We start from the raw sequence: 55,478 nt of genomic DNA on the forward strand, positions 1-55,478 counted from the left end.
GCCAGGGTGATCGCCCACCGACCAACGGGGGGCAGGGCGGTGAGGTCATCCTCGGCCCAGGACCGCAGGATCCGGACCATGGTGTCCGTGTCCGGGACGCGGGGCATCTGCGGTTCCAGCCAGTGCGCCACTGCTGGGCTGCCGTAGATGCTCAACGCGGCCACGGCATCCGCTTCGGTCCACGGCCGGAGCATCACCCTGCTGGTGCTGATGACCCGTCCGTCGATCTGGCAGAAGTCGATCATCGAATCCCTGCAGCTCCCTCACTCGTGCGCTGACGAACCTGTTCGTGCCGCGGCCATGGCGACGGCACCTCGAGCAGTGCCCGGCTCAGGGGTCGGCAGCGCGCGGCGTGGCGACGACTTCAACCTGAACGCGCAGCCCCGGACGGCGCAGCTGTGGCACCACCACGAGGGAGGTCACCACGTCGTGGTCGAGGAACTGGGCGGTTGCCCGCTCATAGGCCGGGATGTCGCGCGGGTCGGTCAGCGCTGCTCGGACGCTGACGACGTCGCGCAGGCATGCGCCGGCCGCCAGGAGGGCTTTGCGCACGTTGACCCATGCCTGCTGCGCCTGCGCGTCGAACGTCTCCGGGATCGCCCCCGTGGGCGTGAGACCAGGTATCGCCGACGTGACCACCTGAACGGTTGCCGCGGGGAGCCGGACGGCGTCGGCCTGGCCTCCGGCACGATGGCACGCACCGACGCAGACCGACTGCGGCATGGTCACAGGTACCGCCTCTCGAGCATGGGTCAGTGCGGTTGGTTCAGTGCCAGTCACTCGCTGCCTCCGTGGTCGCTGTCTCGTCCCGCACGCGATCAGCCGGCGCGCCCGGGCCCCTGGCACGGCCACCACGCGTTGCGCGATCGGGTCCGCTCTCCGGGTGTGTGCCTGCGGCGGCCGATGTCTTAGCAACCGGGGTCTGCGGCCACGAGTCAACCTGCCGGTTCGACCGCGAGGGCGGCCTCGACACGGTGGCGCAGCTCCGGCAGGACCGTTTCCTCGAACCACGGGTTGCGTGCCTGCCAGCGGAAGTTCAGCGGGGAAGGGTGCACGAGCGGAAACCGGTCGGGCAGGTACTCGCGGAAGGCGCGGACAGTTTCGGTCAAGGTGGTCTTGAGGTGGCCCCGGAGGTAATGACGTTGGGCGTACTGACCGATGAGGACGGTGAGCTGGACCTTCGGCATGTGCTCGAGGAGCAGCGGGTGCCACCGGGCGGCGAAGTCTGGTCGGGGCGGGAGGTCGCCGTGCTCTGCCTTGCCGGGGTAGTAGAAGTCCATCGGCAGCAGGGCCACGTTGCGTGGGTCGTAGAACGCCTCAGCGGACATTCCGAGCCACCGACGGAGGGTGACACCGCTGGCGTCGTCCCACGGGATGCCGGACAGCTGGGCGCGGCGACCCGGTGCCTGTCCGACGATGACGATCTTGGCGTCGGGGTGAGCGGTGTACAGCGGCTGCCAGCCCTGGTCCGTCGCCCACGCATTGTCCGGGGCACCGGCGATGGCTGACCGGACGCTGTTCAACGTCGGGTGCATGGTGTGGTCCCTTCTCGCGCCATCCGATCCGTTCGTGCTGTCAGTGCCGGCTGCGGGGCGCATCTGACGCCGCAGTCGGTTGGTGAGTCCGCGATGTTGTGGGTGAGGACGACAGATTCCCGCCGGCGAAGACACTCAACGGTGACAAGGAGCACTGAGGAAGGGAAGCGCGTCATGGTGGAGTCGTTGGCCGGGTTCGACGTCGAGGACGGTGAGGCGGTCGCTGCGCTGGACCTTCCGGCAGCTGTGACTGCCGCGCCGTTGCGGTACACCGACGGCTCGAGCCAGTCGTTTCTCGCCTCGGGCCAGACCACATACTTCGAGGGTGGCCGCCCCACCCAGGGGCAGTGGTCGGTGGACGGTGGCCGTTTCACTTCGTTCTGGCCGCCGTCCTACCGGGCGACGTACGAGGTGAGCTGGCTGGTCACGGGCGGCCAGGTCACCGGTCTGCGGTTCGTCGATGTGAGGACCGGGGACCGGTTCGACGGGCACTTCCAGACCAGCAGCTGACGACGACGCGGCATCGTGCTGAGGACCCAGGTGTCACGTGAGCGGCGCTGGTCAGGTGCCCCGTGCGGTCATCTGGGCGTGGACTGCGGCGGCCTCTACCGCCTTGGTCATGGTTTTTGCGTCGTGCGGGCCGTAGTGCCGCCGCCCGTTGATGAAGAACGTTGGTGTGCCCGAGACGTCGCTGGCGTCGGCTGAGGCGACGTCTTGGGCGACCCGGTGGGCGTACTTGCCGGTGCGGATGTCGTGCAGGAACCGCACCTGGTCCATCCCCAGCTGCTGGGCGTACCGCCGTAGGTCTTCGATGCGCAGCCGGTCCTGGTGGGTCAGGAGGACGTCGTGAAACTCCCAGAACTTGCCCTGTGCCGCGGCTGCCTCAGCTGCCTGAGCGGCGAGGGCCGCGTGCGGGTGCACCTCGGGGATGGGCAGGTGCCGCCACACCAGGCGAACGTCGCCGCCCAACTGCCCGGCAGCCAGGGACTTCTCCGCGCGGCCGCAGCTCGGGCACTCGAAGTCTCCGTACTCGACGATGGTGACCAGTGCGTCGCCCGGGCCGCGGACATGGTCTCTGCCGGCCTCCACAGCAGTGGTGAGGTCGAGCAGCATCTCGGCGTCACCGGTCAACGCCCGGGCACGGCGCATCGGGTCGAGAAGGCGGGTGGCCGCGAACACGACGAACGTCGTCGCCGTGGACCCGACGATGGTCAGAAGGACTGCGACGCGTGCCTGCTCCAGTCGTTCGCCGGTGAAGGCCAGGTTCGCGATGAGCAACGACACGGTGAACGCGGCGCTGGCGACCGTGCCGCTTCCGACCACTGACGCCCACCCGACGGGCACAGTCACCTTGGACCGACCGATCGCCGAGACCACAACACCGGTCAGGACGACACCGACTGGTTTGCCAACCAGGTAGGCCACCACGATGCTCCACGTGAAGCCAGAGGTGAACGCTCGCTCCGCTTGGGGCCCGGTGAGCTGGACGCCGGCATTGGCGAGGGCGAACAGAGGCACGATGACGTATCCGGTCCAGGGGTGCAGCTGCTTCTGCAGCCGCGCATTCGGCGACAGTGTTGCGGCCAAGCCGGCGACGGCCGCCTTGGCGAGGTCGGAGGATGGCTGCTCGCGGTAGCGCCGGAACAACCCGAACGCCGCCTCCAAGCTGGACCGGCCCGGTGAGTACGCGGCGGCGGTCAGGCCAAGGACCAGGCCGGTGACCAGTGGGTCGATGCCACTGCTCAGCGTGGTCAGCCACATGACCGTGCCGAACAACAGATAGCTGCCTGGGACGTTCGCCCCGGCCTTCATCGCCCCCAGCAGCGCTAGGTACGCCAGCACGGCCAGGGCCAGGGGCCACGCGCGGACGTCGGAGCTGTACACGACCGCGATGACCAGCAGAGCCAGGAGGTCGTCGATGACGAACAGGGTGAGCAGGAAGGTGCGGGTGCGTTCGGGTGCGGACCGGCCGGCCACGGCCAGGATGCCCAACGCCAGGGCGGTGTCGGTGGACATGGCCACCCCCCAGCCGGCGGCGGCCCCGTTGGCGTGGTTGAGCAGCAGGTAGAGGCCCACGGACGCGCCCGCGCCGCCGGTTCCGGCGGCCACCGGCAGCAGGAGCCGGCTGCGGTCGCGCAGCTCGCCAAGGTCGAACTCGCGCCGCGTCTCCAGGCCGACGACGGCAAAGAACGCGGTCATCAGGCCGCTGTTGACCCATTCGTGCAGGGTCAGGTCGACGCCGTGGTGCGCCAGCTGCACGGACAGGTGCGCAGCCCACACCTCGGCGTAGGTCGTCCCGAGGTTGGCCCAGCAGAGCGCGACGATGATGGCGGTGGCCAGGATGCCGGCACTTCCGGACTCGGTCGCCAGGTAGGCACGGGCGGAGGAGATTCCTTCCCGCGCCATCCACTGGGTGACGTCGCCGAGGGCGGCTCGTCGGGCTCGTTTCTTCACGGGGCTGGGTCGCTCACGGGTCGCCCTAGTCGGTCAGGGACAGGCTGCGTCGTTCTTGGGCCTGCTCCAGGTCTTCGGGGTCCAGGCGGTACTGGTGGAGGGTCGAGCCGTAGAACTCACGGGTCGTGTCCTGCAGGCGCATGCCGAGCCGGGTGGCGAGGGCGGTGGCGCGCTCGTTCGCCGGCTCGATGAGGGCGTACAGGTGGTCGGCGCCACCGACGCTGAACGCGTGGTGTGCAACCGCGTGCGCCGCCTCGGTGGCGAACCCTTCACCGGTGGCGTCGGGGCGCACCTGCCACCACAACGTGAGCAGGGACGAGGTGGGTGTGGCAGTGGTGAGGACAATGCTGCCGATGACCTCACCGGTGTCCTGGCGTTCGATCGCCCACCGTCCTTGCGGAACCGGTGCCTGGTACGACTCGAGGATCCACGAGTCGAGCAGCCTGGTCACGTCGGCTCGGGCTTGCACAAGTGGGACGACTGGGTGCATCGAAACCGCCACCGACGGGGCGGAGAACAGGTCCAGGGCGGCGTCCACGTCGTCGAGCTCCCAGGGGCGCAGCAGCACGCGCGCGGTCACGATTTGCAGCGGCTGGAGCTGGACGTCGTGCTGGTCGTGCACGAACGCCTCGGCAGGTGCCGCATCGAACCCGGGGCGTCGGGGACGCCGTCCCCGCGAAGCTGGGGACGGGGCGACCAGGTCTGCGTGCTCGGGGTGCGCGGCGATGTGCTCGGCGACGAACGAGCAGCCGGGCGACAGGGTCGCCCCCTTGGCCCGGACCTCGCCGATGGCGTGCTCGACCAGTGTGATGCCGACGTTGTGCCCGCGTTCCCCAGGGGCGACGTAGGTGTGGTCCAGGTCGACGTGCGTGGCAGAGCGCCACTGGTAGCTGAGCAGCCCCACGACCTTGCCGTCACGCACTGCTTCGTACTGCTGGTTGACCGGGTTGTCGACGACGTCGACCACTCGGACCTCGTCGATGTTCGAGGTTGGCACACCTGACATGGTCCACCTTCTTCGTTCGTTCTGCCGCGACGGGTCGCAGGGATACGCGCCACCTGACGCGGTCGGACGTCACGGCTTGGCCTTGGAGGCCGATGCACAGCGGGTAGTGGGCGGCGACTGCCGGTTTCTTAGCGAATCGCGTGGCATCCACAAGCCCTGTCGGCGCGACGACGCCGACAGGCGCCAGCACCGGTGCGTTCAACGTCTTGGGAATGCGGCCGGGGGTCAGAAGCCGGTCTCGCCGCGTGGCTGCTTCTGGTGCCGGTGCTTGTACTTGGCTGCCTCGTCGACCGTCAGTTCGGCCGCCGGGTCAGCCTCCAGCCGGCCGTCCGGGATGGGAAGCCCGCTTTCCACCGAGAGGCCGTACGAGCCGTTCGCCAGGCGCTCCTCTGCTCGCTCCACGGCAGCCAACCGTTCCTGGAGACTGGTCGCGATGGCGATGTCGAGCGCCTCGTGCTCCAACGGCTGCGCACCGTCCGCGTCGCCGTCTCCGGCGTCACGCTCGGCGTCGTTGTCCTCCGCTCGAGCTGTGGCTGAGGCTCCCAGCAGACCGCTGATTCGTTCGCGCTCAGCAAGCAGGAGATGCTTGGCTCGGTCAAGGTCCATGATTCGTTCCCTTCGTTGTCCGCCTGGTGGCGGTCACTGGCTCTTGATGTAGGCGTCGACGCGGCCTCGCACGTGGTGACGGCCTCGGGCCAGGGCCCGCTGCAACTCCTTGAGGTCCGTTCCCAGAGTGGTCGCTGTGTCGTGCAGCGAGAGTCCTTCGACGTCGACGAGGTAGACGACGTTGGCCACGGCGGGAGACAGCTCATCGAGTGCGGAGTCGACGACGGCGTACAGCTCCTGCGTCTGCGCGTCCTCGGCGGGGCCGAGGAACTGGGTGGCGTGCGGCCACACCGTCGGCGGGCTGACCCAGCTGCCCCGGTCGTCGCCGTCGCTGTACAGCTCGGGTAGGAGCAGCTCAGCCGAGTCAGCATCGGGGTCCAAGGCATCAAGGTCTGCCAGTTCGCGCAGCGACCCGTATGCCTCGAACCCTGCTGGCAGGTCCCGGTCGGCCACCTCCGCAGGCGAGTGGGCATGGTGGGTCAGCACGGTGTCCACGTACGCACCCTCGTTGCCCTCGTCGGTGTCACGGTGGACGCCGGCGGCCAGCAGGAGGTAGGCGGTCAGGTCCTCGCGGCGGGGCGTGCGGCCTGGCTCCTCCTCGAGAAAGTGGTCCCAGGTGTCCTGGACCAGGTCGTCAGCGTGAGCGGGGTCAAGCTGGCGCGCCAAGGACGTCAGCGCGGCCTGTGTGGCCGCCACCTTGTCGCGGTCCGACATCGCGGCGACCATGGGCTCCAGTGCCGCCGCGGGGCTTTTCAGACGTTGTCCGATCAGCGCGGACACGGTTGCCGTCTGGGACAGGAGCTCGGCACACTCCGGGCAGCCCTGGACGTGTCGCGCGACTGCGCGCACGTCATGCCACGGCAGGAATCCACTCGTCGCCACCGGCGAGTACCTGGCAATCGTCGCGCAGTCCACCTGACCACTCCTCCGTGCGTTCATCTTCTGACCCGGCCGCAAGGAGCGGGCGCGGGGCGCTTCACGCGTTCGTGTCGGCGGCACCCGGAATCTTTGCCGGCACTGGACTCTCGGTAGGGGGCGGTAGCTCTCGACCTTGTCGGTGAGGCGGTGGTTCGAACCCTCGCCTCGTTGCCGGCACGTCCATGGCGTCACAGACCGCGTGCCACACCTCACGCAGATTCTGGCCCTGCTCCACGGCTTCGAGCACGGAGCAGTCGTTCAGGGCTGCCAGCACCAAGCCCTTCGACAGTGAGCTGGAGTACGCGGGCCCGAACTCGTCGTCCATCAGCGCCCAGAACTCACGCACCGGCATCGTCGGGCCTCATCCGGAGGGGCCGAACCGTTCCACGCGGATGTCGTGTGCTGGCACACCGAGGGAGTCCAGCAGCATGGTGACCGCGTCGCAGAACGCCGGGGAGCCGCACACGAACGCCGGCTGACCGACCTGCACCACGGGGGCGAGGTCGTCGACGGTCAGCCGTCCGACGCCTCGAGAGTCGCCGGGTGGGGCGGTGCGCGTGTAGACCACGTGCACTTCAGGTCCGGTGAGCTCGTCGGCGTAATAGAGCTCGTGGGGAGACCGCGCCGACACGACCAAGGACATGGTGTCGGGACGGCCCGCTGCTCGGGCGGCGCGCAGCATCGACATCAGCGGCGCGATGCCGCTGCCGCCGGCTACTCCCAGAATTGGGGTGGTGACGTCCCAGGCGAAGTGACCGCCGATGGGGCCGCGGATGTCCACGGTGTCACCGACATCGACAGCGTCGTGCAGGAACGTGGACACCTCCCCGTCGGGGAGCCGTTCGACGGTCACCTCGAGGGGGTCCTGGCCAGGTGGGGACGCGGCCGAGTACGCGCGCTGCGCGTGGTATCCGTCGTCAGCGGTCAGCCGAAGGATGAAGTGCTGGCCGGCGACGAAGTCGTGCGGTCCAGCAATCTGCAGCTGGAACGTCTTCGCCTTCGGGGTCTCCTGACGCACGCCGATGACCGTGGCCGTTTGCCACGGCTGGACCGGGGGGACGGGGGTGGTGACGAGCCGGTCCATCAGTCGCCCTGGTAGCGCTGCTCGCGCCACGGGTCGCCACGGTCGTGGTAACCGTTGCGTTCCCACAGCCCGGGCTCGTCGTGGTCCATCAGGGAGAGCCCGGAAACCCACTTGGCGCTCTTCCAGAAGTACAGGTGCGGCACCAGCAGGCGGGCCGGGCCGCCGTGCTCGAGGGGCAGCGGTTTCCCGTCGACCGTCCAGGCGACCCATGCCTTTCCGCCGGTGACGTCTTCGAGCGGGAGGTTGGTGGTGTACCCGGTGTGGGAGCGCGCCATGACGTAAGCGGCGGCGGGCTGGGGCCCGGCGAGCTCCAGGAGGGTGTCGACGGAGATGCCGTTCCACGTCATGTCGAATTTGGACCACGTGGTCACGCAGTGGATGGCGCCTTCGTACGTCGACGGCGGCATCTTGTGCAGGTCGGACCAGGACCAGGTCTGGGGTCGGTCGACCAGCCCGTCGATGTTGAACGTCCACGTGGCGGTGTCCAGCCGCGGGGTCGGTTCGTAGCTCAGGACCGGCCAGCCGTCGCCGGTGTTGTACTGCCCGGGCGGGAGCCGGGGGTCGCTGCGGTCCCGGCGGGTGAATCCTCGGGTGACTGCCATGGTCTTGACCTGCCTTTCGTCGGTGCGGGGTGTCAGGACGGGTCTGCGCCGTGTGGTGCTACTTCTGCCTCGAGCATCCACGCGTGCTTCTCCACGTCAAGCACGCTCTGGTTGAACAGGTCCGCGGTCGGGGAGTCGAGGGCCTCGATGGCCGTGTGCGCGTGCCGCAGAGCTTCGGCGACGAGCCGCAGGCGTGTGCTGAGCGCGCGGGCGACTTCCTGGGTCGAGCGTGGACCCTCAGCTGCAGGTAGCAGCGTCGACGCCAGAGCGACGACGCCAACGCGGGCGTCCGGGTACGCGCCCAGGGCGCGCATCCGCTCGGCGAACGTGTCCGCCGCGTCGCGGGCGAGGTCCACGATGTCGTCCAGGTGGGCGTGCAGGGACCGGAAGCTGCGCCCGACGACGTTCCAGTGCGCCTGCTTGGCCTGCAGCTGCAAGTCGACCATCAGGACCAGGGCGCTCTGCAGCGCCTGGCAAACCGTGTCGTCTGCGCCCGGCGGCACGCGGGGCGTGTACGACGGGGGCGCGGCCTGCGTGCTCATCTCAATGCTCTCCTTCTCTGACCGTGTCTACGGCCTGGCGATGTCCGTGGGTGGCGTGATTGCGCCGGCGCCTGAGGGCGATCGCTTTGTAGTGGTCGCGCCCGGGCGGATCTTTCGTCGGCGGGGGCGTTGTGCCCGGCCACCCTGGGCGGCTCGCGTGACACCGCTTCCCGGGTTCGCGTTGTGCCGGCGGCTGTGAGCGGGCGCCACCGCAACAGCCAGTCACCGCGCAGGGAAGATCTGCCATTCCAGCGGCACACATGTCAGGAATGACACCACTGGCTGAGAAGGAGCTTCACGATGCCCGACCGAACCAACCCATCGGCAGTGCCCGGCATTGACGGTGCGACGGTCCGCCACGACGACGCCGGCGGGTTCTACGAGGTCCTCGTCGACGGCGTCTCTGCCGGGCTGCTCGTGTACGGGCTGGAGGGAAGCCGCCGGGTCTTCACCCACGTGTTCATCAACGAGGAGTACCGGGGGCACCGCCTGTCCACGCTGCTCGTGCGCACGGCATTGGACGACATCCGCGCTGCGGGCGGCACGGTGACGAACTACTGCCCGGTCGTGGGTCGCTTCGTCGACCGGCACGCCGAGTACGGGCCGGTCATCGACGCCGGGCAGCCGGGTCGATGGCGACGCAGCAAGAGCGACGTGAACGACCCGTCACGGGACCTGGCCCCAGGTCTGCCGAGCCGCCCGTAAAAACGAGGGCTGGGCCGGCACCAACAGGCCAAGGCGTCGGCTCGTCCGACTGCATAGCGAAGCAGTGCGCAGGGCACGGAAAGGCAGGACCGGTGACAGACACTCGCCGCGGTCGCCCCCGGCTGACTCTCGTAGGTTGCCCTCCGTCACCGGTCGCAGCCGACCCCGGTTCCCGGGACATCGAGCCGGACAGCACTGGCGACCCGACGCCCGAGTATGGCTGTGGCGACCGCACCACCGCGTGCGCGACCAACACTGGCATCGACCCGGGGCAGGTCACGACGGCGACGACGACCCTGCTGACCGCCCTGGGTATCGAAGACCTGTTGGGGACCAGGGCCGCGCAGATGGCGCACGCGCTCACGCAGATGCTGACGCGGCAGTCGCTCGACATCGCGGTGTCCCCCAACCGGGCGGAGTACGAAGAGCTCATCGTCAGCAAGGGCATCGGTTTCCGCGCCCTGTGCGAGGAGCACATGCTGCCCCTGTCCGGGGTGGTCCACATCGGGTACATCCCCGGCGACTTGCTCATGGCGGCGACCGAGCCGGCGCGCGTGGTGAGCTACTTCGCCCGGCAGCCGCAGTCGCCGCAACAGCTCGCCTCCCAGGTGGCGCACTGGCTGGAGCGACAGCTCCACCCTCGGGGCATCGGGGTGGTTGTCCACGCGGACCACACCTGCGACGGGGACCTCGGCATGTTCGAACCGCGGGTGACCGTGTCATCGACGCTACTCGGCCAGGTCCGGGAGACCCCGTTGCTGCGCACCCACTTCCTGTCCTTGACCAGCAGCCGCTGACCCCACGCAGAGCCGCACTCCGACGCCTGGACTGTGTCGGGAATCAAGCAGCCGGTGCCGGCACGCCCAGTCGGCGGGCTGCGGTAGGTCGTACCGCAAAGCCCGCCGACGGGGGTCCCCTTTCGAAGGCTGTGGGGACGGGTCAGGCGTCGGACTGGCTGCGCCGGGGCAGCTTCCAGCCCGGGCGGACGAAGTGGCAGGTGTACCCGTGCGGGATGCGCTGCAGGTAGTCCTGGTGCTCAGGCTCGGCTTCCCAGAACGCGGATGCGGGTGTGACCTCGGTGACGACGGGGCCCGGCCACAGCCCGGACGCGTCGACGTCGGCGATGGTGTCCAGCGCCTGCGCGTGCTGCGCAGGGCTGGTGACGAAGATGGCCGACCGGTAGCTGGTGCCACGGTCGTTTCCCTGACGGTTGAGGGTGGACGGATCGTGGATCTGGAAGAAGAACTCCAACAACTCCCGGAACGACATCACGTCGGGGTCGAACTGGATCTCGATCGCTTCGGCGTGGCCGCTGTGGTTGCGGTAGGTCGGGTTCGCGTTGTCGCCGCCGGTGTACCCGACGCGGGTGTTACGTACGCCGGGCATCTTGCGGATGAGCTCCTGCATCCCCCAGAAGCATCCGCCGGCCAGGATGGCGACCTCGGTCGCCGGGCTGGTGTCTGCAGTGTTGCCTGAGGGCGTGTCCGTGATGGTCATGCGGTCTCCTGTGGGTGTGGCGTGGCTGAATGGAAGCGAGAACGGTCAGGGACTCCAGCTGGCCGGTCGGTGGTGCCTGTGTGTGGGGTGCCTTGGCTGCCCTACGGGAGGGGGACGCAACACCTCCCGTAGGGCGGCCAGGGGGCACCGGCACCGTGCTGGGTGCTGGTGCACCGGCCGGGCAGGCACCGGCTCGGTCAGTTGCGGCCCGCCATGATGCCCCCGTCGACGTTCACGATGCTTCCGGTCACCCAGCTGGCGTCATCGGAGAGCAGGTACGTCACGGCGGCAGAGATGTCCTCCGGCGTGCCGATGCGGCCCAAGGGGTGAACGGTATCGAAGGTGTGCAGCGTGTCGTCGAGGCCGTCCTTGGGCAGGAAGCCCTCGTACAGGGGCGTAGCCACCACTGCCGGTGCGACCGCGTTGACCCGGATGTGCTCGCCTGCGAGCTCGATGGCCAGGTTATGCGTCAGGGAGTGCAGTCCGGCCTTGGCCATGGAGTACCCGGAGGACGGGGTCGCAGCGAGGGCCTGGTGGGCCCACATGGAGCCGATGTTGACGATGGACCCGCCGCCGTGGGCGATCATCACCTTGGCGACGCCTTGGGTGAGGAAGAACGTGCCGCGGTTGATGTCCATGTAGGAGTCGTAGGCAGCGACGTCGTAGTCGAGGAAGCTCTTCGGGATGAAGAACCCGGCCGAGTTCACCAGCATGCTGGTGTCGGGGTGGTCGCGGGTGATGGTGTCGACGATGGTGCCGACCTGGGTGGGGTCGTTCAGGTCCCCAGCGATGGTGGCGACCTTGGCGTCGTCACCCAGTGACTGGACTGCCTCGTCCAGTTTGTTCTGGTTGCGGCCGACCAGGACGGCGGATCCGCCCTCGGCGACGACGGTGGCGGCGGTGGCCAGACCCATGCCGCTGCTGCCGCCGGTGACGACCAGTTTGCGTCCGTCGAATCGATCTGACATTGCTGGAACCTCCGGTTCAGTTTCGGCTCGGCCCGTGTGGGCGCGGCCCTTTTCGTTGTGTGGAACTGTGGAGGTAGGTGCCGGACGGGCGATGTTCCTTACCGGGCCGGCTCGTTTTCACGAGAGCGATAGGCGCGCATGCTGGTGCCCTGCCAAGCGATGACACCCCTGTAGCCCGGTGCGGCGGGCTCCCGGAGGTTGTGGACGGGATGGTCCGCCTCTATGCCGGTGTCCTGTCCGCCAGCTATCGTCATTGCGTGCCCAGTGACCAGGGTCAGCGCGCGCCGCGGCTGACAGCTCGTGGTGCTGCTACGCGCGCCCGAATCCTGCAGGCAGCTGACGAGCTCATCCGTGTTCACGGGGTGAACCGCACCCGCCTTGACGACGTCAGGGCGGCAACAGGAGTCAGCAAGTCCCAGCTCTACCATCACTTCCCCGACAAGGAGGCGCTGGTGGCGGCGGTCATCGCTCGCCGCGCTGAGGTCATCCTCGAACGCGAGACCGCCCTGCTCGGCCGGGTGGACTCCATGCGTGGCCTGGAACGGTGGAGGGACGCCGCAGTGAACCGGGTGGAGCTGAGGCGTGGCGCGCATGGGTGCGCCCTGGGGTCGCTGCTCAGTGAGCTGGCTGACCAGGACGAAAGTGCCGTGGTGTCGCTGACCGAGCACTTCCACACCTGGCAGATGCTGATGAGGGGTGCACTGGACCGGATGCAGGCGAGCGGAACGCTGCGACCCGAGGCGGACACCGAGCGGCTGGCCACAGGTCTGATGGCGGCGCTCCAGGGTGGATACCTGCTGTCACAGGCTGCTCACAATGCCTCGCCCATGGCGGCGTCGCTGAACATGGCACTGGAACACATCGAGACGTATGCCGGAAAGGCCGCCTGACTTCTGCCCAGCCCGGCCGGCCGAGTTATGGAGTACTGGACGTCCGTGTCTCGCAGACCTGATCCGCCGGGTCCGAGGCGCCGCCGGACCGGGCGAACGCAAGGGAACTGCGGGCCATCGAGGGAACCCATCGCCGGCCCACGACTCACTGCCACGAACTGTGGCGGACGTCAACCTCGTCGCACGAGACGGTTGGTCTGTCCGCAGGCCCTGCACACCCAGCCGCGTCCGGAACATCGAGAATCGGTACGGTGCGAAACTCCACCGCGATTGCATACCCCCACCCCATGTGTCCGTGCAGGTCACCGGCGCAGGAGTCCGACTGTCACGGCCGTTGACACCCAGATTTCCCCACCCATTCCCCGCCGCCCAAATCGGCGTTGCGTTTCCGCTGGTCAGAGGCTTGGCGATTCGGCGGCAAATCCTTCTGTTGCACATACCCTGCCCGGTAATGACAGAGGGCATCTGATCCGCGTTTCCGCAGGTCAGATGCCCTCTCGTGCACTGGGTGGCAGGTGAAGGATTCGAACCTTCGAAGCTTTCGCGATGGATGTACAGACCGACGTATGCCGCCGGCTCACCTTCAGCTTCTCGGCTCGCCGGCGAACTTCGCCGCGAATTCCCCACAAACACTCGACGTCCACCGGCGCCTTCCAGCGCCCGCCGGACACGGCGAGCGGTCAGGCGGCCAGCCGCCGTGGGGGCCTCGGGGCGCGAACTTTGGGGGCACAAGTGGAGCACACGCGTTCCCGTCGAACGACCCTTGCATCTCGCAAGCCGGCCTCGCATGTGGGCCTCGCTCGCGAGCTGACCCGCTCATTGCGAAGGCTTCCAAGGGTCACGGCAAGGAGTGACGACGTGCTCAATGCGCGGCGATGGAGTGCATGGAGTGCATCGCGACGGAGCGCGGGAGCACAACCGGGGCACAAGCCACGCCCTGCGCTCCGGCGCGCCACGCCCTGCGCTTCGGGACGGCTATACAGACCGGCGTATGCCGACCGGTCGCCAACGGTTTCCCGGATCACCAGCGAACTTCGCCGCAATTTCGCCACAGACACTCGAACCCAGCCGATGTCCGCCAGGGCGCGTCAGGCACTGGTGAGTTGGTTGAGAGTGCCGCCTTCAACAGCGCTAAGCCGCAGGAAGCCGCTCGCCGGACTACGGGCCGTGGCGCATGTCTAGTGGTCCCGGCCGTGACCCTTGCGATCCAAGAGCATCTCGGCCAACCGCAGGCCGATCAGCACGCAGGCGGGCATGGTGGGGACGGCGACGATGCGCGGCATGATCGTGCTGTCAGCGATGCGCAGGTTGCTCACGCCGTTCACGCGCAGCTCCCCGTCCACGACCGCCTTGTCGTCTTTGCCCATCCGGCAGGCCCCCGACGAGTGGAAGTACGTCGTGGCCCCGTCGCGGACAAAGTTGGCCAGTTCCTGTCCGTGCAGCTCTGCCCCCGGCGCCACCTCACGGACGACGAACGGCTTCATCGCGTCACTGCTCGCGACCGAACGCGCGATCGCGATGCTCCTCTCGAGCGCGGCGACGTCGTCGGGGTGGCTCAGGAACTGCATGTCCACGATCGGACGATCCGAGGGGTCGGCCGAGCGCAACCTGACAGTCCCGCGGCTCTTGGGTGCGACGAGGCCGCCACACAGCGCCCAGGTGGTCGGCGGAGGTGAGTACCGTGCGGCGATCACCTCGCTGGCGTAGGGGATCTCGATCTGCACCAGGCTGACGTCCGGCAGCTCGAAGGACGGGTCGGTCTTGTAGTAACCCGACACGTTGGCTGCGCTGTTGCGGTACTCGAAGGCGTCAGGCGCCTCATACAGGCACCCGCCGTGGAGGATGTGGTCCTGGACGTTCTTGCCGACCTCCGGAGCGTGCTGGTGCACGGTGATGCCGTGGCTGCGCAGCTCTGACGTGTCACCTATCCCACTGAGCATGAGGAGTTTGGGGGTGTTGAACCCGCCCGTGGACAGGACGACCTCACGGTGCACTTCGAAGGTGACGGGCTTGCCGTCGCGCACGGCCCTCACGCCGACCGCACGCTTGCCTTTGAGGAGGACCTTGGTGACCTCGGTGTTCGTCAGGAGCGTGACGTTCTCGCGGGACAGCACGGGGTAGAGGAACGCCCGCGCCATGCTGTTGCGTCGGCCCTCCTTGATGATCTGGTTCATGTATCCGAAGCCGTTGCCCGTGATCTCGCGCTCGCCATTCAGGTCGTCGACGACCGGAAGTCCTACTTCGCGGAAGCCGGCGAGGGCGGCAGTGGCGAGGGGCAGCGGATCCGCTGAGGGCTGCACCCAGACCGGCCCACCGGTACCCCGGAACTCCGGGTTGGGCTTGCCCTGCCAGTCCTCGATGCCCTTGAACAGCTCGAGGCTGTGTGCATAACCCCATTGACCATCACCGCTCTCGGCGGCCCAGTGGTCCAGGTCGGCCTTGAACGGACGCGCCCAGATCGTGGCATTGATGCTGCTGCCACCACCGACGACCCGCCCTGTGTGTTCGGGGATCGCCCGACCATTGACGCCCGCGCTCGGGACGGAGACATCGCCCCAGTCACGTGTCGTGCCGAGGTTGGTGAACCACAGCCGTGGATCCAGCACCGACTCGGCACTGTCCCAGTCCCCCGCTTCCAGCACGAGGAACTGCGCGTGGGGCATGGCCGTCGCCAGTGTGCCAACTAGGGCGCAGCCGGCGCTGCCGGTACCCACGACTATGTAGTCGTACTTTGCCTTGAGGTTCTTGGCCCTTCGCACCTGGTTCCGCCCCATGGCACCGAGCTCGTCGGCAAGCGCTGGGGCTGCCTCCATGGTGATCAGCCCGGTCGCCACGGCCGCGGCGATGAAGGTGCGGCGGTTGATGCGTCCGGCGATGAGGCTGCGCTCGAGCTTGTCGAGCTTGTCGTTGCTGTCCATACGATCTGCTCCAAAAGGCTGAAGTGACTCCAAGGGGTACTCACCACCGTGGGTGGGAGCTCTATCCAGGTACCTATGAGTGGCTTCAGGGCACCCACGTACATGGAGGAGGACGATCTCGCTCGGAGCCACGCTGCCTGCTCATCGAGCCTGGGGCGGCGGAGCCTTCAGGACGGGGCGCGCGCGTCCCGTCCTGAAGGGGCTCAGCTCAGAACGGGTACTGCTGGCCCGCCGGCTCGATGGTGATCCACCGCAGGTCGGTGAACTCGTTGATGACTGCCCGACCGTCGAACCGTCCGTGGCCGCTGTTCTTCATGCCGCCGTACGGCGCCTGAGCCTCGTTCTGCACGGTCGAGCCGTTGACGTGGACGTGACCGGCCTGGATCTTGAGCGCCACTTGGAAAGCTCGGTGCGTGTCCCGGCCGAAGACCGCGGCTGCCAAGCCGTACTCGGTGTCGTTGGCAACCCGGACCGCCTCGTCCGTGCCGGAGACGCGGACCACGGTGGTGATGGGTCCGAACGTCTCCTGGTCGTAGATGTCCATCCCGGGGGCGACCTTGTCGACGATGGTTGCGGACATGGCCGCGCCGTCGGCGGCACCACCTGCGACGACGGAGGCACCCTTTGCGACAGCGTCATCGATCATCGAGTTGATCCGGGTGCCGCTGCCCGGCACGATCATCGGGCCAACGATGCAAGCCTCGTTCGTGGTCGGGTCACCGGCCTGCAGGGATGCTGCTCGCTCGGCGAACTTGGCGACGAACTCGTCGGCGACGGACTCGTCCACGACGAATCGCTCGGTCGACATGCAGATTTGGCCCTGGTAGAGGAAGGATCCGAACACAGCCGCATTCACCGCACTGTCGATGTCAGCATCGTCGAGCACGACCAAGGGCGCCTTGCCCCCGAGCTCCAGCAGGACCGGGGTCAGGTGTTCGGCCGCTTTCTGCGCAATGATCCGGCCAACTCGAGTCGAGCCGGTGAAGTTGATGCGTCGGACCGCGGGGTGGGCGATGATCGCTCCCACGACGTCGTCGGCATCCTCGGGCGAGGTGGTGATGTAGTTCAGGACCCCACTGGGCAGACCAGCCTCATGAAAGACCTCGGCGATGATCTGGTGCGACCGCGGGCTGTACTCAGACCCACGGAAGACCACGCTGTTGCCACAGACGAGGGGGTAGGCGATGGACCGGGCAGCGAGGACACCGGCGCCGTTCCAAGGAGCCATGCTGAACACGACGCCGGCCGGCGTGCGGACGGTCATCGAGAGGGTCCCGGGCTTGTCGGTCGGGATGGTCTCACCCTGGATCTGTGTGGCGAGCCCCGCGGCCTCGCGCAGCAGGTTCGAGGTCAGGAACCCGTTGAAGCCCGACCACAGCGCTGCGGCGCCGACCTCCTGCCCCATCGCCTCCATGAGCTCCGGCGTCCGTCGGTCCATGATGTCCGCGGCCTTGAGCATGATCGCGCGGCGCTCGCTCGGACCGGTCTGAGACCACGTCTCGAAAGCAAGCGCTGCCGACTCGACGGCCAGGATGGCGTCATCGACACTCGCCGCCGCTCCACGACTGACGACCTCTCCGGTCAGCGGGTGGAGGCGGTCGAAGGTGCGCCCTTCCGCCGCGTCCTGCGGCTTGTTGTCCACGATCAGTTGTGTCTGCACCGGATGGCCCCTTGTCGACGTTGACGAGTGTGTGGGTGCGCCTGCACCTTGCGTGAAATGTAACTCTCAATCGCAGTAGGGCGCAATAGTGTTACACCCGAATCTTGTCGTTCAGACCGGTGGGGCGTCGAGAACCTGCCCTGTCACGTCGGTGACGAAGGCACAAGCGGCTGGGCCCAGGTCACGGTGCGCTGATCGAAAGAGCTCGTTCGCTTCGCTCCCGTGCCACGAGTCAGGGCGCAGCTCAAGGGGTAGCCAGGGGTCCACGAAGGGGAAGTGCCGGTATGCGGCGATGAGCGTTGTTCGCGCGACGAGGGCTTCAGCCCCCGACAGGGAGCTCGCGGTGTCGGCAACGTGCCGCTGGGAAGAGAGGAACTCTCGGTACCGGTCGTCGATCCGCCCCAGGTCCCAACAACGTCCAGCGAGGTCTCGATCTGCGCGGATGTCGTCGGTCTGCGACCTCATGACCGTGAAGACGACGTCAGGAAACTCGGCGACGAGGGTCTCCAGGTGGCCCGACCCGTGACGTGGCGACAGCCACGTGCTGGTCGTGAGCTGGCCGAACCCCAGCCAGGAGAGTTGGCGCCGCAGGCGATCCCGGGTCAGTCGGTCCGGGGTCTCGCTCTGGTGAATGACCGTCGTCCAGGTGCCGTCCCACTCCTCTTCGTAGTCGGCGAAGATGCGAGCACGGCCCTCGTCCAGGACTGAGAGCAGGTGGGCACCCAGCATGTAGATGGTTTCGCGCCCATTGCGTCGCGTCGTGAACCAGCCTTCCTTGCGCAGGCGTGAAAGCGTCACGCGAGCAGTTGCCGGCTCTATGCCGAACGCCGCCAGGAGCGCGACGAGGTCACCGGCCTTGACCTCACTTCCGCTGTAGCGGAGGTAGTCGCCGAACAGGTCCAGGATGACCGACCGCGGTTTCATCGTGGGCTGGTCGAAGCCGTTGGTCGCGAGCTGGGCCATCTACACACCGTACTGTCGTCGGACGGACGGACAGGGAACCTCTGGGCGAGAAGGGGCGCGTCGCGTGCACGCACGACCGTCCTCAACACGGTCCGTGCCATGCGTCAGAGCCAGCGCGGGGCCACTGGGCGTGGGTGCTGGGTCGTGGCACGCTCTCGCCCCGAGGCCCAGCCGACGATCTGCTGCAGGGTCCCGGCGACAACCGATTCGCCGTCTCCCCAGTCCAGCGAGTCATCGTCGGTGACCCTGATGCGCAGGGACTGTCCGTCGCCTCGCTGGTCCCACATCCCTGTGATGTCTCGGAGGAGACGCTCGAGGACTGCACGCGGCACCTCCTGGACGTCTCCCCCGTTGCGCAGGTCGATGGCGTGTAGCCAGACCTCGCGAGTGCGCATCCACACCGTCTCGGTCAAGGGGACGATGCGCCCCTGGGCAGTCTTGACGGTGTGCAACCACGTTTCCGGTGGGCAGTCGCGCCACGCCACGTCGAGCGTGATGGCCGCATGGGTGTGCAGATGCCGCAACGCTCGTGGGGGCTGGGTGGCGCCCGCTTCGATCTCCTCACCCCGAACGGCTGGCGAGGCGTACATGGGAGTCTCGATCCCAGTGGTGGCCCAGTCCACCAAGCGGGTGATCGCCCTCGCGTTGTACCCGACATGGGCGACGACGTGACGCCTGCTCCACCCGGGCAACAGCGAGGGTTCGTCGAGGTCGTCGTCGCCGAGCCGCTCGAGGAGGCGACTGAAGTATGCCGTCCCACGGCGGGCCACGAGGAGCTGCTCGAGCATCGTCGGGTCGGTGGCCAGATCGTGACGCTCTGGCATCAGCCGACCGCTGGGGCGATGGTGGTGTCGAGTTCCCCTATGCCGTCAATGTGGACCCTTACCCGGTCGCCCACGGCGAGGAAGACGGCAGGGTTCCGGGCGCGGCCGACCCCGCCAGGCGTGCCGGTCAGGATGATGTCGCCGGGATCAAGGGTCACCATCGTGGAGATGTAGGCGACGAGCTGGGCGGGGGTGAACAGGAGATCCGCGATCGCGTGGTCCTGCATGACCTCGTCGTTCACCGTCGTGGTGAGGCGAGCTGTCTGCAGGTCGACTTCGTCAGCTGTCACCACCACCGGACCGACAGGAGTGCTCGCCTCCCAGATCTTGCCCTGCATCCATTCGTTGGTACGGAACTGCCATGCCCGCATCGAGATGTCGTTGGCGACGGTGTAGCCGGCGACATGATGGCGTGCCTCTGCCTCGGGAATTCTCCGTCCGCCGGTCCCGATGACGACGACGAGCTCACCCTCCCAGTCCAGCTCTGGGTCCTCGTTCACGTACTCGACGTCGTCGTGGGGGCCGGTCAGGGTCTGCGCGAACTTCGCGAACAACGTGGGGTACTGCGGTAGGTCGCGCCCCATCTCGGTGATGTGGCTTCGGTAGTTGAGTCCGACACAGATCACCTTGCGTGGCTCGAGGACTGGCTGCGCGAACACTGCCTCATAGGCCGTGACTCGTCGTCCCGCAGCGGTGCTCGCCACCGCCCGCCACTCGGGGTCCGCAAGGAGGGCACCGAGATCGGCTATGCCTTCGATCACCGTGTAGTAGGCGCCGCCGCCGTCCAGGACCGCCGCGGCAGTGCGCGGGGCTCCAGGGTCAGATGTGTGGAGGCGCAGCGTCGCGAGCTTCACAGAGTTCCTTCCTCGACGAGCGTGCGCTGGAAGCCGAGCTTTTCCATGATCGGCTGGTCGCCGAAGGAGAACAGATCGAGCGAGGTTTCAGCCTCGATGCGGTGCGGCACCCATGACGGGATGACCACCACGTCACCCGTCTCGACGTCATGCACCTCTTCGGCGATGTGGAACCTGCCTCGGCCTTCGAATACCTGGAAGACCACGGAACCCACGGTGCGCGTCTGTGGGGTCAGGGTGCCTTCCCTCAGGCGATGGAACTCTGCTCGAATCGTCGGCATCACATCGCCCCCGGTCGTGGGGTTGATGTAGCGAACTGCCGCGTGCCCCGGACCGACGGTTGCCGAGTGCCCCTCGTCCTCAAGTGACAGTTGCTCGCTGAGGGCGCGATCGGTGTGTTCCCAGCGGTATGCGGCGATGGGTGAGTTCACCGTCTCGCGGAGTCCGGTGAGGGGACGGAGACCGGGGTGGCTCCACATTCGCTCGGAGCGGGACACCGACGGTGTCGACTCGTCTGTCACCCGATCCGTTCCGAACTCGAAGAACCCCGTGTCGGTGTAGTGGACGAAGGGGATGTCCAGGCCGTCGATCCAGGCCATGGGCTGGTCGGTCTCGTTGTGGTGGCCATGGAAGTTCCACCCGGGTGTGAGGAGGAAGTCGCCGCGACTCATCCGCACCGGGTCGCCGTTGACCACGGTCCAGACCCCTTCACCCTCGACGACGAACCGGAAGGCGTTCTGGGAGTGCCGGTGTTCTGGTGCCACCTCGTGCGGCCCCAGGTACTGGATCGCGCACCACAGGGTCGGCGAGATGTAGGGCCGACCACCCAGTCCAGGGTTGGCCAGGGAGACGGCCCGTCGTTCCCCGCCGCGACCGACGGGAACCAGGTCGCCTGCTTCCTCGGCCAACGGGAGCAGGTCAGCCCACTTCCAGGCGAACGGGACGGCTGAGGGTTGTGGCGAGATCGGCATCAGGTCGCCGATCTCGGTCCACAGGGGCACCATGTGGTGCTTCTCGAACGACCGGTACAGGTCGTCCAGACGCTCCTGCTCTTCAGGAGTGGCCTCCGCGGCCGGGGTCGTCTCATGCATGGCTTGCTCCAGCGGTGTCGTCTCGGTTGTAAGGGGAGTTGTTGGTGTTCACCGGCTGGCCTCGGTTGTCGTCGTGACGTGCTCGGCGACCTCAACCCGCAGGGTGCGCTTGTCGATCTTGCCGACCTTCGTCATCGGGATTTCCTCGACCACCTCGAGGCGCTCCGGAAGCTTGAACGCGGCAATGCCACTGTCGAGCATGGTTGAACGCACCTCGTCCAGAGTCAGCTCGACGCCCTCCTTGACGACGACGACCAAGCACACCCGCTCGCCGAACACCCGGTCGGGATACGCGACCACCGCTGCGAGCTCGACGCCCGGGATGCGGTAGGCCAGGCTTTCTATCTCTTCGGCCGAGATCTTCTCGCCACCACGGTTGATGAGGTCCTTGTCGCGCCCATGGACGACCAGATTGCCGTCGGCGCGTTGCTCGACGATGTCCCCGCTGCTGTACCAGCCGTCCACGAAGGATCGCTCGTTCGCGTCGGGCGCACGGTAATAGCCGCAAGGCGTGTAAGGCCCCTTGGTCAGGATGAGCCCTCGCTCCCCCGCCGGGACGTCCAGGCCGAAGGGGTCGACCACCCTGACCTGGTCCGCGTCGGAGACCGGTCTCCCTTGCGTCGTACGGATGACCTCTTCGGGGTCGTCCAGACGTGTCATGTTGATGAGGCCCTCGGCCATCCCGAAGACCTGCTGCAGGGTGCAGCCCAGAACCGGGCGCACCCGAGCCGCGACCTCGTCCGGCATCCGCGACCCACCCACCTGCAGGACCCTCAGGCTGTCCAGCTCTCCGGCTCCCACCTCCTCGGCGTGGTCGATCCACCGCTGGGCCACGGCGGGCACTGCCGCGGTGATCGTGACGCCTTCGGCAGCGATGGTGGCGAACGCCCTGACCGGTTCGGGGCTGCCGAGCAGCACCACTCGTCCGCCGGTCAGCAGGACCCCGAGTATCCCGGGGCAGGCGAGGGGGAAGTTGTGCCCCGCCGGCAAGGTCACGAGGTAGACATCCGTCTCGTCGATCTCGCTCGTGCGTGCGCATTCGCGGGCGTTGTACTCGTAGTCGTCGTGGGTCCGGGCGATGAGCTTGGGGAGTCCTGTGGTGCCGCCAGAGAGAAGGAAGAGTGCCACGTCCGAAGAGGAGGGAGACACCAGCTCCCCCGCCACCGCACCACCCGCCAGGAGGTTGTCCAGGGCCGTCTGTCCTTCCATGACCTCTCCGGATACCAGGATGTGCTGGACTGAGGGGCACTCACGGGCAACCCCTTGGGCGAGCACCCGGTGGTCGAATCCGCGCACTTCGTCCGGTACGACGATCGCTCGCGCCTCGGACACCTGCGCGATGGCCGTAAGCTCGGTCGAGCGGTGCGCGGGGAGGGCCATGACCGGAACGATTCCGGCGCGGAGGCAGGCGAGGAGGATGACCACGAAGTGCCACGAGTTGGGCAGTTGCACGACGACGCGGTCGTCGGGCCGCAGCCCCAGGTCGAGCAACCGGCCGGCTCCAGCCTCCGCGCGCTCCCACATCTCCGCATATGTCAACCGCGTCGCACCGTCCACGAGGGCGATCTCGTCCGGCCTGGCTGTCGCTGTCTCGCGGACGGCGTCGGCGAGGGGGCGGCCCCGCCAACGCCCTTCGGCGCGGTACTGGCGCACGGACTCCTCCGGCCAGGGGACGACGCCTTCGGCTGTCGGACGGGTCATGACTGGTCCTCCTGTGCAATGACTACGGCGTCGAGCGCCACGAGGCCCGTGTGCGTCAGCCTCAACGGGTTGATCTCGATCTCCGAGAGCTGGGGGTTCTCGACCAGTACGTCGAGCAGCCGCCGCGCCACGCGACCGAACTCAGTCCGGTCAAGCACGGGACCGCCACGGTGACCATCGACGAGCGCGCGGCTCCTCAGTCGGTCGGGGAGTTCGGCGAGGTCGGCCAACGACGACGGGGCTCCGCAGATGGCGGTGTCCTCCCAGATCTCGGCCTCCACGCCACCGAGACCGAGGACGACGATCGGGCCGAAGACGGGATCCCGGCGGACTCCGAGGATGAGGTCGCGTCCCGACGGAGCCATGGACTCGACGAGGAACTCGGTGGCTCCGATGGCTGTGAGTGCGTCGATGGCGGCAGCCATCGTGGCAGAGTCGCGAACGCCCAGATGAACCCCGCCGATGTCGGTCTTGTGCAGCACTGTCGCGTCGAGGATCTTCACGGCCAAGGGGGCGGTGAGAGTTCCGAGCGCGAGGCGAGCGTCATCTTTGCCTGCACACACCTGACGGGCTGGGGTCGTGAACCCGATGGCGTCCAACAGGTCCTTCGCGGCGGCTTCGTGCCACGGCCCCGGGAGCAACGGACTCGTCGCGCCTGGCGCCAAGGCAGGCGGGTCGTCAAGGCGAGTGCTTTCGCGGGCCCGTGCCCTGGCATCTGCGGTGATTGCGGACAAGCCGTGCACCAGGGCGGTGGCACCCCCGAGAACCGGTATGTCGTGGTGCGCCGCCTCCCGGACTCTCCGGATCTCGTCGGCCGGACCGTCCACGGCAACCACCGTCGGGACAGACGGTGCGGCAGCGGCGACTGCCGCGGGCAACGTGATGACGGGCTCGGTGATCCCGTAAACACCCAACACGTCGATCGCAGGGTCCTCGGCCACGGCCCAGATGATGTCTGGGTACGTGTCGCTCGGTCGTCCCGTGTCTACCGGGTTGCCCAGGAAGGTCAGGGGCGGAAGGAGCTCCGCGAGCCGACCGGCCGTCTCGTCGCCGAGGCTGGGCAGCTCGAGACCGCGCGTGGCAAGCTCGTCCGCGATGATGAGGCCCGGTCCCGCCTGCCCGGTGACGAGGCCGATCCCGGGGTGGCCGTTCTTGCGCACGCGAGGGGCAGTCAGCGCGCTCGCCGCGTTGACAAGCTCGACCTCTGTGTCCACAACCACCGCACCGGCTTGTCGGAGTAGCGCCCGCGTGGTCGCCCATGAGGTCGCGAGCGCACCTGTGTGGGACGTGGCGAACTCGGAGATGTCGTTGCGCCCGACCACGAGAACGGCGATGGGCTTGCGCAGTGCACACTCGCGAACCGAGCGCAGGAGCCGCTGCCCGTCGGAGACGTTCTCGAGGTGGAGCGCGACCGCCTTTGTTGAGGGATCGCGTGCCAGGTAGTCGATCACGTCCGGTGCCTGCACGTCGGTGCCGGCACCAACGCCGACTCCGAGGCTGACGCCGGCACCCACTTGGTCCAGCTGGAAGGCCAACGCGTGGTTCACTCCCCCACTGGCGGCCACGAGGCCGACGGCGCCAGGCCTCAGCGAGGCGGCGCCCGGGACGAAGGTCGCGAAGAGCCCGGCGCCGGGGCGGAAGAACCCCGAGGTGTTCGGCCCGAGGACGCGCAAGCCACTGTTATCGATGGCGTCCTCGAGGTCGCGCTGGACTGCAATCCCCGCCTCGCCGATCTCTGCGAAACCGCCCGAGCAGACAAGCGCCGCACGGATGCCTGCGTCGGAGCACTCGAGGAGCGCCCGCGGCACCAGCTGGGCGGGTATGCACAGGACTGCCAGATCGAGGATGCTCGGGTGAGACGCGGCCGCCTCCGCAACGGAAGCGAAGGCTGAGGGGTGGTTGCCACTCGGGTTGACCGCAGCGACCACGCCGGTGAAGCCCGAGAGCGAGGTCATCATGGCGTGGCCCAACTTGCCCGGACTGGCCGACGCCCCGATGACAGCTACTCCTTGGGGCTCGAGGAGGCATGACAACGAGACACCCGTGGCCGGCGGGCTGCCGTGGTTCATCACCTGCTCAACCATGGAGTGCCACCGCGTCTGCCCGCCCAGCCAGGACCACTGTCTCGGGATCCATCCGATCGCCCGGCTCGGCGACGACGACGGTCGGTGTGGTGTGGGTCAGCCGCACGTCCTCGCTGAGGAGCAGGCGGTCCAGTGGCGTTCCGCCCTTGATCACGGCCACCTCGGCATCGGTCAGGAGCGACGGTATGTCGTGCACGGGCTTCGAGGCGTCCAGGACTGCCGTCCTCGCCCCGATGCGCTCCCCGTGCTGGTCGATCCGAAGGCCATCCCCCACCCAAGCCAGCAGGCGGCCCGGCATGGTCGAGCTTCCGATCGAGAATGGCGTCTGCAGCGCCGGCGCCCCGTGTCCGGCGATCCAGTCCTCGCGGACGGAGGCGACGAGTCCGGGATCACGCGGTTCGATGCGGTCGATGTCGATGGACCGGGAGAAGAAGTGGAAGGCGAACTGGGTTGGTTCGAAGGCCGTGTGGTACCGGCCGAACCTCTCCCACCAGCTCAGACCACCTCGAGCAGAGTCCTGTATTCGCGCCACCTGCGGCTTGCGTTCCTCCTCATAGGCGGCGAGGGCGGCCGCCACGTCGCCACCGCTGTTGGCGAGCTCGTGAGCCAGGACGATGCCGTCCTCCATGGCCATCTTGGTCCCCGAACCGACCGAAAAGTGAGCCGTGTGAACCGCGTCCCCCAGCAGGACGATGTTGCGGTGGGACCACCGCTCACTGCGCCGCGTCTTGAAGGACGCCCACCGTGAGTGGTTCGCCACGACCTCCCGCCCGTTGATGTCCGCGGCAAAGAGGTCTGTTAGGAACGCCTTGGACCTGTCGTCGGACGGTCCTGGCGCTTGGGTCACGTCGAAGGCGTCCAGCCCCGAGTCCCGCCAGGTCTGATCGTCGGTTTCCACGATGAAAGTGCTCAGGTCGGCGCTGATGGGATAGGCGTGCACGGCGAAGTTGCCCTCTGGCGCCCTGCGGTGGACGAAGGTCAGACCGTCGAACATGAAGCGCGTTCCGAACCAGATGAACTTGGCAGAAGCGGTGTCGACGGTGTGCGAGATGTGGTCCTCGATCGAGCTCCTCACGCGGGAGTTGGCCCCGTCCGCACCGACGACAACATCGAAGTCGTCAGCCAAGGTCGTCAGCAGGTCGGGTGTCACGTCGACGCCGAACCGCAGGGTCACGCCCTTCGCCCTGGCGCTCTCCTGCAGGATCGGCAGGAGAACGCCCCGATGGATGGCCGCCATGCCGTTCCCGGCGAACGACCGTCGCTCGCCCTTCAGCCAGACCTCGATGCGGTCCCAGTGCGTCCCGTGCTCGGACAGAGCCTCTCGGAGGACGGGATCGGCAGCGTTGATCTGGTTCAACGTCGAGTCCGAGAAGACGACGCCGAAACCGAAGATGTCGTTGGACTGGTTGCGTTCGAACACCGTCACCTCAGCGGACGGGTCAGCAGCCTTGTACTGGCTGGCGAAGAACAGGCCCCCAGGCCCGCCGCCCACTACCGCCACGCGCAACGTCATCGGTGCTCCCGTGTGTCGTGTTCTGACTTCCTAATATAACTACTTTCCGTTCCATTACGTCGAGATGTTATATGAACACCTGCGGACGAGCCAGCCCAGTTCACTCCCTCAGGACGGTCGAGCGGGTCCATCAGGTTGTCCACTACCCGCGGGCCACTCCACGCTCCAGCGCCTCGCCCAGCGGTGCGGCGAGGGCCTCGCAGCGTCATCGAATGCCGCTACTCACCTCGAAGGCGGCGGCTGCCCGACCCATCGGATCGTCTCTCTCCCATAGTGGGTCGTCCAGTCCTCCCCGCAGATGCGCGGCAGCTGCCTCCTTCGCGTCGAGTCGTGCCGCACCTGTCCCGACCCGCACGGCTTCTCAAGACAGGATGTTCCCGCATCGCTTCCGCCCTTAGGAGGATTCGGACGTGACGGTCAACATCGACGACCTTGGCCCCTTTGCCACGAGCATGGGCCTGCGGGTCACGCACGCGGAAGGCGATTCCGTGTCCGCGGTCTGGGCTGCAACGGCTGCCCTGCATCAGCCACACGGCATCGTCCACGGCGGTGTGCACTGCGCGGTCATCGAGACCTTGGCGAGTGTCGGCGCCGCTCTGTGGCTGGGCGAGAAGGGGCGTCGTGGGCGTCACGAACTCGGCCGACTTCTTCCGCGCCGTGCGGCCTGACCGGGATCCGGTCAGCACTGGGGACGCAACGTCTGGGATCGAGGTTGGGGCGCCCCTGACCGGGGCCAGGCGGCCGGTGCAGTTCCAGCGGCTGCACTGGCCGCCCCGCCCGTCCGTGATAGCCGCAGCATCCGAGTACGACCCACCCACGCGCGACACTGGGCCGAGGAGCAGTTCAACAACATCCTTTCCACCGCCGCCCGCCGACCGACTCGCCACTATCGGCCACCAGTTCGCGGGCCTCTTCGACGACGCTGCGGCGCTCCTCGACAGGCCGTTCGACCCCGGAACTCACAAGCGAGCTGAGGCGTGCCCTCCCCGGCAGAGAACTAGGGTGACCACCACATGCGGGAATCGGACGAAACGCCCACCGCGCCCAGCCGTCGCGGCCACACAGTGCGCATACAGGGGAAGCTCGGCTGATCGCCGACGTGCCGCAAACTCGGGAAGCGAGTGAGTGTTCCTTGGGTGGACGCACTTCACCGTGTCGGCGCCACCTGCGGGTGCGGGTGCGGGCAGGACGAGTCGGCCCTAGGTCGGCCGCAGCTCCGGAACGTCCCTGAAAGGCGACGATCAAGGGGCGAACTTCAGACACCTAGTCGCGAGGCGGGAGCGACACGTCAAGTGGTTCGCTGAGGAGTTCATCGACCCTGACTTGGAACTGCGAGGGCATGTCGACGACGTCAGGGGAATACAGCCACTGAACTTGCAGTCCGTCCAGGAGGGCCGTCAACTCTATCGAGACGCGCTCAACGTCAACGTCTTGGCGCATCTGGTTGCTGGACTGAAGGGCTTCGAGGGCCTCTCGAAGCCACCCGCGGACAGTGGAGTACCGGGCGACGAAGTAGGCATGCGCTGGGTGCTCCGGGTGTGTGGCCTCCGCCGCGAGGACGGCGAACAGGTTGACGATTCCCGGCTGGGACGCGTTGCGCTCGACCAGGCGAACCATTCGTTGCAAGAAGTCGCGCGGATCCCCACGAGGGTCGAGGGTGCCGTGGAAGATCTGCCCACGGTTCAGCTCGTCGCGACGTTGCAGCACAGCCTCGAGCAAGGCTTCCTTGGTCTGGAAGTGGTGTAGCAGCCCCGCGCGAGTCACACCGCAGTCCTCCGCGATCTGGGCGATGGTCGTGTTCCAGTAGCCGATCTTCCCGAAGGCTTCGAAGGCAGCAACCATGATCGCCTCGCGCCGCGCGATGCCTGGTGCGTAGTGCCGGGGCCGTCCGCTGCCCATCCGACCTCCCAGGTCTTTGGTCTTCCCGTGCGCCGTGATCCTTTCACGCCGTGCGGCCGCGGCCCCCTTGGGCGGTGGTTGACAGATTCTCAAAATGAAAACCTACACATGCGTTAGTTTTCATGTTAGCGTACGGGCATCGCACTGAAGCGGTGCGTGAAATGGAGACCAACGATGTTCACCTCTTCACAAGGACTTCCATGGCAGCCGACGACTGCGTAGTCGGATGCCAGAACGTGGCCAAGCGCTTCGGTCACGTCGAGGCGTTGCGCAGTGCCAACGTGATCGTCCCCGCGGGCAAGGTTGTCGCCCTCGTCGGCGACAACGGCGCAGGAAAGTCGACGCTGATGAAGACGCTGCTCGGCATCAACAAGCCCGATCGCGGTGACGTCATCATCAACAACGAACCGGTGCGACTACACAGCATTCGAGACGCACAGGCTCTCGGCCTCGAGGCGGTTCATCAGGACCTCGCGCTCGCGCCTCACCTGTCGGTCGTGGAAAACATGTTCCTTGGACACGAACTGACCGGGCCGGCCTTTGGCACACTCTCCAGACGCGAGATGACAGAACGTGCCGATGTCGCCCTGTCCGAGCTGGGCATCAAGCTACCGTCGCTGACCGTCTCGGTGCGTGAGCTGTCGGGTGGACAGCGGCAGGCCGTCGCCGTGGCCCGCGCAGTCATGTGGGCTCGTGTCGCCGTGCTGATGGACGAGCCCACCGCCGCACTGGGCGCACGCCAGTCCGAAATTATCGCCGAGCTCATGCGGACGGTAGCCGCCCGGGGCCTCGGAGTACTGGTGATCTCCCACGACTTGCCGCGCATCCTCAAGGCCGCCGACACCATCACCGTCCTTTGGCGCGGGGAGACCGTCCTCGACGCGCCAGCCGACGGACTCACCGTGCCCGACCTGGTCGCCACCATGGTCGGCTACCGAAAGGAGGACGTCGCATGAGCGCGAACACCGCCACCGCTGCGACCACGGCGGATGACCGCGCACGAGCGCAGACATCCCGCGTTGCCACCTGGCTGCGCACCCGCGCAGCCTGGATCCTGCTGCTGGACGTCGCGCTCGTGGCGATCTTCACGGCGTTGTCGCCCGACAACGTGTTCTGGTCCCAAGCGAACGCCGAAGCACTCATGCTCAGCATCTCCCAGACACTCCTGCTAGCGCTCGGCTTGGCCATGATGCTCGGCGCCGGGATCTTCGATCTGTCCTTGGGCGCGAACCTCGTGCTGTCGTCGGTGATCGGCGCCCAGGTGATGCACAACTTTCAAAGCACTCCTGGTGCGGCCTCGTCCTACGACTCACCCTGGCTCGCCATCGTCGTGGGTCTGGCCGCCGCAGTCGTGACCGGCATGCTCTTCGGGCTGATCAACGGTCTGCTCATTGCTGTCGGCGGAATCAACTCACTGATCGCGACGCTGGGAACGCTGGGTATCGGCACCGGAACGGCTCTACTGCTCAGCGGAGGAACCGACATCGGCGCCCTGCCCGTCGCGTTGCAGACCGATATCGGACTGCGCACCCTGGGCCCGGTGCCCGTGCCTGCCATCGCAGCCATCCTGACGCTCGCGGCCCTGTGGGCGGTTGTCCGGTTCACTCGATTCGGAATGCGCGTCCGCGCCATCGGATCGGCCCGAACCTCAGCCGAGCGCGCGGGGATCCGTGTCCGCGGGTACCTGATCACACTGACTGTTCTCGGCGGGGGTCTCGCGGGTATCGCCGGCTTCATCGACCTGTCCAGATTCGGCTCCACGTCGATCGCCGGACACAGCAACGACGCGCTCGGGGCAGTTACCGCTGCCGTCATTGGCGGGACGCTGCTTGAGGGCGGGTACATCTCGGTCGTTGGAACCTTGTGGGGCGCCGCTTTGGCCGTGATCTTGCAAGCCGGCCTGGTCATCCTCGGCGTCTCTGCCTTCTGGCAGCTGATCGTCGTCGGCACCGTCCTACTCCTTGCCGTTCTCCTCGACCGCGTCGCCACGCTCCGACGTAACCGCTCCGCTGTCTGATTCGCCCACCCCCTCTCACACCACATTTGGAGACTCTCATGAACAACCTTCACACCTGGCGGCGTGCCGGCGTCGTCGCGGCCGTCGCGACCCTCGGGCTCACCGTCAGTGCCTGCGCCGGCAGCGACGACGCAGGATCCGGATCCACCAGCGCCGCCAAGAGCATTCGCTTGGCAGCCGTTCTGCCCAATACCTCAGACCCGTTCTTCGCATCGATCTCGTGTGGGGCGCTGGACAAGGCGAAGGAGCTCGGCGTCGAGCTGAAGACGTACAACTCGACGACCCCAGACGCCAACACCATGTCGTCCAACTTCCAGACCGCGCTCCTTGGGTCGCCCAACGGCGTGCTCGTGAGCCCGTTCAACAACAACCAGTTCATCGCCCAGTACAAGCAGCAGATGGCCAAGGGCGTGCCGGTCGTCACTCAGTCCAGCACGGACCCGCAGAGCGAGTTCAAAGCGATCTTCAGCGACACCGACACTGCCCCACTGGCCGCGGACGTTGCTGACCTGATCCCGCAGGGCGCTGGCAGCATGGTCTTCCTGGGGGGGGCCCCCGGCATCCCGCCCTTGGAACAGCGCACGAAGCCTTTCGTGGAAGCTGTGGCCAAGCAGCGTTCGGACCTGAAGGCACTCCCCACCGACTACAGCGGCTTCGACGTCAACAAGACGACGACCACCGTCTCTTCTCTGATCCTTGCTCACTCGGACCTCAAGCTTGTCATCGCCGCGGACGGCCCGGATGCCCTGGGGGCCGCAGCCGCCATCAAGCAGGCCGACAAGGCCGGCAAGATCGCCCTCATCGCCTTCGATGCGGTCCCGGGTGAGGTTGACGCGCTGCGCGCTGGCACGATCACCGCACTGGTGGCGCAGAACCCCACCGACATCGGAGCCAAGTCCGTTCAGGCCCTCGTTGACTACCTCAAGGCACACCCGAACGGCGGTCCGGTCACCCCGGCCGGCAAGGAGGCCGTCGCGAACAAGGTGATCACGTCCAAGAACGTGGACGACCCGGCTACGAAGCCTTTCTTGTACCGCGCCGGCTGCTGATCGCAGGGCGGCGGCGCGACCGCGCCGCCGCCCCAGCTTGACGAAGGGACCCGCAATGCCCGAGCCCGCTCGCACCCTGCTCTCGAGGGACGAATTCGACCGGTTGCGCAGTAGCTTGCGGGTCTCCACGGCCCGGCGGCCGGACCCCTCGAACATCGCTGCCGCTGCCGGTTTGGTCCGTCATGGCCTGGTGGTCGCTGCAGGTGAGGGACCAGCCGCCCCGGGGGAAACTTCGGACGGCCCGGGAGGACCCTACCGATTGGTCCAATGGGTCGACGAGGCTGATGCGTGGCATTCGGTCAATGACCGAATCGAGCTCGACCTCCATGGCTCGGCGTCAATGACTCACATCGACGCCTTTTCGCATTTCGCTTGGCTCGCCGACGGCGATGGCAACGGTGGCGAGGAGGGGAAAGGGTTGGCGCCCTCAACCTCGGAGGCTGCCAACGCCGCGCACACCGATGCCGGTCAGGTCTTGACTAGCGGAGCCATCGTTGCGCGCGGCGTGCTCGTGGATGTACCTGGACTGGTTGGCTCACCCGTGCCACCAGGGCACGTCGTCACACCTCTCGACATCGCCAACGCGCTAGAACGGCAGAACGTCCAGGTCCGGCGCGGTGATGCTCTGTGGTTGCGGTTCGGGCGGACTCGACAGCGGTTCTCCGACGACAGTCTGGGTCACGAGCCCGAGGCCGGGCTCAGCATCGCGTGCGCGACGTGGTTGGCCAGCGTGGAGCCGTCGGTGGTTGTCACCGACTTCGGCATGGACGGAACACCTTCACAGGTCGAAGGGATCCCAGTGCCGTGGCATGTGCTGCTCTTGACGAGTCTGCGAGTGCCCTTGGTGGACATGGCGAACCTCACCCCGATCGCCCAAGCATGTGAGACGCAGTCGACGTGGGAGTTCATGTCCGTCGTTGTCCCCCTTCCGCTTCCTGGGGCTACCGGCTCACCCGTCAACCCGATCGCGATCTTCTAGCTCCCACAACCCGAAACGACTCATGCAAAGGCACGTCACAGGCAACGGCCGGGCTGGGAACCGGCCGGCGCCAACACCGCCACACAACCACCCGGTGGGACCTACTGTTCCGCCCCTCTCCCGATTGGTCGATCACACGACATGACTGCTCGCACTTCTTCCTCCATGACGCACCGCCCCGTCGACGTTGGTGAAGCACCCTTCAACCTCGACGTCGATGACCGTTTCTGGGTCGAGCAGACCCTCGACGGGATGACACTCGAGCAGAAGGTCGGTCAACTGCTGTGCCTTTACCTGCGTACGGACGACGTTCCGACTTGGTGGGGACAGTTGCAGGGCTACGGGATCGAACCGGGTGGTGTGCTGATGCTGCCGCGTACGACAGACAAGGCGCGTGACGACGTCAGTAGCTTGCAGGTGCTTAGCCCGATCCCGTTACTCGTGGCAGCCAACCTCGAGTCCGGTGCCGTCAACTTCCTCACCGACGCTGAAGCGTTCGCGAACCCCATGCAGCTCGCGGCCACCGGCGACGTCACCGCTGTTGAGCTCTTGGCCACGCACTGCGCGCGCATCGCCTACGACGTGGGCATCAACTGGGCCTTTGCGCCTGTGGTTGATGTTGCGGTCAACCCGGCCAACCCCATAACCAACACTCGCACCTTCGGTGAGGACGTTGAGACGGTTGCGACGTTCGGCTCCGCCTACATCCGAGCGTTGGAGCAGCGTTCGATCGTGACGTCGCCCAAGCACTTTCCCGGCGACGGTGTCGACGGACGTGATCAGCACCTCGTCACGTCCAACAACGATCTGGACGTCGATGCCTGGCAGGCGACTTTCGGTGACGTGTACCGTGCTGTGATCGCCGCCGGAGCCCGCACGATCATGGTCGGGCACATCCGCCAGCCGGCACTGAGCCGGTCCCTGCGACCCGGCATAGAGCCCCACCAGCTCATGCCCGCCTCGCTGGCGCCGGAACTGCTGGGCGACGTGCTGCGCGACCAACTGGGGTTCAACGGGCTGATCGTGTCCGACAACACCGTGATGACCGGATTCACTTCGGTCATGACGCGCCGAGAGGCGCTGCCCACCGCCCTGAATGCCGGCATCGACATGCTCTTGGGGAACCTGTCAGTGGTCGAGGATTTCGAGATTCTTCTCCACGCCGCCCGCTCGGGCACTGTGCCGGCCGAACGTCTCGACGACTCGGTGCGGCGAGTACTGGCCACAAAGGCGTCCGCCGGTCTCCACCGGCCAGCGACGCGTGACCCAGGCCATCTGGGCTCGAGCGAGGTCGATGCCGTCGCGCGAGATGATGTCGCGCGCCGATCCGTCACTTTGGTCAAGGACACGCAGGAACTGCTGCCCCTTAACCCCGCCGTGCACCGCCGGGTCTTGGTGTTCGTTCTCGGTGACGAACCCACGTTCTACGACCCCAGCGGCCCATTCGCGCCGCGGTTCTTCGAGGGCCTGCGCGAGCGTGGCCTCACGGTGGATGTGGTGAAAGTGCCGTCAGAGCATGGGGACCCGGCTGCAGCTGAGCACCTCAACGAGCGCTATGACCTGTGTCTGTACTTCGCGAATCTTCGATTCACTGGCAACAGCAACAGCCTCAGGATCGCCTGGACGCCGTGGCAGGGCCACGACGCGCCGAGGCATGTTGCCAGCCTTCCCACGGCGCTTCTCTCGATCGCCGACCCGTACGTTTTGCAGGACGTGCCCATGATTCGCACGGCAATCAATGGGTACACCCCGACCCCCTCCACGGTCGACGCGGCCCTGGCTGTGCTCTTCGGTGAACAGCCCGCGCAAGGGCAAAGCCCGGTGGATCCATTCGTCGGACACTGGGACGCAGCACTGTGAGCGGCGATCGGACACCGGTGACGGCGGCTGAGATCCGTGGATGGTTGTTCGACCTCGACGGAGTCCTGACTCCCACGGCCGACGTCCACATGCGGGCGTGGGCAGCGGTCTTCGATCCGTACCTGGCCGCTGCGGGCGTGGCCGAGTACACGGACGCCGACTACTACTCGTTCATCGACGGCAGGCCCAGATACGACGGCGTACGCGCCCTACTGGAGAGTCGCGGCATACACATGCCCGAGGGGGACCCATCGGACGCGAGCAACGTGGAAACCGTGTGCGGCTTGGGGAACCGCAAGAATGACGCGTTCCATCTCGTTCTGCGCAGCGGCGGCGTCGTTCCCTATCCGGGCAGTGTCGCCTTCCTAGACGCAGTGGTGAAACGAGGCTGCCAGGTTGCTGTCGTTTCCAGCTCGAAGAACGCCCCCGAGGTGCTCGCAGCTGCGGGCCTTGCGGACCGGTTTGAAGTCGTCGTCGACGGAGGATACGCCGCGAGTGAGCGGCTGCCAGGCAAGCCCGCCCCGGACACGTTCATCAGAGCGGCTTCACTTCTTGGGCTCCTCCCAGGTCAGGCAGCGGTGGTGGAGGACGCCGCATCCGGAGTGCGCGCTGGTCGTGCCGGCCTGTTCGGGCTCATCGTCGGGCTGGACCGCGGCGTCGGAGCCGCCACCTTGGCTGCCGAAGGCGCTGACACTGTCGTGACCGAACTGGACCAGCTCCTCGACTCCCTCCGTTCAGCTCCATCGCCGTGACTGGCGCACGACGCCCTAGGCCAAGCGCATCGGCCATGGCGCGATCCGCAGGGTGGACACGCTGAAGTAGTCCGTGCGAGCGGGGCGCGTTCCTGCGTCCCTCTGTCGTGCTCAGGCGTTGGTCGGTGCGCCTCCGGGCTGGTTCGCACCACTTCCGGTGCGGTCGACGACTGTCGCCGATGTGGCGAGCACAACCTGGTCCACGGTGACGCCGGGAGCAAGCTCGACCAGTTCGAACCTGTCGTCGATCACGTCGAGAACAGCCAGGTCAGTGACGACGCGTGTCACCACATTCCGACCGGTCAACGGCAGGGTGCAGCGTGCCACCAGTTTCGCCTGGCCGGTGCGAGTGGAGTGCTCCATCAACACGATCACTCGTCCAGCGCCGCTCACCAGGTCCATGGCTCCGCCCATGCCTTTGACCGTTGCGCCGGGCACCATCCAGTTTGCTAGGTCCCCGTTGCTGGCTACCTGCATGCCGCCAAGAACAGCCACATCAATGTGGCCTCCTCGAATCATTGCGAAGCTGAGCGCGGAGTCGAAGTAGGCGGCGCCTGGCCGGACGGTGACGGTCTGCTTGCCGGCGTTGATCAGGTCTGGGTCGACGTCCTCGTCGTACGGGAAGGGTCCGACGCCCAAGATGCCGTTTTCTGCGTGCAGGGTCGCCGTGGAGTCTTCGGGCAGGTGAGCCGGTATCAGTGTGGGTAGACCGATGCCGAGGTTGACGTATTCACCGTCGCCCAGCTCGACTGCCGCGCGCGCTGCCATTTCGTCACGGGACCACGGCATATCAGCTCTCCTGCGTCATGGGTGATGGACGGTGGCGGGTGGTGCGCTTCTCGATCTCCTTGCGCGTGGCCTGCTCGGCGGTGAGGGCAACGACACGTTGCACGAAAACCCCTGGTAGATGAACGTCATCGGGGTCGAGCTCGCCGACCTCTACCACTCGCTCGGCTTCGACGATGGTGACTCGTCCGGCCATGGCGGCGTTGGGGTTGAAGTTCCGTGCCGACGCGTGGAAGACGCAGTTGCCGGCCCGGTCTGCCACGGCCGCACGCACGAGGGCGAAGTCGGTAACGATGGACTCCTCCAGGACCATGGGTCTGCCGTGGAACGTGCGCACCTCCTTGGGCGGGGACGCGACGGCGACCGAGCCGTCTGGTCCGTAGCGCCAAGGAAGGCCCCCGTCGGCCACTAAAGTGCCCACGCCTGTGGGTGTGTAGAAGGCGCCGAGTCCTGCCCCACCAGCCCGGAGTCGTTCGGCCAGCGTTCCTTGTGGGGTGAGTTCGACGTGCAGCTCTCCGGCGAGGAACTGGCGAGCGAACTCCTTGTTCTCACCGACGTATGAAGCGATAACGCGTGAGATCCGGCCGCGTTCTAGCAGGAGCCCCAGCCCCGCACCATCGACACCGCAGTTGTTGGAGACGACGGTCAGATCGGTGACGTTTCCGTGCACGAGTGCCTCGATGAGAAACCAAGGAATGCCGGCCAGGCCAAACCCCCCGACCGCGAGACTGGAAGCGTCGGGGATGTCGGATACTGCGTCCGCCGCAGAACTGACAACCTTGTCCAGGCTCATGCGGCGTCCACATTCTCGAAGACGGCGGCAATCCCTTGACCGCCGCCTATGCACATCGTCTCGAGTGCGAATCGTCCGCCGCGGCGTCGCAGTTCGTATGCCAGCGTCGCCAGGATACGTGCTCCTGTGGCACCGACCGGGTGTCCTAAGGAGATTCCGGACCCGTTCGGGTTGAGCCGGTTGTCTTGCGCGTCGATTCTCCACTCGCCCAGGCACGCCAGCACTTGGGCTGCGAATGCTTCGTTGAGCTCGATCAGGTCCATGTCGGCGAGGCTCAGGCCCGCCCGGGTCAGGGCCGCTGCACTTGCCGGCACTGGGCCGACACCCATCGTCTCCGGTGCGACCCCGGCGACAGCCCAGGAGCGCAGCGCGAGGATGGGTTGAAGTGCCCGGCGTTTGGCCTCGGTGCGGGTGGTGACGATGCAAAGGGCGGCTCCGTCGTTCTGGCCGCTGGAGTTGCCGGCGGTGACGGTGGAGCCCGGGTCGACCTTGCGGCGCACGGGCGGGAGGGCGGCCAGGGTGTCCATCGTCGTGTCGGCCCGTGGATGCTCGTCCTGGTCGATGACCAGGTCGGGCTTGCCGCGGGTGCCGGCTACTACGACGGGGACGAGCTCGTCGGCGAATCGGCCTGCTGCGTGGGCGGCGATCGCTCGCTGGTGGGAACGGTGGGCGACCTCGTCCTGTGCGCGACGGCTGATCGCATGTTCGCGACGTAGGTTCTCTGCGGTCTCGATCATTCCATCGCGTATGGGGTGGTGCTGCCCGCCCGCGGTCTCGCGGGCCCGTGCCAGGCGATCGGCGAGCTGGACGTTGCCGCTGCGGATCCCGGTGCGCAGTCCGAGGGCGTAGTGCTCCACCTGGGACATCGACTCGACGCCTCCGGCGACAACCAGTCGGGCCGCTCCGGTGGACACCATGCCTGCGGCGTAGAGGACGGCCTGCAGGCCAGATCCGCATCGACGGTCCACCTGCACTCCCGGCACGGACGTGCCAAGGCCGGCGTCAAGTGCAGCGACGCGTCCGATCGCGGGCGCTTCACCGTTGGGGTAGCCCTGCCCGAGGATGACGTCGTCGACGTCCCCATCGGACAGGTTCGCGCGGTGCGCCAGTTCTCGCAGGAGCCCGGCCACGAGGTCGGCCGCGGTCAGAGCCGCCAGCGCGCCCCCAAACCGGCCCACCGGAGTGCGCACCGGGTCGCAAATCACAATGTCCATGCCTTCGAAGGTACGCAGTCGGCTCAGAAGAGAGAAGTACCTATTCAAGCGTTATTAGAACTGTGCGAGTATGAGTAGATGGAACTTCGTCTGATGCGCTACTTCGTTGCGGTTGCTGAGGAATTGCATTTCGGGCGGGCTGCGGCTCGGCTGCACATGGCGCAACCTCCGCTATCGCAGCAGATCCGGTTGCTGGAGGCGGGCCTCGGGGTGGAGCTCTTGAGGCGTACGACGCGCAAGGTTGAGCTGACGGCTGCAGGGGTGGCCTACCTGGACCGGGTGCGTTCTGTGCTGTGGGAGGTCGAGGACGCCGCGAGGGAGGTGCGGCGAGTGGCGGCCGGCACGGAGGGCAGGTTGGTCGTGGGTTGCGTGGGGTCCGCGACGTACAGCCTGTTGCCAGCCCTGGCGCGCAGGCTGCGAGAGGAGCTGCCGCGCGTTGACTTCAGCTTTCGCGGCGAGATGCTCGCACCGGCGCAGGTTGAGGCGCTGGTCGCAAGGAACATCGACCTGGCCCTTCTGAGACCACCAGTCGACAGCTCTGAGATCGAGCTGCGGACGCTGCGCCACGACAAGCTGATCGTGGCGCTGCCGGAGGGGCATCGGCTCAGCGGGCGCAAGCGTGTCAAAACCAGTGACCTCAGGGATGAGGACTTCATCATGCACGCGGGCCAGGGACGTTCAGTCATGAGCGGTGTCGTCGCCATCCTGTGTCAGGATGCCGGCTTCGTGCCCCGCGTGAGGCAGGAGGTGGCCGAGACCTCCACCATGGTCACGTTTGTCGCTGCCGGGCTGGGGGTTGCCGTCGTCCCTGAGCCAGTGTCTGCTCTCGGCGTGCCCGGGGCGACGTTCAGGCCGCTGACACCACGGTCTGCGGTTGAGCTCTGCATGGCGACGCGGGCAGGTGAGCGCGCCCCGCATGTGGCGCGGGCCGCCGAAGTCCTCACGCAGATGACGGGCGGCGCGCTCGAGCCGTAGCTGCAGTTCTTGCTGCGTTCTTGTCCCCTAGTCTGGCCGTGCCATGGAAGCCATTGCCGATGGGTCTGGGTCGATGGCGGCCAGGGTGACGGTGGTCAGGGTGACGGTGGTCAGGCTCCACGCGACGAGCCCAGGTCGAGACGAATACGGTCGATGGTCTGCTGCAGTTCGGACTCGATGCGTGCCAGTTCCGAATTGTCAGCGATGCGGGCGGGTAGCGCCACTGCGATGACCAGCGGTATGGACTCTCCCGGGGGGAATACCGGGGCGGCGATGGACGCCACGCCGGGGATAACCCCGCCGGAGGTGACGGCGGCACCGCGACGCTTGACTTCGGCCCGGATCCGGTCGAGTTCTGCCGCGTTCGGCGGGCGTCCCGTGTCTGTCGACATCTGACTCTCCAGGACTGGCCTCGTGAGGGAGTCGGGCAGGTAGGCCAGGTAGACGCGGCCGACCGAGGACGTCAAGAGTGGCAGTGTTGCGCCGACGCGTACCGTGATCGGCAGAGCGTACGACCCATAGTCCCAGCGAACCAGAATCGGTCCGTGGTCACCCCACACGGCGAGGTTGACGGCGTGGGAGGTTCGGTCGCGCAGGTCAGGGAGATGTTCAGACACGAGGCCGACCTCGTCGAGGCGACGCAGAGACTCGACACCGATTCGGCGCATCGCCGGACCAAGGTCGTACAGCCCGGATCTGTGGGACTGCACGACCATGCCCGTGCGGACCAGGCTCACGAGGTAGCGGTGGACCTTGCTCGCGCCCATGTTGGCGGCATGGGCAATCTGGGTGAGGCTCATTGGACCGAGGCCAGCTTCAATGGTCTCAACGATCGACATGGCCAGTTCGACGGACTGGATGCCCTGCTGCTGGCCTTTTGGAGGTGCCTCTTGCGGCTGAGGCGCGTCGTCCGGTTGCACAGTGGACGAGTCTATCGGTGGGTCGGGTGCGGGGATGCGAGGTTGTCAGGGGTGTCCGGGGTGAGCACGAAGTCAAAATTGCACCGCCAAGTGGTGTCCTGATCCGTGCGCTCGTAGTTGGTCACCAAGGACTCTTTGACCCCGAAAACAGCGTCGGAGCGGAGGTAGTCGTCACCTGCTGCGAATGTATGCGTGACGAGTCGTTCGTAGTTCACGGCCGTGATGAGGAAGTGCACGTGCGCTGGCCGGTACGGGTGGCGGCCGAGCGCGCCGAGGAGCTGACCGACGGGGCCATCGTCGGGAATGGGGTATGACGTTGGCTTGATTCCGCGGAAGGAGTATGCGCCGTCGGCACCGGTGATGAACCTGCCGCGGTTGTTCCACTGCGGCTGGATGTCGGGCTGTTGGACGTCGTAGTAGCCGTCAGCGTTGTCTGACCACACGTCCACACATGCGCCTGCGATAGGGGAGCCCGTGAGGTCCAGGACGCGTCCGGTGAACAGGCAGCTCTCACCCTTGCCGTCGAAGGTGATGTTCTCACCCATGCTGCGGATGGGTGCGCCGGTGACATGGAACGGGCCGAACACGGTGCTGTCGGTCGCGCCCTTAGGGCGGTGGTGGTTGATCGCGTCCACCAGCATCGACAGTCCGAGCACATCGGAGAGCAAGATGAACTCCTGCCTTTCGTGGTTGCACAACTGTCCCGTGCTGGTGAGGAATGCGATTGCGTGCTCCCACTCAGCCTCGGTCAAGGCCACCTCCTTCGCGAACGCGTGAAGGTGCTGGATGAGGCTTGTCATGATCTGTGCCACGCGTGGGTTGGCGTCGGGGCCTGTGCGTCCCAGGACTTCCTCGGCTGAGCGCTCCTCGGTGAAGAACGTCATGACCTGCCTGCGTCCGAGTCGCTTGAGCCGGGCCGGCGCCCCGCCCACGCATCTTGAAGTAAGGAGCGAATGCCGTGACGTTCCAGGGGTCGGGGAGTCCAGTACGGGGAGGTGAGGGCAAGGTCTGCCACACGGTCGAGGTCGGCTTCCGTCACGCCCAGGTCAGCAAGCCGTTGCGGGGCACCGACGATGCTGGAGAAGTCATAGAGGCTCGCCCCGAGCGGGCTTCCGAAAATTTCACGTGCCGGGGCGAGTTGTTCCGCGGCTGCCTCAGCGACAAAAGCCATGGTGTGCGGCAAGAGGATTGCATGGGTGGGGGCATGGGGCAGGTCGAGACTTCCACCGAGGGTGTGGCACAGCTTGTGGTGGATGGACATGCCTACGCCTCCGAGCACGGTGCCGCACAGCCACGCCCCGTAAAGGGCCGTATCGCGGGCGTGCTGGTCGCTCGGGTCGCGGTGGAGTGCAGGCAGTGCTTCCCGGAAGGCCCGTAGACCCTCCGTGGCTAGCACGGCGAAGAGTGGACTGCCGTCGCGTGCGTAAAGACCCTCGAGAGCGTGCGCCATCGCGTTCAGGCCGCTGGTCACCGTGAGGGCTTCGGGCAGGGTGTCGGTCAGGGATGGGTCGTATACGACGACCTCGGGCAGGATCTCCGGGCCGCTGCGAGTGGTCTTCACCCCATGTTCGGTCTCGCCGAGAACCGGGGTGACCTCTGAGCCCGCATAGGTGGTGGGGACCACGATCTGGGGCACTCCCGTACGGCTGGCGATTGCCTTCCCAAGCCCTGTGGTGGATCCCCCGCCTAGGGCAACGATTCCGTCTGCGCCGGATGCGCGCAATGTGGTGACGGCCTCGTCGGTCACGGCGACTGGAGTGTGCATGGTCGCGTTGCTGAAGACGCCTGCAGACAGGTCGCCCAGGGAGGCAGCCAGCGTGGCGCCGTGCTCGGCCTGTTCGGGGGTCGTGAGAACCAGCGCGCGGTGTACCCCGACTCGTGCGACCTCCTCGGGGACCTGTGCCAGGGAGCCGCGCCCGAACACGATGCGGGCCGGCCCTGTCGTGTGGGTGAACCCATGGAGTGCGGATTGGGGTGCCGGTTCGGCGTTCATCGGTCCAGGCCGAAGAGCGAGGCTGCGTTGGTCCGCCCGATCTTGGTGCGGTCCGCCTCTGAAAGTGAGGCTGCGTCGAACCAGTTGGCTGCGTGGTCGATGTTCTCGAAGGGCCAGTCGGTCGAGAACATGATGCGGTCGGCACCGAGTTCGAGGATCGCGTCGATGAGCGACTGGGTGCGGAAGTTGCCCGAAGTGGTGATGTGGAAGTTCTCGGTGAAGTAGTCGACGAAGCGTCGCTTGGCCGGGTAGGTGGGTGGAAGGTCGACCCAGGCATTGCGGTTGTCCATGCGCCACAGCATTGCCGGGATGCCCTCGCCCATGTGGCCAATGACGATTTGAAGCGACGGGTGGTCGTCGAACAGGCCACTGGCCATGAGTCGCAGCGCATGGACGGCCGTCTCCTGCGCGAAAGCCCAAGTGGGGCCGAGCAGCCAGGGATGGTTGTCGTAAATTCGGGCGTCCTGTGCGAGCGGGTTGCGTGGGTGGAGGTAGAACGGCACGTCGAGCCGTGCAACCTCGGCCCAGAATGGGCGGTACCGGGGTAGGTCGTAGTAGAGCGGCTCCTGTCCGTTGCCATGTTGGTCGTCTTGGGAGAACCCGTTGACGAGGGCGCCGACGAAACCGAGGTCTGTGACGCACCTGTGCAGTTCCTGGGCGGCGGCGTCGGGGTCCTGCAGCGGCAGCGCGGCGAAGGCTCGGAACCGATCCGGACGTTTGGCGCACTCTTCGGCGAGGGCGTCGTTGGCGCGTTTCGCGATTTCGATGGCGCGCCGGCGGTCTGGGATCGCTTGGACGGCAGGTGCGTTCAGGGACAGGATCATCGTCTCGATGCCATGTTCGTCCATGAGTTCCACGCGACGTCCCTGGACGTCCAGGAGTCGGTTCTGCAGCTCGTCCCAGTAGGTGCCGGGTACGAAGCCGGCGGAGTCCTGAAGGGTCTCGGGGATCGCCCAGTGCTCTTCGAGCGCGATCTTGCCGTTCATGATGTTCTCCTTTGTCGGGGATATGTCAGGCAGGTGTGCGGAGCTGGCTGAGCAGCTCTTTGATCTGCGCGCCCAGCTCCTCGGCGTTGCCTGCCAAGGCATAGATGTAGCTGTCCGGACGCACGATCGCCGCGACGCAGCCTGTGCTGGCAAACCAGCGGGTGTAGGTGCCACCGGTGTCGGACAAGTCGGCGGGTTCGAACATGGACCCGATCCCGAAGGTGACTTCGCGCCCGCCGAGCGAGCCGAAGACGGCACGAATGTCGTCGGGGATCGCTGCCAGAGAGACGCGGCTGTTGGCGACAACGAGCCACCCTGTGCCAACCACGTCATCGAAGAGAGCGGTGCGTTCGGCCGACGAGACGACGCCCTGGGGGAACAGGTCTCCGCCACTGACTATGAGTCCGCCGCGCAGGGCCGGGTACACGAGCTTGTCCGGCTTTCTGTTCGCTTGGCGTGCGGCGATCATCTGGGCGTCGCGAAGTTCGGCCTGTTCGACGTCCCGCATCGTCTGGACCCGACCGAGCTCGATCGCCTTCTCCGTGATGAACCGGACGTGCGGTTCGCGTTCCACCTGGTATGTGTCGAGCAGGTCGTCGGGTCCGCCGCCGGCCACGACCATCTGAATCTTCCATGCCAGGTTTCTGGCGTCGCGAATGCCAGACACCATTCCCTGTGCGAGGAAGGGGGGCATCTGGTGGGCTGCGTCTCCGGCGAGCAGGACCCTGTGTTGCCGCCACTGCTGAGCAATGCTGGAGCGGAAGGTGTAGTTCGCGGTGCGGATCAAGGTGGCGTCGGCGGGGGTGAGGTAGTCCCCGACGCGCTCCCAGACCCGGTCGGTCCGAATCGCCTCCTCGGCCGAGGTGTCGGCCTCCAGCCTGAACGAGAACCGGTGGTGGCCCGGCCCGATGTTGACGATGGCGATTGGTTCGGCAGGGTTGCAGACCTGACGGAAGGTGGGCAGGCCGGGGACGTCGTGCCGGAGCCGGAAGTCGCATACGAGCCAGTTCTCGAAGAACCCGTAGTCGTCGAGGCCAACGCCAATCGCGTTGCGTACGGTGCTGTTTCCGCCGTCGCATCCGACTACATAGCGTGCGCGGACCTGTTGCTCAGTCCCGGCCGCGTCTCGGGTGGTCACTTTGACGTGATCGGGATGTTGGTCGATGCCCGTCACCTGAGTGCCCCGGCGGACCTCGACGGTGGGGAGCGTCTCTACCAGTTCGTGCAGCACGGTCTCGATGTGCGGCTGGTACATCATGTACTGGGCGGGCCAGCCACAGCGGCCGGGGTTGTCGAACTCGATATCGAGCAGGACGTCTTCACGACCGTTGACCCAGACGTAACCTCGCTGCACGTTGGTGCCAGGGAGCATCTTCTCGGCTACGCCCAGTTTCTGGAATGTCCGCATGGTCTCGTCGTCGAACGCAGCGGCCCGTGGCAGGTTGTAGAGGCCCTCATACCTCTCCATAGCCACGACGCTGACGCCTTGTTGCCCAAGCAGGGCTGACAGGGTCATTCCGGTGGGGCCATATCCGACGACGACAACATCGACGCCTTCTTCGGTGATGGTCATTTCAGGGCTCCTGGTCTTTGCTCACGAGGGCGTGAAGTGTCATGCCTTGAGCGCTGCTTCCTTCGCTTCGTGCCCTCGGGTCGCGCCGTTCGATCTGGTGAGCTGGGGGACGCATGCTGCCAGGACGGCTCCGATGACGCCGGGGATGGCAAACAGGTAGAAGTTCCACGACACGTCAAGGGATGAGGTCAGGATGGCGCCGCCCATGGTCGGGCCCGTTATGGCCCCGACACGGCCGATGGACAGCGCCCACCCGATGCCTGGACCGCGAAGGTGGTCGGGGTAGCGAGTGACGATGAAGGCGTTGGTGAGGACCTGTGAACCAATGAAGCCCAGGCCGCTGACGAACATGAGGACGAAGAGCAAGGGGAGCGGCGGTTTCAGGGTCATCAGGAGGAGGGCGGCGGCGCCGGCGAGGAATGAGGTCACGACGACGGGCTTGATGCCAAGCCGTCCAGCGAGGCGTCCCCCCGCGACCATGCCGACGGCGGCGCCAACCCACATCGCTGCGGCTTGGAGCAGGGAGGAGCCAAGGGAGTAGCCGGCCGCTTGCATGATGGTGGGCAGCCACGTGCTGATGCCGAATACGAGCAACAGACCGCAGAAGGAGATGGCCCAGAAGAGTAGCGTCGGCAGCCATACACCGCTGCCGAACAGCGAGCGCAGACCGCCGAGGTCACCGCGCTGGGTCGGGAGCACTGTGGTGGATGGGGTGTAGGGGCTTTCGGGAAGTGCCCGCACCGCGAGAGGAAGAAGGACGATGGCGGGAAGGGCGCCGGCAGCGTAGATCCACCGCCATGACGCGTCGGGCAGCAGGAAGCTTGCGAGCAGGGCCGAGACGAGGGCGCCTCCTGCATAGCCGGCCATCATCGCGCCCACGTTTCGGGTGCGTCGCTCGGGAGCGGAGAGGTCTGCGATGTATGCGGTCAGGGTAGGCAGGACGATGCCGACGCCAAGGCCGACGACGGTTCGGGCGATGCCGAAAAGGCCGAAGCTGTGCGCGAGGGCGCACGCCAGCATGCCGACCGAAAAGAGTCCGGCTCCGCTGAGCAGGAGCCGTCGGCTTCCTACCCTGCGGATGAGCAGGGCGCAGAGGGCGGCCCCGATGAGCATGCCGATAGCGAGTAGTGATCCGACGTGGCCGGCTGACTGCTTGGTGACGTTCAGATCGGACTTGAGAAGGGAGGGGATGGTGACGCCGTATGAGGCGAGGTCATAGCCCTCCAGGGCAGCAAACGCACCGGCGATGAGGAGAACTGGAAGTTCACGGCGGGATCCGGCGCCATTGCCGGACGGGGTCACAGACATGGAGATTCTCCTGGCGAAGAGTGCGGCTGTATGGAGTTGGGCGCCCTGGCGCGAGCACTTGACACGTACAGTAGATTTCACCTATGCGAAAGTCAATGAAGAATAGTGAAATGGTTTTTCATGCCGTGCCGGGCGGACAGGCCGCACGGTCATCCCGCAGGGAGGCCGTCCCGGGCCATGCGGATTGGTGGGCTGAGGAGCCCCGCCCAGTCCACGCCTTAGGTGCAGCGAGGGCTCGATGATTGGCGCGAGGTCGCTGACGTGGCCGTTCACGCAGGGTCTCCCGCCACGGGCTGCGACAGATTTCGCAGCCCTGCTCGGATCGCGCGCATTCCCCGACGCCGCCCGGGACGCCGCAGCGTGAGCGCCGCGGCCGACACGATGCGGGCTGTCGTACTGTCTGGCCCAGGCACGGTCGGCGCCCTGAGGGTGCAACGGATTCCGGTTCCGCAGCCGCGGGACGGGTGGGTACTCATCCGGGTGCGAGCGGCGGGCCTCAACCGGTCCGAACTGCACACCAGACTCGGCCTCGCCGAAGGAGTGACCTTTCCGCGCGTCCTCGGCATCGAGGCGACTGGCGAGGTCGTCGCTGCACCGGGCGGCGAGTTCTCGGTCGGGCAGCAGGTGATGACGATGATGGGCGGGATGGGTCGCACCTTCGACGGCGGATACGCCGAATACACCTGCGTGCCGGCTGCCCAGGTGATCCCGTTTCGCAGCGATCTCCCTTGGGAGCTCCTGGGGGCCGTCCCGGAGATGCTCCAGACGGCACACGGAAGCCTGACGACTGGACTGGACGCACAACCGGGGCAGACATTGCTCGTGCGTGGAGGCACCTCCTCCGTCGGGATGGCTGCCGCCGTGCTCGCGAAGCGCATGGGGCTCACCGTCATATCGACGACCCGTTCTCAGGCTAAGGCCACGCCCCTGCGCGAGATCGGTGTGGATCATGTGGTCATCGACGACGGGCAGATAGCGGCTCAAGTACGCCAGCTCGTGCCCGATGGGGTGGACGTGGCTCTGGAGCTAGTCGGCGCCCCCACCCTTCGAGACACGCTGCGGACCCTGAAAGTGCACGGGGTGGGCTGCTTCACGGGAATGCTGAGCAACTCTTGGGTCGTTGACGACTTCTACCCGATTGACTACCTGCCCTCAGGGGTCAGGCTCACCGCGTACTCCGGCGAAGCCGCCGACCTTTCAGCAGAGGTCCTGCAGGACTACCTCGACGCAGCCGCCAGCGACGTTCGCCTCGTCCCGCTGGACCGGGCATACTCTCTCGACCGGATCCGTGATGCTCACGACCGCATGGAGCAGAACCTCGCCACCGGCAAGCTCGTCGTGGTCCCATGAGCGTGGCCGGTTGGCGCGAGCGGTGGCGTAACGTGACCTACATGGCTGCCCCCTGGGACAACCTCGGCATTCTGATCATGACGGCGGCTGATCGCAGGCAGTCAGTCCATGTGCCGACAAGATCAATTGACACAGCCAACCCGGTGGTCGCCAGGTCGTTGAGTCAGCCAGAAACTCGAGAGCCACCGAGCTGAACACGTCGGTCCCGCTGGACTGCGTGATGCACACGATGTTCCCGCCCTTCGTTCAAGGCGAGACGGATATCGACGTCTGACCGGTTGGGCCGACGACTCGGACCAGGTTGATGACCAATCTGGTGCACGCCGTTGACACGCAGTTCGCTGTCGACGACCGCCCTGCCGTCCTTGCCCATGCGGCCGGCTCCTGAGGAGTGGAAGTAGGTCGTGGCCCCGTCGCGGACGAAGTTGGCCAGCTCATGTCCGTGCAGATCTGCGCCGGGATGTCGCAAAGGCTCTCGCCGCAACGGGCGCTGTCTGCGCGACAACACCGGAGCATGAAGGAGACCGGCCTGCTGGGGTGAACCCGCGCCGGCCGGCCGCGCTTGATGCGGGCCCCTGCTACCGCGAGGAACGCACCCCGGCAGCGGCAATCCCGCGCGGCAGAAGGCTCGGCGCTAAGAGGTTCACGGCGCCGGTACGGCACCGATCTGCTGCATCACCCCGAGGAGGTCGGGCTGGCCCCGTTCGCCGACGATCCGGCCGTCCGCCAGGTAGTAGAAGTTCATGGCCTGCACCGAGATCTTGTTGCCGCTCGCCGGGATCCCGAAGAATTCACCCCGGTGGGTACCCTCCATGGTGAACCGCGCGGCCACGGTGTCGCCTTCGGCGACCGTCTCCTCCAGCGTCCACTGGACGTCGGGGAAGGCGCTGCGCATCATCCCGATGACTTCCATGTACCCATGGGGCCCCCGCAGTGGTTCCGGATGGGTTGGCGCGTGGAACACCGCATCCGGAGAAATGACCTCGCGGGCGAGATCCTCGTTGCCCGTGTTGATGAACTCGACGAAACGGTTCATCACTGACTCGGTGGACTGCGATGGCATCTTGCTGTGCCTCTCCGGAGACGTTTGGGCAGGTGTGCGAGCCTAACATCGATTCGATGTTCGGGTGCGAAGATAGACTCATGCTGGAACTCGCGATACTCGGCTTCCTCGCCGAGGGACTCCTGCCTGGACACGAGCTGCGCCGCCGCACCTCACAGCTGACTGGCTATACGCGGCCGGTCAGTGACGGCAGCCTGTATCCGGCGATCAATCGCCTGACCAGGGCGGGCTTGATCGAGCGGCGCTCCGACCCTGCCGCGGGGGCGGCCCGATACGTGCTCAGCCTGACCGCGGCCGGACGGACCGAAATGCTTCAGCGGCTGCGCAAGCCCGCCGACCACGAGATCACCGACTTCACCCGGTTCTACGTCGTCCTGGCATTCCTCTCCCACCTGCCCGCCGTGGCCGAACAGCACGCGGTGCTGCGCAGACGGCTGGAGTTCCTGGAAGAACCGGCGAGCTTCTTCTACGACAACGAGCGGCCCCTGCGTGCCGAGGAGATCGCCGACCCCTACCGGCGGGGCATGCTGCTCACGGCCCGCGCCACCAGTCGCACCGAACGGACCTGGCTGCGCGAGACCCTCGGGAAGAAGCCGCCCGCATTAGACAGATACATCGACAGCGATCCGCACGGGCCCGCCGCTCCCGCGAGCTGACTGCGTCCACGGAGGTACCCCACAATTGCCAAGCGCTGAACATGCCGTTGTCCCTAATGGCACATGCGCCGGCTCACCGACCTGCGAACAGGCAGGGGCTGGGATGCAGGGTTCCCCAAACCAGTCCTTCGCGTTGATCGCCGACGATGACGCGGACGTTCGCGCACTACTGTCCCTGGCTGTAGGCCGGGTCGGACTTGCATCGATACAGGTTGAGGACGGACGACAAGCCATCGAAATGTTGGCCGACCTGTCCCCCAGCGTTGTCCTCCTTGACGTGAAGATGCCCGGTCTCAGTGGGATCGAAGTCTGCTGGTGGATCCGTCGGCAACCGCGCCTCGCGGACGGTCCGGTGATTCTGGTCAGTGCACTCACTTCCCAGTTCGAGATCGATGCGGGCCTGTTGGCCGAAGCCAACGACTACGTGACGAAACCGTTCACGAGCGCCCACATCACGGCCGCGGTCGCCCATCACCTCGTCGGGCGCCCAATATTGCCGCCGCCGACCCGGGTGATCATTGCCGAGCCTGCGGACTGAAGGGCGCAGGTTACCGCTGCAGGCCGGGTCGCAGTCCATGTTCCGGGAGCAGCGCTGGTCCATTGCCCACTCGACTAGGTGTTCCGGTGCTGCCTTCGCGAAGGTCACACCAAACCCGTATCGCGGCCTCGAAGCGGCGTAGTGAGTGAGGAGGGGCCATGTGCGGTGCGGATGGAAGAGCGGCGTCAAGGTCGAGGCCAAGGTGTTCGGCGCGGCGCATGCGCTCGAGCAGCGGACGCCAGCGGTCGGCGGTCTTGGCGGCTTCGATGTCCTCGGGCGTGACTCCCACGCCAAGCAGTAGTTCGGTGTACCGCCTTTGCCGTCGGTGGTGCTGGATGGCGGCGCCTTCGGCGTCCAGTCGGGCAGGACTACTCGCCGCGGCGGCCTCGTGGTCGCGGGTTTGTGTCGCCGATAGCTCGACGCCGGACGTGGCGAGCACCTTCTTGAGCACCTCTTCGGCCGGGACCGGGTCGCCGAGGTCGTGTGCCGTGTCGGTGTCCGGGTCGTAGCCGGTGTCGACGTAGAGCCGGTTGGCCTCGCGGCCACGGGTGGCCATGACATACAGCGGTTCGCGGACGGTGGCGGCGCTGACGTAGGCGTGGCACGTGTCGACGGTGCGGCCTTGGGCTCGGTGGGCGGTGGTGGCGTACCCGAGCTCGACGTGCTCGCCCACGTAGTCGGCCGGTAGCCGGGTCGCCGTTCCTGCCTTGCCGGTGCGGTGGACGGTGAGCGATCCGTCGCCGTGGACGGCGGTGACCGTCCACTGGTCGCCGTTCTTGACCCAACCGCCGGCGGCCTGCAGGTCGCGCTGGTTGAGCCGGGTGACCACCACGTCACCTGCACCGATCGTGGTCCCGTCCGCGACCGTCACCCCATCAGGCGCGACATGACCGGTGGCGACCAGGTCGGCGCGGGCGCGGGCGTTGAGCTCGGCCACGGTGGCGGCGTCGGCGGCCACCATCAGCGAGGTTCGGCCGGCGCGAGTATCCGCGCGCCACGCCTGGTGGATGGCCTCGATCATGGTGTCTCGGTCGCCGTCCTGGACGCGGCCATGGTGCAGATAAGGCTGTGCGGCGGCGGGACGGCCATCGCGCAGGGCCAGGCTCGCGGCGGCTTCCCATTCGTGCCGGAACCGGCGCACATCCACAAGCTCGGGCGCGTCTGTTCGGTCGGTAACCAGGAGCCGGAAGGCGCCGCCCGCGGCGATCGGGGACAGCTGGGTCGGGTCCCCGACCAGCAACACCTTCGCCCCGACCTGACGGGCTTGGGTGGTAAGGCGGTCGAGTTCGAGGGTGCCTGCCATGGAGGCTTCGTCGACGATGACCAGCTGTCCATGTCGCAGCCGCCACCGGTCCAGTTCCGCCCTGACCTGGCGGGCGCGGCGGGTCAGGGCGCGGGTCCGCAGCGAGGGACTGGCACCGCGCAGCTTGCCCTGGAGGGACGCGAGTTCGGCAAGACGCTGGTCCTGCCGACTCTGTTCGGTGAGCCATTTGGCGGTGTTCTCCGTCGGCACCCCGACCGCGTCCGCGAGGACCTCGGCGGCTGCGGCGGAGGGGGCGAGCCCGATGACGCTCCCCTGCCCAAAGGCGGCTTCCCAAGCGGCCCGCACACCGGCCATGGTGGTCGACTTCCCGGTCCCGGCCGCACCGACCAGCAGGTCGAGGGCGCGGCCGGAGGTGACCACCCGGCATACCGCGTCGGCCTGTTCGGCGGTGAGCCGGCGTCCATCGGTTCGCCCTGGCAACAGCGAACCGGCTGCGGCCGCGGCCACCACTGCCGGCACCCGGGGTCCGTCCGTGGCGCGGCCTGCGGCAAGGAGCTGTTCTTCGGCCTGCAGCACGCCGGTCGTGGTGTAAAGGGTGGCGTCCCGGGCCCGCAGACGGGTGGAACCGTCGGGCCGTTGCAGCGTGGCGGGGACGCGTCCGAACTCGGGTGGGGTGAGCTGCACCGCGGCTTCCAGCGCCATGGCGGTGACGCGTTCGGCGGCGTGGGCGCGCTCGTGCGGGCTGGTGAACCGGACCCCGTGCAACTGCCGCAGCGCCTCGGCCAGCACGTTGGAGCGGGTGAACGTCGCCCGCCGGGCGGCGACCGCATCCACCACCACGCTCGCCGCGTCCTTGAGCATCCCGTCCTCGAGGTCCGCCAGGCTCAGCGCGGGCAGGTCGCACCGGTTCGCTAGCCCGGCCACCCACGCCTCCGCCTCCGCCTCCGGGGCCAGGTGCGGCTCCGCCCGGTGTCGCCAGCCGCGGACCAGGTCGGCCAGCGGCCGCGACTCCTTCTCCGGTCGGGTTTGCAGAGTTGCCTGCTGCCGCAGCCGGATCACCTCGGCCGCGGTCGGCTGCCGCCCATGCGTGGCAGCGAAACCCGCCATGAGGTCCTGGGCTGCGGCGTTGATCGCGGTCGAGCGCTGCGAGAACTCCTCCCGCAACCCCTTGCCGACCCCAATCACCTCCCACGTCGGCGACGAGGAGCGGGCCCGGGCCTGGGCCACCCAACCCCACCCCAGATCGGCGGTGAGCAGGTCCATCAGGGCGCCGTTGTACAGCTCCGACAACGCGACGTTCGCCTTGAACAACGCCCTCGAGTCCAGGGTGCGCCACGCCCCATCCGAGGCCGCCTGGACCCGGTTCAGCACCACCACATGGGTGTGCAGCTGCGGGTCCCCCGCGCGGGAGTCCCAATGGTCAAACCCGGCCGCCACCACCCCGCGGACCGCCTCGTTGACCACCCCGCCGCGTCCCGTGCGGGTGGTGAACACCTCCCCCTCCGCGTAGCCGATGACGTACCCCAACGCCCGCTGGTGCGCCGCGTAGATCCGTTCCCGGGTCGGCCCATCCGCCAGCGCCCACGCCACGCTCACGCTCTTCGGGGCCGAGAACGTCAGGTCGAACCCGGCCACCGTCCGCGACGCCGGACGCCGCTTGCCGCCCGCGTCACGACACGGAGGGCGGTCCGCGACGGGGGCACGCCCCAACGGTTGACCACTGACCGGGTCCTGCAGCATCCCCAGCATCCGCCACAGGTGCTGCTCGGTCACCACCAACCCCGGCTCGACACCTCGTCCACCGTCCAGCCCGGCCAGGCCGGACCCGAGGAACCGGCCCGCTGGGGTGCCCTCCTGCGTGTAGTACGCCGTCAAAGGATCCGCCGTCGGGCCCTCCCGGTCTGCGCGCGCGACCGAGGACATCAGGTACCGGAACCCGGCCCCCAACGTCATCCGCCGCATCGACATCGTCACGCTAAGGCAACGGCCACCAGGGGGCACCATCGGGGCACAGCCCCACCTTGGTGCCTGACGTGTGGCTCGAGAATGTGGGCTGGATCGAGGTGGTCGAGTGAGCGTGGCTGCGAGGCGGGGCGCAGGGCGGGTATGCCGGGACGCAGGCGGGCCCGGGTCGAGCTGAGACGCGACGGGAGAGGCATGGAGCGGCGGAGAAGGCGGGGAGAGGGCCGGGCTCCTCAGGTTGCGCCGACTCTAGGAAGGTCGTGCGCCAGATGGCAGGCGGGGTCGGTCTCACACGCCCGAGAGGGTGACTGGCTCCCCCTGGGCTGGGCCCGAGGGGACCCAGTCAGCCGTGGGTACCTTCGCTACCGCTGAGCCATTGAAGGTCGTGATGGGCCATGGCTTGCTCCAGGTCGGGGTGCTCAGGTGTGAGAGCTTCGAGACTGCGGTACACGAGGTGTGGGCTGATCGCGCCGTCGTCAGGCCGCTCGAAGATCGCCCATAGGCTGAGCTCGTCACCGTGGCGTGAGGTGAAGGTGACGCCGTCGACGCCGACCGCGTAGAGGTGGGTGGCGACCGGTTGGGTCAGCGATCGCAGCGCGGGGTCCTTGAGGGTGGCAGTGTCGAAGTCTTGACGGCCCAGGTGCAGGACGGCCGAAATGAACCTGGGCCGGAGGGCCGCCACAGAGTCAGAGTGGGTGACGTCGCAGTAGTCGCCGGTTAGGGTCGCGGAGCATGCGGTGCGGGGCTCGAGCCAGCTGTATGGGACCTCACCGGCCGGCGAGGTGGGGTGGTTGGCGTCGGCCGGATCCTCATCGATCTCGTCGAGGTCGACGAGCAGCTGCGGGTCCGGCCGGAAGGCGGCGAGGACCTCTAGCAGGCAGGCAAGGAGGCCCTCTCCGGCGTAGACGGTGCGGAAATTGCCGGCGCTGTCGTCCCACCGGCCGTTAAAACGGCCGCCGGTGGCCCACTCCCACCCGGACCAGGCCCAGGGGTCAGGCTTGAAGCCGACTCGCCACACACGCTCGGCCGGGGCCGGCACTATCCGGACTTCGGGCACGTGTCAGGTTCTCAGTTCGCAGCGGCCCAGGCGCGTGCGGCCGCGAGGACCGAGGGGCCGACCTCAGCCAGTTCCCCTTCGCGAAGCACCCGGGCCGGGGCGACGTCGTCCAATTGCGGGTTCATCCCTTGGAACCATGCCTGCACCACCGCCGTCGCGTCCTTGCTTCGCAGGATTGCAGCCACCTGATAGGCCGCTCGAAGACGAAGCAACACTGCCGCCGAAGGGGCGCGCTCACCCTCGGCCCACTGCCGGACCGCGCGCGTCTCTTGGACCCCGCCGATGTAGGCCACCAGCCGAGCGCCCAACAGATCTCGCAGGCGGCTGACGAGCTCGTCGTCGGCCAGCCGTACGGACTCTTCGTAGGCCCTTAGATCCGCCCGCGCCAGTGTCGTCGACATGTGCTCAGTATGCCCTCATCCCATGCCGATAACAAGCAGGATCACAACCGAAAACACTCCGTCACCGGCAGTCCTCAGTTCCTTATCCGCTCAATCGATGTGCCCAGTGATCGGGAGCAGCCTTCAACCGCCGCGAGTGCGTCCAGTCACCAAGGCCTGCGAAATGCTGATAAGCGCCCATCCCGCCGTGGGCATTTCCGCGGCGCCACATGCGGGACAGACACCCTGCGGCCGCGGCGCCAAGACGCGGGCCGGTGAGGGGACCTACCAGAGGAAGTCGATGGGACACGAGGGCCATCTGTCGCATGGTGCCCCGGTCGCCGCGTTGTCTATTCATAGCCTGTAGCTGAGAAGGGGCAGCCATGTCTGAGACGAAGCGTGTGGAGCGGATCCATCTGACGGTCAGGGATGTCTGCGCCGAGTTGGGTGTTGCCCGTTCGACCTTCTATGACTGGCGGGCCGCCCACAAGGCGCCACCGTGTCTCAAGCTCCCGAACGGCGACCTGCGGATCAAACGGAGCGACTTCGACCGCTGGCTCGAGTCGCTAGAGCAGTCGGCCTGACCTATGAACTCTACGAAGACCTTCGAGGTTCAGGTTTGGGGCGTTCGCACCTACAAGGGAAAACTCAAGACGACTCACACGGTCCGCTGGCACGTCCACGGAAGGACGTTCCAGCAGACCTTCGGCACGGTGAAGTCGGCGCAGTCGTTTAGGGCCACGCTGTTGGTGGGTCTGCGCAACGCGGAACCCTTCGACCGGAACACGGGCCTTCCGGTCAGCGCAGCCGAGGCGTCCGCCAGCCCCAATTGGTTTGAACACGCGTGCGCCTTCGTAGACACGAAGTGGGCACACGCTTCTCCCCAACACCGGCGTGGGCTGGCGGACGGCCTCGTCACAGCCACCTGTGCCGCGCTTCCTGCCGGTGGACCTGACAGGGCACTTCTGCGAAAGGCCCTGTTCAGTTGGGCCTTCAACTCCGGAACACGACGGCAGGGCGCCGCCACCGCTTCCCCGCCGGAGGCCTTCGCCGAGGCGATCGCCTGGGCTCGGCGCCGATCGCCCACCCTCGAGGAGCTCGCCGAACCTTCGCGATTGAGGCCCGTGCTGGATGCTCTTGCACTCAGGCTGGATGGCACCGCGGCGTCGTCCAGCACAGTCGCACGAAAGCGTTCGGCGCTCTACAGCGCTCTCGAGTTCGGCGTTGAAATCGGTGCTCTGACGGGGAATCCCATGGACAAGGTGAAGTGGAAGGCGCCAGCCCACACCGACGTCATCGACCGCCGCGTCGTCGTCAACCCGGACCAGGCACGCGCCCTGCTCGCAGAAGTGAGGCGCATCTATCCCTCGCTGGAAGCATTCTTCGCATGCATCTACTACGCCGCGCTCAGGCCCGCGGAGGTCCGGCATCTCACGCTGAAGGACCTGGACCTCAAGGGCAGCCCAACAGGCTGGGGCACGCTCCACCTCGTCGGCTCGACGCAAACGACGGGGGCTGAGTGGACCGATAGCGGGCGGCCCACCGAGGACCGGCAGCTCAAGCACCGGGCCCGCCGTGCGACCCGCCTCGTTCCTGCCGTGCCCGAGCTCGTTGAAATCCTGAGTCGCCACCTCGAGCAGTTCCCACCGGGACCTGCGGGTCGGCTCTTCGTCACCCGCACAGGCAGGG

54 protein-coding genes (2 of these 54 running past the window's edge) are annotated in these 55,478 nt (G+C 67.0%); 17 read left to right on the forward strand and 37 right to left on the reverse strand.

Annotated features, from left to right (window positions below; translation table 11 throughout):
- The 3 genes from AC1DXJ_RS03865 to AC1DXJ_RS03875 form a co-directional block, all read right to left on the reverse strand.
- Positions 1-245: the 5' end (the start) of a GNAT family N-acetyltransferase gene (locus tag AC1DXJ_RS03865; RefSeq protein WP_477636342.1), read on the reverse strand. 361 nt of this gene lie to the left of the window's left edge; only the first 245 of its 606 coding nucleotides appear in the window; the start codon lies at positions 243-245; the stop codon falls past the left edge of the window.
- A gap of 85 nt (positions 246-330) precedes the next feature.
- Positions 331-723, reverse strand: a complete 393-nt coding sequence (locus AC1DXJ_RS03870; RefSeq protein ID WP_477636454.1) for a Rid family hydrolase — start codon at positions 721-723, stop codon at positions 331-333.
- A 212-nt stretch (positions 724-935) separates the two neighbouring features.
- Positions 936-1,535 carry a uracil-DNA glycosylase family protein gene (locus AC1DXJ_RS03875; RefSeq protein ID WP_477636343.1) on the reverse strand — a complete coding sequence of 200 codons (600 nt, stop codon included), beginning with the start codon at positions 1,533-1,535 and terminating at the stop codon, positions 936-938.
- A 174-nt stretch (positions 1,536-1,709) separates the two neighbouring features.
- Between AC1DXJ_RS03875 and AC1DXJ_RS03880 the strand changes: the two genes are divergently transcribed.
- Positions 1,710-2,045, forward strand: a complete 336-nt coding sequence (locus tag AC1DXJ_RS03880) for a hypothetical protein (protein WP_477636344.1) — start codon at positions 1,710-1,712, stop codon at positions 2,043-2,045.
- A 51-nt stretch (positions 2,046-2,096) separates the two neighbouring features.
- Here AC1DXJ_RS03880 and AC1DXJ_RS03885 read toward each other — a convergent pair whose 3' ends face one another.
- The 8 genes from AC1DXJ_RS03885 to AC1DXJ_RS03920 all read right to left on the reverse strand — a co-directional run bounded on the left by AC1DXJ_RS03885 (position 2,097) and on the right by AC1DXJ_RS03920 (position 8,747).
- Positions 2,097-3,989 (reverse strand): Na+/H+ antiporter NhaA, encoded by a 1,893-nt coding sequence (locus tag AC1DXJ_RS03885; protein WP_477636345.1) that lies wholly within the window; start codon positions 3,987-3,989, stop codon positions 2,097-2,099.
- Between the two features lie 25 nt (positions 3,990-4,014).
- Positions 4,015-4,995: a GNAT family N-acetyltransferase gene (locus tag AC1DXJ_RS03890; RefSeq protein WP_477636346.1), complete on the reverse strand. Its 981-nt coding sequence runs from the start codon at positions 4,993-4,995 to the stop codon at positions 4,015-4,017.
- Positions 4,996-5,220: 225 nt separating this feature from the next.
- Positions 5,221-5,601: a TraR/DksA family transcriptional regulator gene (locus AC1DXJ_RS03895; RefSeq protein ID WP_477636347.1), complete on the reverse strand. Its 381-nt coding sequence runs from the start codon at positions 5,599-5,601 to the stop codon at positions 5,221-5,223.
- 33 nt (positions 5,602-5,634) lie between these two features.
- Entirely contained in the window at positions 5,635-6,516 is an 882-nt protein-coding gene (locus tag AC1DXJ_RS03900; RefSeq protein ID WP_477636348.1) for a sigma factor-like helix-turn-helix DNA-binding protein, read from the reverse strand.
- Between the two features lie 61 nt (positions 6,517-6,577).
- Positions 6,578-6,871: a DUF3046 domain-containing protein gene (locus tag AC1DXJ_RS03905; protein WP_477636349.1), complete on the reverse strand. Its 294-nt coding sequence runs from the start codon at positions 6,869-6,871 to the stop codon at positions 6,578-6,580.
- 9 nt (positions 6,872-6,880) lie between these two features.
- Positions 6,881-7,603 carry an FAD-binding oxidoreductase gene (locus AC1DXJ_RS03910; RefSeq protein WP_477636350.1) on the reverse strand — a complete coding sequence of 241 codons (723 nt, stop codon included), beginning with the start codon at positions 7,601-7,603 and terminating at the stop codon, positions 6,881-6,883.
- Entirely contained in the window at positions 7,603-8,205 is a 603-nt protein-coding gene (locus AC1DXJ_RS03915) for a sulfite oxidase-like oxidoreductase (RefSeq protein WP_477636351.1), read from the reverse strand. The genes AC1DXJ_RS03910 and AC1DXJ_RS03915 overlap by 1 nt, the downstream gene beginning before the upstream one ends.
- Positions 8,206-8,237: 32 nt before the next feature.
- Positions 8,238-8,747, reverse strand: coding sequence for a Dps family protein (locus AC1DXJ_RS03920; protein WP_477636352.1), 510 nt, complete (start codon positions 8,745-8,747; stop codon positions 8,238-8,240).
- Positions 8,748-9,029: 282 nt separating this feature from the next.
- Here AC1DXJ_RS03920 and AC1DXJ_RS03925 point away from each other — a divergent pair, with 282 nt between their 5' ends.
- Together AC1DXJ_RS03925 and AC1DXJ_RS03930 are read left to right on the forward strand one after the other, a co-directional pair.
- The gene (locus AC1DXJ_RS03925; RefSeq protein ID WP_477636455.1) at positions 9,030-9,452 is read left to right on the forward strand and encodes a GNAT family N-acetyltransferase; all 423 of its coding nucleotides are present in this window, start codon (positions 9,030-9,032) and stop codon (positions 9,450-9,452) included.
- 92 nt (positions 9,453-9,544) lie between these two features.
- Complete coding sequence (locus AC1DXJ_RS03930; protein WP_477636353.1) at positions 9,545-10,249, forward strand: GTP cyclohydrolase I; 705 nt, start codon at positions 9,545-9,547, stop codon at positions 10,247-10,249.
- 142 nt (positions 10,250-10,391) lie between these two features.
- On the opposite strand, the gene msrA is transcribed toward AC1DXJ_RS03930, so the two are convergent.
- Both msrA and AC1DXJ_RS03940 read right to left on the reverse strand, forming a co-directional pair.
- The gene (gene msrA / locus AC1DXJ_RS03935; RefSeq protein ID WP_477636354.1) at positions 10,392-10,949 is read right to left on the reverse strand and encodes a peptide-methionine (S)-S-oxide reductase MsrA; all 558 of its coding nucleotides are present in this window, start codon (positions 10,947-10,949) and stop codon (positions 10,392-10,394) included.
- Positions 10,950-11,146: 197 nt separating this feature from the next.
- Complete coding sequence (locus AC1DXJ_RS03940) at positions 11,147-11,917, reverse strand: SDR family NAD(P)-dependent oxidoreductase (RefSeq protein WP_477636355.1); 771 nt, start codon at positions 11,915-11,917, stop codon at positions 11,147-11,149.
- Positions 11,918-12,174: 257 nt separating this feature from the next.
- Between AC1DXJ_RS03940 and AC1DXJ_RS03945 the strand changes: the two genes are divergently transcribed.
- On the forward strand, positions 12,175-12,807 hold the full coding sequence (locus tag AC1DXJ_RS03945) for a TetR/AcrR family transcriptional regulator (RefSeq protein ID WP_477636356.1): 633 nt from the start codon (positions 12,175-12,177) through the stop codon (positions 12,805-12,807).
- Between the two features lie 1,178 nt (positions 12,808-13,985).
- On the opposite strand, the gene AC1DXJ_RS03950 is transcribed toward AC1DXJ_RS03945, so the two are convergent.
- The 9 genes from AC1DXJ_RS03950 to AC1DXJ_RS03990 all read right to left on the reverse strand — a co-directional run bounded on the left by AC1DXJ_RS03950 (position 13,986) and on the right by AC1DXJ_RS03990 (position 26,415).
- Positions 13,986-15,725, reverse strand: coding sequence for a GMC family oxidoreductase (locus tag AC1DXJ_RS03950; protein WP_477636357.1), 1,740 nt, complete (start codon positions 15,723-15,725; stop codon positions 13,986-13,988).
- Between the two features lie 208 nt (positions 15,726-15,933).
- Positions 15,934-17,385 carry an aldehyde dehydrogenase gene (locus AC1DXJ_RS03955; RefSeq protein ID WP_477636358.1) on the reverse strand — a complete coding sequence of 484 codons (1,452 nt, stop codon included), beginning with the start codon at positions 17,383-17,385 and terminating at the stop codon, positions 15,934-15,936.
- A 111-nt stretch (positions 17,386-17,496) separates the two neighbouring features.
- Positions 17,497-18,348, reverse strand: a complete 852-nt coding sequence (locus AC1DXJ_RS03960) for a PaaX family transcriptional regulator (protein ID WP_477636359.1) — start codon at positions 18,346-18,348, stop codon at positions 17,497-17,499.
- A gap of 104 nt (positions 18,349-18,452) precedes the next feature.
- A complete protein-coding gene (locus tag AC1DXJ_RS03965; RefSeq protein ID WP_477636360.1) occupies positions 18,453-19,172 on the reverse strand; it encodes a maleylpyruvate isomerase family mycothiol-dependent enzyme in 720 nt (239 codons plus the stop codon).
- On the reverse strand, positions 19,172-20,026 hold the full coding sequence (locus AC1DXJ_RS03970; RefSeq protein ID WP_477636361.1) for a fumarylacetoacetate hydrolase family protein: 855 nt from the start codon (positions 20,024-20,026) through the stop codon (positions 19,172-19,174). The genes AC1DXJ_RS03965 and AC1DXJ_RS03970 overlap by 1 nt, the downstream gene beginning before the upstream one ends.
- Positions 20,023-21,117: a cupin domain-containing protein gene (locus AC1DXJ_RS03975; RefSeq protein ID WP_477636362.1), complete on the reverse strand. Its 1,095-nt coding sequence runs from the start codon at positions 21,115-21,117 to the stop codon at positions 20,023-20,025. Before AC1DXJ_RS03975 ends, AC1DXJ_RS03970 begins: the two co-directional genes overlap by 4 nt.
- Before the next feature lie 48 nt (positions 21,118-21,165).
- Positions 21,166-22,818 carry a (2,3-dihydroxybenzoyl)adenylate synthase gene (locus AC1DXJ_RS03980; RefSeq protein WP_477636363.1) on the reverse strand — a complete coding sequence of 551 codons (1,653 nt, stop codon included), beginning with the start codon at positions 22,816-22,818 and terminating at the stop codon, positions 21,166-21,168.
- Positions 22,815-24,902: an acetate--CoA ligase family protein gene (locus tag AC1DXJ_RS03985; RefSeq protein WP_477636364.1), complete on the reverse strand. Its 2,088-nt coding sequence runs from the start codon at positions 24,900-24,902 to the stop codon at positions 22,815-22,817. The genes AC1DXJ_RS03980 and AC1DXJ_RS03985 overlap by 4 nt, the downstream gene beginning before the upstream one ends.
- Positions 24,895-26,415: an FAD-dependent monooxygenase gene (locus tag AC1DXJ_RS03990; RefSeq protein WP_477636365.1), complete on the reverse strand. Its 1,521-nt coding sequence runs from the start codon at positions 26,413-26,415 to the stop codon at positions 24,895-24,897. The genes AC1DXJ_RS03985 and AC1DXJ_RS03990 overlap by 8 nt, the downstream gene beginning before the upstream one ends.
- Before the next feature lie 410 nt (positions 26,416-26,825).
- Here AC1DXJ_RS03990 and AC1DXJ_RS03995 point away from each other — a divergent pair, with 410 nt between their 5' ends.
- Positions 26,826-27,083 carry a PaaI family thioesterase gene (locus AC1DXJ_RS03995; protein WP_477636366.1) on the forward strand — a complete coding sequence of 86 codons (258 nt, stop codon included), beginning with the start codon at positions 26,826-26,828 and terminating at the stop codon, positions 27,081-27,083.
- Between the two features lie 595 nt (positions 27,084-27,678).
- Here the strand turns inward: AC1DXJ_RS03995 and AC1DXJ_RS04000 are convergent.
- Positions 27,679-28,314, reverse strand: a complete 636-nt coding sequence (locus AC1DXJ_RS04000) for a TetR/AcrR family transcriptional regulator (protein ID WP_477636367.1) — start codon at positions 28,312-28,314, stop codon at positions 27,679-27,681.
- 200 nt (positions 28,315-28,514) lie between these two features.
- Between AC1DXJ_RS04000 and AC1DXJ_RS04005 the strand changes: the two genes are divergently transcribed.
- From AC1DXJ_RS04005 to AC1DXJ_RS04030, 6 genes are all read left to right on the forward strand, one after another.
- Complete coding sequence (locus tag AC1DXJ_RS04005; RefSeq protein ID WP_477636368.1) at positions 28,515-29,270, forward strand: ATP-binding cassette domain-containing protein; 756 nt, start codon at positions 28,515-28,517, stop codon at positions 29,268-29,270.
- On the forward strand, positions 29,267-30,331 hold the full coding sequence (locus AC1DXJ_RS04010) for an ABC transporter permease (protein ID WP_477636369.1): 1,065 nt from the start codon (positions 29,267-29,269) through the stop codon (positions 30,329-30,331). Before AC1DXJ_RS04005 ends, AC1DXJ_RS04010 begins: the two co-directional genes overlap by 4 nt.
- 38 nt (positions 30,332-30,369) lie before the next feature.
- Positions 30,370-31,380 (forward strand): sugar ABC transporter substrate-binding protein, encoded by a 1,011-nt coding sequence (locus AC1DXJ_RS04015; protein ID WP_477623923.1) that lies wholly within the window; start codon positions 30,370-30,372, stop codon positions 31,378-31,380.
- A 340-nt stretch (positions 31,381-31,720) separates the two neighbouring features.
- Complete coding sequence (locus tag AC1DXJ_RS04020; protein ID WP_477636370.1) at positions 31,721-32,359, forward strand: cyclase family protein; 639 nt, start codon at positions 31,721-31,723, stop codon at positions 32,357-32,359.
- Between the two features lie 165 nt (positions 32,360-32,524).
- Positions 32,525-34,219 (forward strand): glycoside hydrolase family 3 protein, encoded by a 1,695-nt coding sequence (locus AC1DXJ_RS04025; RefSeq protein WP_477636371.1) that lies wholly within the window; start codon positions 32,525-32,527, stop codon positions 34,217-34,219.
- Positions 34,220-34,263: 44 nt separating this feature from the next.
- Entirely contained in the window at positions 34,264-34,971 is a 708-nt protein-coding gene (locus tag AC1DXJ_RS04030) for an HAD-IA family hydrolase (RefSeq protein WP_477636372.1), read from the forward strand.
- Between the two features lie 111 nt (positions 34,972-35,082).
- Here AC1DXJ_RS04030 and AC1DXJ_RS04035 read toward each other — a convergent pair whose 3' ends face one another.
- From AC1DXJ_RS04035 to AC1DXJ_RS04045, 3 genes are read right to left on the reverse strand one after another with little or no spacing between them, the layout of a single operon-like run.
- Positions 35,083-35,760 (reverse strand): 3-oxoacid CoA-transferase subunit B, encoded by a 678-nt coding sequence (locus tag AC1DXJ_RS04035; protein WP_477636373.1) that lies wholly within the window; start codon positions 35,758-35,760, stop codon positions 35,083-35,085.
- 1 nt (position 35,761) lies between these two features.
- Entirely contained in the window at positions 35,762-36,544 is a 783-nt protein-coding gene (locus AC1DXJ_RS04040; protein WP_477636456.1) for a CoA transferase subunit A, read from the reverse strand.
- A gap of 2 nt (positions 36,545-36,546) precedes the next feature.
- Entirely contained in the window at positions 36,547-37,764 is a 1,218-nt protein-coding gene (locus AC1DXJ_RS04045; RefSeq protein WP_477636374.1) for an acetyl-CoA C-acetyltransferase, read from the reverse strand.
- Between the two features lie 78 nt (positions 37,765-37,842).
- Between AC1DXJ_RS04045 and AC1DXJ_RS04050 the strand changes: the two genes are divergently transcribed.
- Positions 37,843-38,739 (forward strand): LysR substrate-binding domain-containing protein, encoded by an 897-nt coding sequence (locus AC1DXJ_RS04050; protein WP_477636375.1) that lies wholly within the window; start codon positions 37,843-37,845, stop codon positions 38,737-38,739.
- Between the two features lie 110 nt (positions 38,740-38,849).
- On the opposite strand, the gene AC1DXJ_RS04055 is transcribed toward AC1DXJ_RS04050, so the two are convergent.
- The 6 genes from AC1DXJ_RS04055 to AC1DXJ_RS04080 are packed head-to-tail and all read right to left on the reverse strand — an operon-like array spanning position 38,850 to position 45,519.
- Positions 38,850-39,659, reverse strand: coding sequence for an IclR family transcriptional regulator (locus AC1DXJ_RS04055; protein ID WP_477636376.1), 810 nt, complete (start codon positions 39,657-39,659; stop codon positions 38,850-38,852).
- Positions 39,660-39,670: 11 nt separating this feature from the next.
- Positions 39,671-40,543, reverse strand: a complete 873-nt coding sequence (locus AC1DXJ_RS04060) for an intradiol ring-cleavage dioxygenase (RefSeq protein WP_477636377.1) — start codon at positions 40,541-40,543, stop codon at positions 39,671-39,673.
- A complete protein-coding gene (locus AC1DXJ_RS04065) occupies positions 40,540-41,652 on the reverse strand; it encodes a maleylacetate reductase (protein WP_477636378.1) in 1,113 nt (370 codons plus the stop codon). Before AC1DXJ_RS04065 ends, AC1DXJ_RS04060 begins: the two co-directional genes overlap by 4 nt.
- Positions 41,649-42,638: a gamma-resorcylate decarboxylase gene (tsdA, locus tag AC1DXJ_RS04070; protein WP_477636379.1), complete on the reverse strand. Its 990-nt coding sequence runs from the start codon at positions 42,636-42,638 to the stop codon at positions 41,649-41,651. The genes AC1DXJ_RS04065 and tsdA overlap by 4 nt, the downstream gene beginning before the upstream one ends.
- A gap of 25 nt (positions 42,639-42,663) precedes the next feature.
- On the reverse strand, positions 42,664-44,211 hold the full coding sequence (gene mhpA, locus AC1DXJ_RS04075; RefSeq protein ID WP_477636380.1) for a bifunctional 3-(3-hydroxy-phenyl)propionate/3-hydroxycinnamic acid hydroxylase MhpA: 1,548 nt from the start codon (positions 44,209-44,211) through the stop codon (positions 42,664-42,666).
- Positions 44,212-44,250: 39 nt separating this feature from the next.
- The gene (locus tag AC1DXJ_RS04080) at positions 44,251-45,519 is read right to left on the reverse strand and encodes an MFS transporter (RefSeq protein ID WP_477636381.1); all 1,269 of its coding nucleotides are present in this window, start codon (positions 45,517-45,519) and stop codon (positions 44,251-44,253) included.
- Positions 45,520-45,900: 381 nt separating this feature from the next.
- Here AC1DXJ_RS04080 and AC1DXJ_RS04085 point away from each other — a divergent pair, with 381 nt between their 5' ends.
- A complete protein-coding gene (locus AC1DXJ_RS04085; protein WP_477636457.1) occupies positions 45,901-46,869 on the forward strand; it encodes a zinc-binding alcohol dehydrogenase family protein in 969 nt (322 codons plus the stop codon).
- 163 nt (positions 46,870-47,032) lie between these two features.
- On the opposite strand, the gene AC1DXJ_RS04090 is transcribed toward AC1DXJ_RS04085, so the two are convergent.
- Positions 47,033-47,377, reverse strand: coding sequence for a GMC oxidoreductase (locus tag AC1DXJ_RS04090; protein WP_477636382.1), 345 nt, complete (start codon positions 47,375-47,377; stop codon positions 47,033-47,035).
- A gap of 135 nt (positions 47,378-47,512) precedes the next feature.
- A complete protein-coding gene (locus AC1DXJ_RS04095; protein ID WP_477636383.1) occupies positions 47,513-47,905 on the reverse strand; it encodes an ester cyclase in 393 nt (130 codons plus the stop codon).
- A gap of 107 nt (positions 47,906-48,012) precedes the next feature.
- On the opposite strand from AC1DXJ_RS04095, the gene AC1DXJ_RS04100 reads away from it, so the two are divergent.
- Positions 48,013-48,588: a PadR family transcriptional regulator gene (locus AC1DXJ_RS04100; protein ID WP_477636384.1), complete on the forward strand. Its 576-nt coding sequence runs from the start codon at positions 48,013-48,015 to the stop codon at positions 48,586-48,588.
- Between the two features lie 103 nt (positions 48,589-48,691).
- On the forward strand, positions 48,692-49,126 hold the full coding sequence (locus AC1DXJ_RS04105; RefSeq protein ID WP_477636385.1) for a response regulator: 435 nt from the start codon (positions 48,692-48,694) through the stop codon (positions 49,124-49,126).
- Positions 49,127-49,136: 10 nt separating this feature from the next.
- On the opposite strand, the gene mobF is transcribed toward AC1DXJ_RS04105, so the two are convergent.
- From mobF to AC1DXJ_RS04120, 3 genes are all read right to left on the reverse strand, one after another.
- On the reverse strand, positions 49,137-52,394 hold the full coding sequence (mobF, locus tag AC1DXJ_RS04110) for a MobF family relaxase (RefSeq protein ID WP_477636386.1): 3,258 nt from the start codon (positions 52,392-52,394) through the stop codon (positions 49,137-49,139).
- A gap of 301 nt (positions 52,395-52,695) precedes the next feature.
- Entirely contained in the window at positions 52,696-53,409 is a 714-nt protein-coding gene (locus AC1DXJ_RS04115) for an RES domain-containing protein (RefSeq protein WP_477636387.1), read from the reverse strand.
- An 11-nt stretch (positions 53,410-53,420) separates the two neighbouring features.
- The gene (locus tag AC1DXJ_RS04120; RefSeq protein ID WP_477636388.1) at positions 53,421-53,810 is read right to left on the reverse strand and encodes a hypothetical protein; all 390 of its coding nucleotides are present in this window, start codon (positions 53,808-53,810) and stop codon (positions 53,421-53,423) included.
- A gap of 362 nt (positions 53,811-54,172) precedes the next feature.
- Here AC1DXJ_RS04120 and AC1DXJ_RS04125 point away from each other — a divergent pair, with 362 nt between their 5' ends.
- On the forward strand, positions 54,173-54,373 hold the full coding sequence (locus AC1DXJ_RS04125) for a helix-turn-helix transcriptional regulator (RefSeq protein ID WP_477623885.1): 201 nt from the start codon (positions 54,173-54,175) through the stop codon (positions 54,371-54,373).
- Between the two features lie 3 nt (positions 54,374-54,376).
- Positions 54,377-55,478, forward strand: partial view of a tyrosine-type recombinase/integrase gene (locus tag AC1DXJ_RS04130; protein WP_477636389.1) — the 5' portion only. Its footprint extends 314 nt past the window's final position; 1,102 of the gene's 1,416 nt are visible here — the first part of the coding sequence; it begins with the start codon at positions 54,377-54,379; its stop codon lies off the right edge, out of view.

The sequence above is a fragment of the Pedococcus sp. P2_D9 genome (genome assembly GCF_056404275.1).

What these genes read in the sequence shown, in the direction of transcription:
- AC1DXJ_RS03870 (WP_477636454.1), bottom strand. Translation starts at nt 723, where the DNA reads ATGCCGCAGTCGGTCTGCGTCGGTGCGTGCCATCGTGCCGGAGGCCAG.
- AC1DXJ_RS03875 (WP_477636343.1), bottom strand. Translation starts at nt 1,535, where the DNA reads ATGCACCCGACGTTGAACAGCGTCCGGTCAGCCATCGCCGGTGCCCCG.
- AC1DXJ_RS03880 (WP_477636344.1), top strand. Translation starts at nt 1,710, where the DNA reads ATGGTGGAGTCGTTGGCCGGGTTCGACGTCGAGGACGGTGAGGCGGTC.
- AC1DXJ_RS03890 (WP_477636346.1), bottom strand. Translation starts at nt 4,995, where the DNA reads ATGTCAGGTGTGCCAACCTCGAACATCGACGAGGTCCGAGTGGTCGAC.
- AC1DXJ_RS03895 (WP_477636347.1), bottom strand. Translation starts at nt 5,601, where the DNA reads ATGGACCTTGACCGAGCCAAGCATCTCCTGCTTGCTGAGCGCGAACGA.
- AC1DXJ_RS03905 (WP_477636349.1), bottom strand. Translation starts at nt 6,871, where the DNA reads ATGCCGGTGCGTGAGTTCTGGGCGCTGATGGACGACGAGTTCGGGCCC.
- AC1DXJ_RS03910 (WP_477636350.1), bottom strand. Translation starts at nt 7,603, where the DNA reads ATGGACCGGCTCGTCACCACCCCCGTCCCCCCGGTCCAGCCGTGGCAA.
- AC1DXJ_RS03915 (WP_477636351.1), bottom strand. Translation starts at nt 8,205, where the DNA reads ATGGCAGTCACCCGAGGATTCACCCGCCGGGACCGCAGCGACCCCCGG.
- AC1DXJ_RS03920 (WP_477636352.1), bottom strand. Translation starts at nt 8,747, where the DNA reads ATGAGCACGCAGGCCGCGCCCCCGTCGTACACGCCCCGCGTGCCGCCG.
- msrA (WP_477636354.1), bottom strand. Translation starts at nt 10,949, where the DNA reads ATGACCATCACGGACACGCCCTCAGGCAACACTGCAGACACCAGCCCG.
- AC1DXJ_RS03940 (WP_477636355.1), bottom strand. Translation starts at nt 11,917, where the DNA reads ATGTCAGATCGATTCGACGGACGCAAACTGGTCGTCACCGGCGGCAGC.
- AC1DXJ_RS03950 (WP_477636357.1), bottom strand. Translation starts at nt 15,725, where the DNA reads ATGGACAGCAACGACAAGCTCGACAAGCTCGAGCGCAGCCTCATCGCC.
- AC1DXJ_RS03960 (WP_477636359.1), bottom strand. Translation starts at nt 18,348, where the DNA reads ATGGCCCAGCTCGCGACCAACGGCTTCGACCAGCCCACGATGAAACCG.
- AC1DXJ_RS03965 (WP_477636360.1), bottom strand. Translation starts at nt 19,172, where the DNA reads ATGCCAGAGCGTCACGATCTGGCCACCGACCCGACGATGCTCGAGCAG.
- AC1DXJ_RS03975 (WP_477636362.1), bottom strand. Translation starts at nt 21,117, where the DNA reads ATGCATGAGACGACCCCGGCCGCGGAGGCCACTCCTGAAGAGCAGGAG.
- AC1DXJ_RS03980 (WP_477636363.1), bottom strand. Translation starts at nt 22,818, where the DNA reads ATGACCCGTCCGACAGCCGAAGGCGTCGTCCCCTGGCCGGAGGAGTCC.
- AC1DXJ_RS03985 (WP_477636364.1), bottom strand. Translation starts at nt 24,902, where the DNA reads ATGGTTGAGCAGGTGATGAACCACGGCAGCCCGCCGGCCACGGGTGTC.
- AC1DXJ_RS03990 (WP_477636365.1), bottom strand. Translation starts at nt 26,415, where the DNA reads ATGACGTTGCGCGTGGCGGTAGTGGGCGGCGGGCCTGGGGGCCTGTTC.
- AC1DXJ_RS04000 (WP_477636367.1), bottom strand. Translation starts at nt 28,314, where the DNA reads ATGGGCAGCGGACGGCCCCGGCACTACGCACCAGGCATCGCGCGGCGC.
- AC1DXJ_RS04005 (WP_477636368.1), top strand. Translation starts at nt 28,515, where the DNA reads ATGGCAGCCGACGACTGCGTAGTCGGATGCCAGAACGTGGCCAAGCGC.
- AC1DXJ_RS04010 (WP_477636369.1), top strand. Translation starts at nt 29,267, where the DNA reads ATGAGCGCGAACACCGCCACCGCTGCGACCACGGCGGATGACCGCGCA.
- AC1DXJ_RS04015 (WP_477623923.1), top strand. Translation starts at nt 30,370, where the DNA reads ATGAACAACCTTCACACCTGGCGGCGTGCCGGCGTCGTCGCGGCCGTC.
- AC1DXJ_RS04020 (WP_477636370.1), top strand. Translation starts at nt 31,721, where the DNA reads ATGACTCACATCGACGCCTTTTCGCATTTCGCTTGGCTCGCCGACGGC.
- AC1DXJ_RS04025 (WP_477636371.1), top strand. Translation starts at nt 32,525, where the DNA reads ATGACGCACCGCCCCGTCGACGTTGGTGAAGCACCCTTCAACCTCGAC.
- AC1DXJ_RS04035 (WP_477636373.1), bottom strand. Translation starts at nt 35,760, where the DNA reads ATGCCGTGGTCCCGTGACGAAATGGCAGCGCGCGCGGCAGTCGAGCTG.
- AC1DXJ_RS04045 (WP_477636374.1), bottom strand. Translation starts at nt 37,764, where the DNA reads ATGGACATTGTGATTTGCGACCCGGTGCGCACTCCGGTGGGCCGGTTT.
- AC1DXJ_RS04050 (WP_477636375.1), top strand. Translation starts at nt 37,843, where the DNA reads ATGGAACTTCGTCTGATGCGCTACTTCGTTGCGGTTGCTGAGGAATTG.
- AC1DXJ_RS04060 (WP_477636377.1), bottom strand. Translation starts at nt 40,543, where the DNA reads ATGACGTTCTTCACCGAGGAGCGCTCAGCCGAGGAAGTCCTGGGACGC.
- AC1DXJ_RS04065 (WP_477636378.1), bottom strand. Translation starts at nt 41,652, where the DNA reads ATGAACGCCGAACCGGCACCCCAATCCGCACTCCATGGGTTCACCCAC.
- tsdA (WP_477636379.1), bottom strand. Translation starts at nt 42,638, where the DNA reads ATGAACGGCAAGATCGCGCTCGAAGAGCACTGGGCGATCCCCGAGACC.
- mhpA (WP_477636380.1), bottom strand. Translation starts at nt 44,211, where the DNA reads ATGACCATCACCGAAGAAGGCGTCGATGTTGTCGTCGTCGGATATGGC.
- AC1DXJ_RS04080 (WP_477636381.1), bottom strand. Translation starts at nt 45,519, where the DNA reads ATGTCTGTGACCCCGTCCGGCAATGGCGCCGGATCCCGCCGTGAACTT.
- AC1DXJ_RS04085 (WP_477636457.1), top strand. Translation starts at nt 45,901, where the DNA reads ATGCGGGCTGTCGTACTGTCTGGCCCAGGCACGGTCGGCGCCCTGAGG.
- AC1DXJ_RS04095 (WP_477636383.1), bottom strand. Translation starts at nt 47,905, where the DNA reads ATGAACCGTTTCGTCGAGTTCATCAACACGGGCAACGAGGATCTCGCC.
- AC1DXJ_RS04100 (WP_477636384.1), top strand. Translation starts at nt 48,013, where the DNA reads ATGCTGGAACTCGCGATACTCGGCTTCCTCGCCGAGGGACTCCTGCCT.
- AC1DXJ_RS04105 (WP_477636385.1), top strand. Translation starts at nt 48,692, where the DNA reads ATGCAGGGTTCCCCAAACCAGTCCTTCGCGTTGATCGCCGACGATGAC.
- mobF (WP_477636386.1), bottom strand. Translation starts at nt 52,394, where the DNA reads ATGGTGCCCCCTGGTGGCCGTTGCCTTAGCGTGACGATGTCGATGCGG.
- AC1DXJ_RS04120 (WP_477636388.1), bottom strand. Translation starts at nt 53,810, where the DNA reads ATGTCGACGACACTGGCGCGGGCGGATCTAAGGGCCTACGAAGAGTCC.
- AC1DXJ_RS04125 (WP_477623885.1), top strand. Translation starts at nt 54,173, where the DNA reads ATGTCTGAGACGAAGCGTGTGGAGCGGATCCATCTGACGGTCAGGGAT.